Origin of the sequence: Methylobacterium sp. J-059, assembly GCF_022829485.1 — a bacterium.
Taxonomy (GTDB): domain Bacteria; phylum Pseudomonadota; class Alphaproteobacteria; order Rhizobiales; family Beijerinckiaceae; genus Methylobacterium.
In genome coordinates, this window is sequence record NZ_JAKSYA010000069.1 from 57,301 (window position 1) to 112,229 (window position 54,929).

The following is a 54,929-nucleotide window of genomic DNA, read 5'->3' on the forward strand; positions in this document are numbered from 1 at the left end:
GCATCCGCTCCGATCGACCGGAGGCGACCGGATCAGCCCTCGCCATCTCCCCCGAGCGACCATTCGCCGACGCGGGCGAGGTGGTCGTAGTCGCCGTAGGACTTGGCGTATTTCGCGTAGGGCCGCGAGGTGTAGGCCGCCTGCCCCGTCATGAAGCGGGCGACGAGCCCCCTCAGGCGGGTTGCGTGCTCCTCGACGATCTCAGCGACGGTGCGCGGATCGCCCTTCGGCGGCTTCACGGCCAGCGGCACGAACGGCTTCCGCCCGCCCGAGGCGTGGACGTAGAGCAGGTCCGGCGTCGCGTTCGTCGCCAGAAACCCGTCGAACGCGCCGTGCATCAGCATCGCCGCCTCCAGGGTGAGCTGCGGTGAGAAGCCGGCAAAGATCTCGCGGGCCGAGGGCGGCGCGCCGGTCTTGAAGTCGACGATGCAGGCGCCGTCCGCCCCGCGCTCGATCCGGTCGGCGCGCGCCCGGAGCGTGAAGGTCTCAGGCCCGAGCGGGATCGCCCACCGTCCGAAGATCTCGGGCTCGACCCGCGCGAGGGTCGCCCGCCGCGCGATCTCCCAGGGGAGGTAGACCGCGGCCATGCGCTCGTAGCGCGGCCACCACTCGGCGTAGAGCTCGGGGTAGGTGTCGGCGGTGCCGGCGAAGGCCTCGACCGCGATCTGGTTGAGCCGTTCCCAGGCGATTGCGGCATCGGGCAGCGCATCGGGATAGCGCTCGGCGAATCGGCCGAAGATCGCGTGGATCATGGTGCCGCGGTCCCCCGCGCCGGGCCGCTCGGCCACCGCCTCGAGCGGATCGAGCCCGAGCACGTGGCGGGCGAAGACGGCGTAGGGGTCGCGCACCAGCGTCTCGATCTCGGTGACGCTGAGGCTGCGCGGGAACAGGGCCGGGTCGGGCTTGGGCTTCGGCTGGGTCAGGCGCGGCTGCGCGGGCGCCGTGTCGAGCACGTACGCATAGCCGGCAAAGCGCCGGCCGGCGTCGAGGGTGGCCGCCCAGGCCGCCTCACCGGCGAAGGCGCGGATGCGCTGGAGAAAGCGCGACGGCACGGTCGGCGAGCCCTCGCGCTTGGCCGCGCGGGTGATCACCGCGTCGCGGCAGCCGAGGGCCTGGACGAAGTCGTGCGCCGCCTGGCCGAGCTGGCGCTCGGGCGGGTTGAGGCCGATGCGTTCGCGCATCGGCCGGTTGAGGAAGGAATCCGTGGTGGTCTTGCCGGGCCAGACGCCCTCGTCGAGCCCGGCGAGCACGACGCGGTCGTAGTGCATCAGGCGCGATCCGAGCGGATCGAGGATGCTCAGGCGCGGATGCGGCGCCGGCCCGGCGCAGGGCACGGTGCGATCGGCGGCGAGCGTAGTAAGGAAGGCGGGGTAGTCGTCGAAGCTCCCCGGCAGCAGCGCCGCGTCGGCCTCGGCGCGGTGGCCGACGAGGTTCCGCACGTCGTCGAACAGCGTGTCGAGGCAATTCAGCGAGGCATCGGCGATCGGCTCGGCCACCTCCGCCGGCCGCGCCAGCAGCGCCTCGCACACCTCGGCATGGAGGCGCGCCGCCTCGACGAGATCGCAGGCGGCCGCCTCGGCGCCGCAGGAGCCGGCGAACGCGGCGAGCGGTGCGAACGCGGCCTCGAGCTGATCGAGGATCGTCGCCGCCAGGTCCCAATCGCGGTCGCCGAGGCGCTGCTTGGCCCGGGGCTGGTGCCTGTGCGGGGCGGCGCGCTGGACGGCGAGCGCATCCTTGAGCCCCTGGAAGCTGCCGGCCGGCGCCGGGCCGCGCAGCACGCCGATCTCCAGGGCCGCCGCGCCGCGCACGACGTCGCCGCGTGGGAGGCCGAGGCCGACCAGCGGATGGGCCAGGAGCGCGATGATCCGCGCCGGGATCGCGTCGCCCTGCTCTCGGTGGAGGTCGACGGCGAGTTCCGCCGAGAGGCGCGCCATCCGGCCCGCCGCGCTGCGGCTGAGCGCGAGACCGGCGCCGTCCTCGGCGACGATGTCCCAGCGGGCGAGCTCGGCGGCGACCCGCATGGCGAGCGCCCGGTCGGGCGTGATCAGCGCGGCGGTCCGGCCCGGCGCGGCGAGCGCCTCGCGCAGGGCGACGGCGGCCATCAGCGCCTCGTCGCGCTCGTCGGCCGCCTCGGCGACGGCGAGCCCCGCCAAACCCTGCCGGCCGAGGGTCTCGCGCGCCGTCCCGTCGAGGCGCGCCCAGGCATCCGTGGTCTCGGCCGGGCGCAGGGCCTGCGACAGCAGCGCGGCGCGGGCGGTCACCTCGGGATCGTGGCCGCCGAGGTCGACGACCGCGTCCCGCGCGACGCCGAGGCAGCCGGGGCCGAGCAGCCGATGCAGCACGGCCTGCGGGTGGCCGTGGGCGATCTCGCGCTCGAAGCCGGCGCCGGTCTCGATCGCGTCCCAGCCGGCCGCGTCGAGATCCAGGTCGAGGCCGGGGAGCACCACCGCGCCGTGCGGCAGGCCCGCCACCGCGGCGATGAGCTTGGCGGTGGCCGGCACCGAGCCGGTCGAGCCGGCGATCACCACCGGGTCACGCGGACGCTCGCGGGTGAGGCGGGCGGCCTCCGCCAGCACGAGGTCGCGCGCCCGCGAGACCGGATCGGTGAGGCCGCGCTCGGCCAGGATCCGCGGCCAGTTCTCGGCGGCGATCCGGACGAAATCGAGGGTCAGTCCGAAATAGCGCGAGTACTCGGCCTCGACGGCACCCGCGATCTCGGACCAGGGCAGGCCCTCGACGGTCAGCGCGTCCATCAGCCCTTCGAGGTCGGCGGCGAGCGCCACCGCGTCGGCGGGCGAGGCCGGCACCAGGAACGGCACCTCCTCGTCGATCGGCAGCAGCGAGCGGTCGACCGCCTGCGCCCAGGACTGCACTAGCCGGGCGAGGATCAGCCGGCGCTCGAGCTTCTGCATCTCCGGGTCGAGGCCGACGGCGGCGTTCGCGACCAGCGGCATCGCGGCGAGATCCAGCTCGGCCTCGTCCGCCTCGCCGAGCGGGATCATCCGCGGCAGCAGGGCCGCCTCGCCCAGCCGCGCCGCCAGGCGCTTGGCCAGCTCCTTCGCCACGCCCGGCGTCGGCAGGTAGATCGTGACGGCGGCGAGCGCGAGCGGGTCGCGCCCGAGATCGCCGACGAGGCGCCCGTCGAGCAGCGCATCGACCAGCGTCGGCAGGAACGGCGCGCCGCGGGTGATGGTGAAGACGTGGGCGTGTGGGTCGGTCGGGTCGATCTGGGTCAACCGAGGATCCGTTCGCGCTCGTGCGTGAAGTTGAGCACCTTCCTGCCCGACATCGCGCTGGTGCGGTAGAGGTGGAGGTCGTCGGTGATCAGGGTGACGTCCGGCTCCCGCGCGTTCGGGATCGAGACGTCATTGAGGCCCAGCCTGTCGAAGTCGACGGAACCGACGGCATCCGCGCTCGGCACATACGTCTCCGTCGCCGCCTTCGCGAAGAAACGGAACGCCTCGAGAACCGGAGCCAGGCGGTCCTGGTCGAATTGTCGGATCAGGTACGCGGTCTCGGCAAGGACGTTCGGCGTGGTGAGGAAGATCGCCGCATCCCCGATCCGGAGTTTCAGCAGCACGAAGTCGTCGATCGTGTGGATGCGCGCGCGCCGATGCGCGGCGATGTATGATCGGGAGACGGTCCCGACGAAGAGCAGCAGAAGCAGGTTCGTGTCGACGAGCAGGCGTCCGGCACTGAAGGTTCGACCCGGCGGTCGGTGACGGAGACGACGCGGCCGTCATCGTCCTTGAGGTGCACCACCTTGTAGGATCGTTTCGGATCGAGATCGCGCCCGAGAGCGGTCACGAGCGGCTTGGACGCGTCCCAGGGCCGCGAAAACCCGACGGTGATGAGCCGCTGGTTCAGCGCGTCGTCGAACCGGATCTCCTCGAGACCGATGTTCGTCGGCTGCTCGGCATCGAAGACCGCGGCGACGTAGTCCTTCGCCCTGGAAACCGCTTCCTTCACGTCCACCGGGACCTCCGCAGCGACCAGGGCCATCCTCGATGCGAGCAATCTAGAGGTTCCGCATCCGTTCCTCAAACGGAATCGCGGCTCACCCCTCCTGCGCGCTCACCCGCACGCGCTCCTCGGCGGCGCGGATCGCGTCGGGCGTGCCGACGTGGAGCCATTGGCCGTCGAGCCGCAGCCCGGACAGGCGGCCCGCCGCGATCGCCCGGTCGAACAGCAGGTTGAGCGAGAACGCGCCGTCCGGCGTGTCGGCGAACAGCTCCGGCTTCACGATGGCGACGCCCGCATAGATGAAGGGGGCCACCCGGCGCTCGCCGCGCCGCTCCAGCCGGCCGTCGGCGTCCATGACGAAGTCGCCCGAGCCCTCGTAGCCGAGGCTCGTGGTGGTCGGCGCCACCAGGAGCAGGATGTCCATCCGCGCCGCGTCCCAGGCCTCGATGAGCCGGGCGAGGTTCGGGGTCGGGCCCTCCAGCCAGAACGAATCCGAGTTGAACACCACGAAGGGGTCCGCGCCGACCAGGGCGAGCGCCTTCTTCACGCCGCCGCCGGTCTCGAGCAGAGTCTCGCGCTCGTCGGACACGACGATCTTCGGAAGGCCGACGCGCTTGGCCAGGTGCCCCTCGATCAGGTCCGGCAGGTAGTGGACGTTGACCACCGCGGTCTCGATCCCGCCCTCCGCCGCCCGGTCGAGGGCGTGGTCGATCAGCGCCTTGCCCGCGACCTCCACCAGGGGCTTCGGCACCGTGGCGGTGACCGGGCGCATGCGCTTGCCCAGGCCCGCGGCGAGGACGAAGGCGCGGGTGATCGCGGCTTGCGCGGTCGGCGGCGAGGCGGGGGTGTCGCTCATGCGCGGGGCTCGCGAAGGAGAGGTCGGACGGCGGTTCAGGCGGGCTCGGCCGGCGGCTCGGCGCGTCCGAGCAACCCCGGAAGGTGCCGCAGGTGCCAGTCCCGCAGGGACGCCAGCGCCGGGTGGGCGAGGTTGCGGGCGAGGTAGCCCTCGATCCGCGGGATGTGGGCGAGGTAGGCCGGCTTTCCGTCGCGCAGGTTCAGCCGGGCGAAGATGCCGAGGATCTTGGTGGCGCGCTGCGCCGCCAGGATGGCGTAGGCGGTGGCGAAGCCCTGCACGTCGAAGGCCGGATCGCGGGCGCGGCGCTCGCGGGCGTAGAGCCCGAGCAATCTGAGCTCGAACTCGGCGTTGGCGTCGACGCGGGCGTCCTGCAGCAGCGAGGCGACGTCGTAGGCCGGGTGGCCGAGCACCGCGTCCTGGAAGTCGATCACGCCGATGCGCTCCAGCCCGTCGCGCTCGGGGAGCCAGATCAGGTTGGGGGAATGGTAGTCGCGCAGCGTCCAGGTCGGGCGGGCGGGCACGGCGCCCTTCAGCACCTCGGCCCAGAGCGCGCCGAACGCGTCCCGCGCCTCGGGCGGGAGCGTGACGCCGCGCAGCGCCGGGGCATACCAGTCCGGCAGCAGCTCGGTCTCGAACAACAGCGCCTCGGCATCGTAGGCCGGGATCACGTGGTCGATGCCGTCCGCCACCGGCAGCACGCCCGGCAGCTCGACCGCGTGGAGCTTGGCGAGCAGGCGCGTCGCCTCGGCGTAGCGCTCGGGCCGCGGGCCGGCGGCGTCGACCACCGGCTCGGTGCCGAGGTCCTCGAGGATCAGCAGCCCGGTGTCGAGGTCCTCGCCGTAGATGCGCGGCGCCGAGAAGCCGAGCGCCCGCAGGCCCCGGTCGATCGCGACGAAGGCGTGGACGCTCTCGGCGAGCTTGACGATCGCGCTGTAGGGCTTTCCGTCGCGCACCGGCGGCCCGTCGGCGCGCGGCGGCGAGATCATCAGCACCGCCGAGCGGCCGTCGGGATGCGTCAGGCGCTCGTAGGCGCGCGACGACGCGTCGCCCTGCATCAGGGTGCGGGTCGCCTCGTCCCAGCCGCTGCGGGCGAGAAGGGCGCGGACCGCGCGCGCCCGGTCGAGGCGGGCGCGCATGCCCTCGGTGCCGGAGATGCGGGCGAAGCGCGAGCCCTCGCCGAACTCGGGCCGCAGCGACAGGTCGATCGACAGGACCGGCCCCTCGCGCGGCGGAAGCCGCTCGGGCCACTCGACCAGCGTGATCGCGGCCTCGGTCATCTCGTCGAAACCGAGCTCGACCAGCTCGTCGGCGCTGCGCAGCCGGTAGAGGTCGGCATGGACGATCGCGCCGAGGCGACCCTCGTAGGGCTGGATCAGCGTGAAGGTCGGGCTCGGGACCTCGAGGCTCGGATCGCCGGCAAGCTCGCGGATCAGCGCGCGCGCCAGCGTGGTCTTGCCGCCGCCGAGGCCGCCCGAAAGCGCGACGAGGTCGCCCGGCATCAGGAACTCGGCCAGGAACAACCCGAGATCCTCGGTCGCGCCCTCCTCCGGCAGGACGATCTCCCAGGCCGGCGGCTGCGCGTCCGCGAGGGGCGTGCCCGGCGAGGGGGCTGCGCCCGAGACGGCACCCTGCCGGTCGTGATCGGGATCGTCCTCGCCCAAAACCGTCAACCTCCGAGCGCCGATGCGCGGCGCGGCCTTGCAACCGTACCGGTCTATCGGAGGATCCTTAACCGAACTTCGCGAAAACGCGCATCCCCGCACGGGGCGGCACCGGTCGCGGCCGGCGCGGCGCGGTCGAAGCCGGTCGTCGCGATGAGATCGGCCGGGCGTGCGGGACAGCTCGGCCCATCCGCGGCCGGTCACGCCGCGGCGATCTGCGGCGCGTCGCCGCCGGCGGCCTTCCAGCTCCGGATCAGGGCGAGGGTGTCGGCCAGCGGCACCGGGCAGCCATAAAGGTATCCCTGGCCGTAGGCGCAGCCCATCTCGGCGAGCGCGGCCGCCTCGGCCGGCGCCTCGATGCCCTCGGCCACCACGGGGATGCCGAGCTCGTCGGCGAGCACGAGGATCGTCTGGATGATCTTGCGGTTGCACGGGGTGGTCAGCATCGCCCGGACGAAGGCGCGGTCCACCTTCAGGGTCGTGATCGGCAGCTTCGACAGGTAGCTCAGCGACGAGTAGCCGGTGCCGAAATCGTCGATGGCGATGCCCATGCCCGCCTCGCGGCACACGCTGAGGGCCTCGGTGGCGCCCGCGGGATCGCGCATCACCGTGCTCTCGGTAATCTCCAGCTTCAGCGTCGCGGGGGCGATGCCGGTGGAGCGCAGCATCTCGGCGACCATCGCCGGGAAGCTCGCGCGGGCGAGGTCGTAACCGGTGACGTTGATCGAGAGGAACAGCGGCCCGTCGGCGGCGCCCGGGTTCTGCAGGGCCGCCATCATGATCTCCGGCATGATCCGGCCGACCTCGGAGACGACCCATTCGGTGATCTCGACGATCAGCCCGCTCGATTCGGCCACGGGGATGAACGTCATCGGCGGCACCAGGCCCTGCTCGGGGTGGCGCCAGCGGATCAGCGCCTCGAAGCCGGCCAGCGTTTCGGTGCCGAGCCGCACGATCGGCTGGAGGAACAGCTCGAACTCGTTGCGGTCGAGCGCCCGGCGCAGGGCGCGCTCCATCATCACCACGGAGATCGCGGCCTGGAAATCCGCCTTGAGCGCCGGCGAGGGCTCGACGGCGACGGGGCGCGCCGTCACGGCCGGGGCATGCGGCTTCAGCAGCGCGATCGCGTCGCGATAGCGGGCCATGACCACGCCGAGGCACAGGCGCAGGATCGGGTCCGCCTGCAGGAGGCGATTCTCGATCTGCGCCTCGGAGATCGGGACGAGGACGCAGTCCTCGATCGCCCGCGCCGAGGTGGGGCGCGGGCCCGAATCGAGGATCGCCATCTCGCCGAAGATCTCGCCGGGGCCGCGCTCGGCGAGCGGTTGCTCGATGCCGTCGCGGCGCAGGAAGATCGCGGCCCGTCCGGCGACGATCAGGTAGGCCACGGTTCCGGGCTCGCCTTCCTCGAAGATCGCGCTGCCGGCGGGCAGCGTGATCGTAGCGTTGGGATCGTTCATCGTCCGGTCCATGTCCCACCGAAACCTCAGGTGGCCTGGAGCGAACTTTGCCCGACGGACATTAATCAACCTACAATTCGTTCGATCCCAAGCCGCGCAATACATACCGCCGCGAACGAATGCTGCGGCAGCGAAAAACGATCGATGACGTTGCGGCGTATACAACCACTGGATGGTCAGGCGAATACTATCTTCGATAGAGATCCGCATCGCCGGCCATCACCGGCGGCCTTCGGCGGCGCGATCACGCGACGAAGCGCCAGACGTGGCTCTGCTTGATCTCGGCATCCTCCAGCGCCCGCGTCACCGGCACGGCGTAGCTGGCGATCGCCTCGAGGCGGGCGCGCGGCAGGTAGCTGCGGCCGGGATCGCCGATGAGCACCGTGGTGCCGGCCGCGTGCAGGCGGCCGAGCCAGTCGCCGACCGCGCCGGCGAGGTCGCGCTCGTAGAAGATGTCGGCGGCGAGCACGAGATCGACGTCGGGCACCGTGCCGATCAGGTCGGCGGAGGAGGTGGCGATGCGCCCGGAGACGCCGTTGGCGGCGGCGTTCAGCGGGATCGCCGCGATCGCGAAGGCATCGAGGTCGCTGGCGAGCACCGAGGCGGCGCCCGACCGCGCCGCCGCGATCGCCACGAGGCCGGAGCCGGAGGCGAAGTCGAGCACGCGCCGGCCGGCGGCGATTTCCGGGTTGTCGAGGAGGTAGCGGGCGAGGGCTTGCCCGCCGGCCCAGGCGAAGGCCCAGAACGGCGGCGGCAGGCCGATCTCGGCGAGCTCGTCCTCGGTCTTCTGCCACAGCTCCGTCGCCTCGTCGGCGACGTGGAGCACGATCTCCGGCGCATGCGCCACCGGCAGCAGGCGGGTGTTCGCGCGGATGAAGGCGGCGGCGTTCTCCGGCGTGATCATGGCCCGAGCAGCTCGCGATAGAGGCCGCACACGGCCTGCGCCACCGCGTGCTCCGAGAACCCGTCCTCGACGATGCGCCTGCGGGCCGCCGCGCCGAGGGCGGCCACGCGATCCGGATCGCCCGCGAGCCGGACCAGGGCGGCGGCCAGCGCCGGCGCGTCGCCGGGGGGGACGACGAGGCCCTCGATGCCGTCGCGCACCAGGGCGCGGCAGCCCGGCACGTCGGTGGTGAGCAGCGCCCGGCCGCAGGCGGCGGCCTCCAGCAGGGTGCGCGGCAGGCCCTCGCCGCCGCGGGAGGGCAGGCAGCCGACATGGGCGCCGGCGAAGGCCGCGGCCGCGTCCCGCGTCGGCCCGAGCCAGGCGACCCCGTCGCGGGACCAGTCGCGCAGCGTCGCCTCGGGGATCGCCCGGCGGTTCGAGGGATCGGGCGCGCCGTGCAGCGCAAGCTCGACCGCAGCGCCCTGCGCGCGGGCGAGCCGCACCGCCTCGACGGCGACGTCGATCCCCTTCGACCACAGCATCCGCGCCACGATCGCGACCCGGAGCGGCGGATGCGGCGGCAGCGGCCGCGGCACGAACGCGTCCGGGTCGACGCCGGCGCCGCCGACGATCGTCACCGCGGTGTCGGCCGGGTCGAGGCCGAGGGCGGCGGCGTCGTCCGGGTTCTCGAACAGGAAGCGGGTGCGCTTCGAGGCCAGCGGCCCGCGGATCAGGTGGCGCAGGGCGGTCCGCGAGAGGCGTCCGGCCGCGTCGGCGCGCGCGCCGATCAGCCCGAGGCCGGTGAGTGCGTAGACGCGCGCCGGGATGCCGGCCATCGCCGCCGCCGTGCCGCCGACCAGGATCCCGCGCAGCGCGATGCAGTGGACGATGTCGGGCTTCCAGGCCTTCAGGATCGCGGCGAGCTGCCCCGCGGCGTAGCCGGCGGCCATCGGGTTGAGGCTGGAGCGCTCCGCCTCCAAAGCGATCACCCGGGCGCCCGTCGCCTCGACCACCGCGCGGTGGTCGCGCACCCGCGTCACCACGGCGACCGACAGGCCCATCGCCACCGCCGCCCGCGCCATCGGCAGGAAATGCGAGGCGAAGAACCAGTCCTCGGTGACGACGAAGGCGAGGCGCCGCATCGGCGCGGCGGGGGCGGAAGGGGCGGCGTCCATCGCACGAGCCTCTAACACGGGCGCGCATCCATGTACGGCGGATACGCAGGCGCCGGAACACGGCCGCGCGGCGACCGGTTGAGGGCAGGCTTTCGCAAGCGAGGAGCAGCGCTCATGGCATCGGATCTCGTGTCCTCGGACGAGACCGCCGGCACCGTCGTCGACCCGCGCGACGCGGCCGCCGAGGCCGGGCTCGCCTACGTCGACGACACGATGCCGGGCCTGACCCGGAAGAAGACCGCCAAGGGCTTCCGCTTCGTCGACGCCAAGGGCGCGCCCGTCCGCGATAAGGCGCAGGTCCAGCGGATCAAGTCCCTAGCGATCCCGCCGGCCTACACCGACGTGTGGATCTGCCCGCGCAAGAACGGCCACATCCAGGCCACCGGGCGCGATGCCAAGGGGCGCAAGCAGTACCGCTACCATCCCGATTTCCGCGCGGCGCGGGACTCGACGAAGTTCAGCCACATCATGGCCTTCGCCGACGCGCTGCCGGGCATCCGCACGCGGATCGACGCGGACATGCGGCGCAGGGGCCTGTCGCGCGAGAAGGTGCTCGCCACCGTGGTGCATCTCCTCGAGACGACGCTGATCCGCGTCGGCAACGACGACTACGCCAAGGCCAACAAGAGCTACGGCCTGACGACGCTGCGCGACCCGCACGTGACGGTCGAGGGCGCGGCGATGACCTTCCGCTTCAAGGGCAAGAGCGGCAAGACCTGGAACCTGTCGGTGAAGGACCGGCGCGTGGCCAGGATCGTCAAGGCCTGCCAGGACCTGCCGGGCCAGGAGCTGTTCCAGTACATCGACGAGGCCGGCGAGCAGCGCGACGTGACCTCGTCGGACGTCAACGCGTACCTGCGCGAGATCTCGGGGCAGGACATCACGGCGAAGGACTTCCGCACCTGGGCTGGCACGGTGCTGGCGGCGCTGGCGCTTCGCGAGTTCGAGACCTTCGACGGCGAGGCCGGCGCCAAGAAGAACGTCCGCGCGGCGATCGAGAACGTATCGGCCCGGCTCGGCAACACGCCGACCATCTGCCGCAAGTGCTACATCCACCCGCAGATCATCGACTGCTACCTCGAAGGCGCCCTGCTGCTCCAGGTGAAGGACGCGGTCGAGAGCGAGCTGGTCGAGGATCTCGGCCGCCTGCGCCCGGAGGAGGCGGCGGTGCTGAGCCTGCTGCAGACCCGGCTCGCCGGAGACGCGCCCTCGACCGGCACGGCGAAGGCCGCGCGCCGGACGGCTCGGGCCGGCAAGGCGGCGAAGGCGAACACGCCGCGCAAGCCCGCGGCGAAGGCCGCCAAGGGCGCTGAGGCCGCGCGCGCCTGAACGCGCGCCCGCCCGGGTCGCGGCGCGCTCAATGGCGCGCCGGACCCTCGCCCGTGCTGGCCCGCGCCGATTCGGCCCCGCGACGGCCCTGCTCGGTGTCGAGCACCGGCGCGAGGCCGAGCTGACGGGCGAGCGAGACCAGATCCTTTAACCGTCCGGTCTGGGTCTTGCGGCGCAGGTTCAGGCGGTGGGTCTCCACCGTGCGGACCGACAGCATCAGGCGGCGCGCGACCTCCTTGTTGCTGAAGCCGGCGCTGAGGAAGCGCAGGACCTCGGCCTCGCGCGGCGTCAGCCCGAGGCTGTCGGCCGGCTCCGCGGACGGGGCCGTGCCCGCCTCGACCTCGCTCCGGGCGATTAGCCGCGGGGCGCCCTCGGCCAGGGCCAGCACGGCGTTGCAGAGGTCCCGCGGCGTGGCGGAGCGGGCCACGAAGGCGTCCGCCCCGGCCTCCCGCAGCGCGTCGACGTCGGCCGCGTTCAGCGCCTGGAACGCCACCAGCGTCCGCAGCGCCGGCAAGCGCGCCTTGAGGTCCACGAGGTGGCTGAGCCCGACCTGCAGCCGGGTCTCGTCCAGGAAGATCAGCGCGACGGTGTTGGCCGGGTCGACCTGGTCGAGGTCGGCCTCGCCGATCGTATGGAGCGCCGGCATGTGCTCCAGCGTCGCGCGGAAGGCGGGATTCAGCTCCTGGGGCTCGTCGAACACCAGGACGTCTACGGCCGTACTCATACCGCGCACCCTTCTTTCCCGGCATGGCACAATTCGGCCGGGGTCGGAAGAAGTGTTTCAAGACTCGTTCCAGACGAATCCTGCGGTCTTTCGCAGTCGACTTGTGTCGAAATCAGATACGGCGCCAGGCTTATACTTAACGCGTGTCTCGCGCAGGCACAGCGCGATCAACCTTAACGTCTCTCCGTCTCCGCGACGACCGAGCGACGCAGGGCGGCGGGTCCCCGTGCCGGCGAAGCGGACCGGGCTTCAGCCGGTGCGGGCGAGGACGAGGTCGTTCTCGGCCGAGACGACGCGGTCGCGCCCGGAGGTCTTGGCCTCGTAGAGGGCGATGTCGGCGCGCTTGGTCAGCGCGGTGACGCTGTCGCCCTCGTACCAGGTGCTGACGCCGAAGCTGCACGTCATGCGCACGGGGCCGCGCGATCCGCGGATGCGGAGGTCCCTCACCTGCAGGCGGAGGCGCCCGGCAACGGCCTCGGCCTCCGCGAGGGAAAGTCCGGGCAGCACCACCGCGAACTCCTCGCCGCCGAGGCGCCCGACGATCCCCTGGGCGCCCAGAAGCTCGGCCACGGCCTTGATCGCGGCATCGCCGACATCGTGGCCGTGCTCGTCGTTGATGCGCTTGAAATGGTCGATGTCGGCGAGCACGGCCGAGAGCGCCCCGTGGTTGCCGGCGCGCTCGGTCGCCGCGCCGACCCGGGCGAAGAAGGCGCGGCGGTTGAGCAGGCCGGTGAGCGGGTCGGTCTCGGCGAGCCGGATTAGCTCGTTCTGCATCGTGGTCAGGCGCTCGGCCGCGCGAAGGCGCGCATGCAGCTCCTCGGCGCTCGGCGGCTTCTCGATGAAGTCGTCGGCGCCGCTATCCAAGGCCTCGGCGAGGTTCCGCGCGTTGCGCGCCGACGACATCGTGACGACGTAGAGGGGGCGGCGCGCCTCGGCGAGGAGCCGGGCCGACCAGCACAGCTCCAGTCCCGTCACCGGCCGGACCTCGAGGCTGGTGATCAGCACCCGGACGCTCGGGGTCTCCTCCAGGAAATCGCGGGCGGCGGCCGAGTCCGTGAAGGCGCTCACGACGTGCCCGCGCGGTTCCAGCAGCCCGGTGATGATCTTGAGGACGACGCGGCTCGAATCGACGATGACGATGTGCATGGCGCGCGATACCGATGGAAACGGGTTCTGATGCAACCAGGCCTTAAAAACCTTAAGATGCAGTCTCGGCTCGCGCACACGTGGATGATCGGCGACGGAATCGTACGAACGCCGGTCGGCGCCGACGCGGCGCCAAGGACGAGCGGGAACCCCGATTGCGGGTGCGGGAGGCGAGCGTGACCGCGACAGGAAGGTCGGAGGGGGCGGAGGCGACGCCGTACCCGCGCACGCCGGACGGGCGCTACTTCGTCGTCGGGGAGCGGCTCTGGCGCTGCACCGACCCGCGCCTGTCGGAAGAGGCCCGGCAACGCCACGTCGCCGCGCTGATGGATGCGCGCCGCGCCGTCGGGGCGGCCAAGCGCGCCGAACGGAAGGGCGATCCCCAGGCTCCGGCGCTGCTGCGGTCGGCGCGCGGCGCCGTGCAGGCCGCCAAGGAAGCCCTCGGCGAGCGCGGGCCGGTCTGGTGGACGGATGGAGCCGAGGACCAGGGCGGGCGCCATCCGCGCAACACGCCCTATGCCGCGTGGTACGCGGCGCTCACCGAGCCCGAACGCCGCTGACGCTCAGCGCCGCGGCACGGAGACCGTGACGACCGAGACGCCGTTCCCGGCCCGGACCTGCCCGCCCGAGGTCCAGGCGCCATCGCGTCCGCGCGACAGGATGCGCGGCCCCTGCCCGCGGCGGGAGGCCGGGCGAAGGCCGGGGTTGATCACGGTTAGGCTCGGCGCCGCCACCGGTGCCTCGCGCAGGCCCGAGATCGTCGGGATGCCGTAGGTGCCGTAGCTCCAGGGGGCCGGGACGATGCGGTTCGGCGAGGGCACGCTGCTGAAGGGCGCACCGATATACGCACCGCGCACCGCCTCGTCGGCGAAGCCGTACCCGACCGGACCGCCATAGGCCGAGCCGTAGCCGTAGGGTGCGACGCGCACGGTCTCGGCGTGTGCGGCCCCGACGCCGAGCGACAGGGCGGCGGCGAGCGCGAACCGGGCGGCGATCCGCGAGCGGGACGGATGGTGACGGGTCATGGATCGCAACTCCGGTCGGGACGCTGACATGCGGGGAAAATCCCGGTCTCGCCGATCTCGTTCCGGTCGGCCCGCCCAAGCCACGGGCGAAGACTGCTTAAACCGCGCGGCGAGCGCTGTTGCCCACAGAATTGCGCGCGGCGCCGAAGTCGATCCCGCTCAACGGCAAGTGGTGATACGGCGAACGATCCAGCCTTCGCCCTCGACCCAGAGACGACGGCGGATCCGGCTGCAGGTGCCGCCGTCGTCCTCGCCCTCGGTGGCCGAGACCGGACGGACGGGGGGCGTCACCTCGGCGACCTTGGTCACGGTCGCGGTGGCGGGGGCCGCCGACGCCGTCGTGGGGGCGGCGAAGCCGAGGAGCGCGACGAGCGCGAGGACGGGAGCAACGGACGTCGTCGACATGGATCTGGGTCTCGCCTGGGCAGCTTGGCCGGCGCGCCGGCACCGGAGCGGAGACGCTTCGTGCGTGTCCGAACGGGTAATCCGCGACCCTTCGTTTCGGTTGCAACGCCTGCGCGGATCTCGCGACGAATGCTCCGATTCGGCACGGATGGAGCGCGGATCCCGAACCGCGCCGTGCGCCCTCAGTCCAGCTGCTGGATCAGCCCGTCGCGGATGGTGACCCGGCGGTCCATGCGGGCGGCGAGCTCCATGTTGTGGGTGGCGATGAGGGCGGCGAGGCCGGAAGCGCGCACCAGCGAGAGCAGGATCGAGAAGACGTGCCCCGCGGTCGAGGGGTCGAGGTTGCCGGTGGGCTCGTCGGCGAGCAGCAGGCGCGGGCCGTTGGCGACGGCGCGCGCGATCGCGACGCGCTGCTGCTCGCCGCCGGACAGCTCCGCCGGCCGGTGGACGAGGCGGTCCTTGAGGCCGAGGAAGCTCAGGAGCTCGGTGGCGCGCGCCTTCGCCTCGCTGCGCCCGAGCCCGCGGATGAGCTGGGGCATCACCACGTTCTCCAGCGCCGAGAACTCCGGCAGCAGGTGATGGAACTGGTAGACGAAGCCCATCTCCTCACGGCGGAAGCGCGTGCGCTCGGCATCCTTCATCGCCGCGGTCGGCTGGCCGCCGACGTAGACCTCGCCGCCGTCCGGCCGCTCCAGCAAACCGGCGAGGTGCAGCAGGGTCGACTTGCCGGCGCCCGACGGCGCGACCAGCGCGACCAGCTCGCCCGGCCAGATCGCGAGGTCGGCCCCGCGCAGGATGTCGAGCGACCGGTCGCCCTGCGCATAGCGCCGCTCGACGCGGGAAAAGAACAGGGCCGGCACCGGCGGGATGCCGGCGCTCTCGGAGGTGCCGCTCATGGAACTGCCGCTCAGCCGTAGCGCAGCGCCTGCACCGGATCGAGCCGGGCCGCGCGCCAGGAGGGATAGACCGTCGCGGCGAGCGCGAGCAGGAACGAGGTCAGCACCACGACGGTGATCTCGGTGGGGTTCATCTCGGCCGGGATCTCGGCGAGGAACCGCACCGTCGGGTCCCAGGCGCCGGGAAACAGCACGCGCTGGATCGGCTTGATGTTCAGCGTGATCAGGATGCCGAGCCCGAGGCCCGACAGGGTGCCGACGAGGCCGATCAGCGCGCCGTTGATCAGGAAAACGCGCATCACCGTGCCGGGGGTCGCGCCCATGGTGCGCAGGATGGCGATGTCGCTCGACTTGTCGCGCACCAGCAGGATCAGGCCGGAGACGATGTTCAAGGTCGCCACGACGACGATGAGGCTCAGGATCAGGAACATCACGTTGCGCTCGACCTCTAGCGCCCCGAAGAAGGTTCGGTTGCGCTGGCGCCAATCGGTGAGCAGCACCGGCCGCTCGGCCGCCAGCTCCAGCGGCTCGCGCATGGCGGCGACCGCGTCGGGGTTGTCGATGTAGATCTCGATCAGGCTGACGTCGCCCTCGCGGTTGAAGAACGCCTGCGATTCCGCGAGCGGCATGAACACGAAGGTCGAGTCGAACTCGGTCATGCCGATCTCGAAGATCGCCTTGACCGTGTAGCTCTTGGTCCGCGGCGCGGTGCCGAAGGCCGTGGTCGCGCCCTTCGGCGTCGAGAGCGTGATGGTGTCGCCGGCCTGGATCGCCAGGCTGTCGGCGAGCCGGCGGCCGATCAGCACCCCCGAGCCGTCGTCGAAGCCCTCCAGCGTGCCGCCGCGAAGCGACTTGGCGATGCCGCCGATCGCCCCGAGGTCGTCGCCGCGCACGCCGCGGACCAGCACGCCGCTGCCGCCGTAGGGCGACGAGGCGAAGGCCTGGCCCTCGACCAGCGGGATCGCGGCCCGCACGCCCGCCACCTTCGACAGGCGCTCGGACAGGTCGGCGAAATCGGTGAAGGTCCGGTCGATCGGGGTGACGAAAATGTGGCCGTTGATGCCGACGATCTTCGACAGCAGCTCGGTCCGGAAGCCGTTCATCACCGAGAGCACGATGATCAGCGTCGCGACGCCGAGTGCGATGCCGAGCACCGAGAAGAACGCCACCACCGAGACGCCGCCGCCGCGGCGGCGCGCGCGCAGGTAGCGTCCGGCAATGATCCACTCGAAGGCCGCGAACGGCGCGGTCGCCCCGCGCAGCCATGCCGGCTTCCGCGTGCTCGCCTCGGTGCCGGCTTCGACCGCCATCGGAGCCTCAGGCACGCCGGATTCGGGTGATCAGGTCCACCGGCGCCAGGGTCTCGCGCTCGCCGCCGGCGCGGCGCTTCAGCTCGACCTTGCCCTCGGCCAGGCTCTTGGGACCGACCACCACCTGCCAGGGCAGGCCGATCAGGTCCGCGGTGGCGAACTTCGCGCCCGGCCGCTCGTCGCGATCGTCGTAGAGCACGCTGAGGCCGGCGGCCTCGAGCGTCCCCTGGATCTCGGCGCAGGCGGCGTCGGTCGCGGCGTCGCCGGTCTTCAGGTTGATCAGCGCGACGTCGAACGGCGCGACCGCATCCGGCCAGATGATGCCGGCCTCGTCGTGCGACGCCTCGATGATCGCGGCGACCAGGCGGCTCGGGCCGATGCCGTAGGAGCCCATGTGGACCAGGCGCTCGATCCCGTCCGGGCCGGCAACCTTGGCGCCCATCGGCTCGGAATACTTCGTGCCGAAGTAGAAGATGTGCCCGACCTCGATGCCGCGGGCCGACATGCGGTTCTCCTCCGGCACCTCGGCGAAGGCGTCGGCCTCGTGCATCTCGTCGGTGGCGGCGTAGTGCGAGGTCCAGGCGTCGACGAGGCCCTGCAGGCCGGCGACGTCCTCGAAATCCACGGTCGCGGGCGGGATCTCGAAGTCGAGATAGGCGCGGTCGCAGAACACCTCGCTCTCGCCGGTCTGGGCGAGGATGATGAACTCGTGGCTGAGGTCGCCGCCGATCGGCCCGGTATCGGCCCGCATCGGGATCGCCTTGAGGCCGAGGCCCGCGAAGGTGCGCAGGTAGGCCACGAACATCCGGTTGTAGGCGTGGCGGGCGCCGGCCTGGTCGAAGTCGAAGGAGTAGGCGTCCTTCATCAGGAACTCACGCGAGCGCATCGTGCCGAAGCGCGGGCGCACCTCGTCGCGGAACTTCCAGGAGATCTGGTAGAGGTTCTTCGGCAGGTCCTTGTAGGAGCGCACGCTCGCCCGGAAGATCCCGGTCACGACCTCCTCGGCGGTGGGGCCGTACAGCATCTCGCGGTCGTGCCGGTCCTTGATGCGCAGCATCTCCTTGCCGTAGGCGTCGTAGCGGCCCGATTCCCGCCACGGCTCTGCGGACTGGATCGTCGGCAGCAGCAGCTCGACCGCCCCGGCCCGGTCCTGCTCGGTGCGGATCACGTCGCAGACCTTGTTCAGCACCCGCAGGCCGAGCGGCAGCCACGCGTAGATGCCGGCCGATTCCTGGCGCACGAGGCCGGCGCGCAGCATCAACCGGTGCGAGACGATCTCGGCTTCCTTGGGCGTCTCGCGCAAGGTCGGCAGGAAGTAGCGGGACAGACGCATGAGGCTTCTTTGACGGATCCGGCGGTCGGTTCGGGTCTGGCGGCGCGCGCGGACGCCGATCCCGTTGCCGGGGGCACACAACACATTGCAACCGGAAAACACAAGCGGCTTGGGTCTTCGGGGCCGGCCGGAGCCCGGTTTCGTCGCTTCGCCACCCGCCGACGGCCCCGGAGACGGTTCCCTGCAATTTCTCGGCGAAAAAACGCAGATTTGTCCCTTCGACCCGGTGACAGGACGAAATGTTGTTCCTATAAGCAGCCCGCGATGGTTGCGTAGCCCCTCAGAGGGAACGCAAAGGTCCGGGTCTCGGGAGGAAAATCGACCGCCACGCAGTCAATGCGTAGGACAACTAAAGGTCGAACCAGATTGACTGCTTGAAAAGCAAGGCCTCGGGCCTTGCTTTTTTGTTTCGTACGCACGTGAACGCTCAGGCCGGCAGCGGCCCGGTGGCCGGCACGTCTCGAGCGGTGCGCAGGTTGGCCAGCCCGTAGCCCGCCACGCAGAGGTAGCACAGCACCGGCACCCCGAGGGCGGTCCCGAGCCCGGCATGGTCGGCGAGGGTTCCGGTGATCACCGGCACGATCGCTCCGCCGACGATCGCCACGCAGACGATCCCCGACCCCTGCGCCGTGCGATCGCCCAGGCCCTCGATCGCCATCGCGAAGATCGTCGGGAACAGGATCGCGTTGGCGAGGCCGACCGTGAGCAGCGTCCAGGCGGCGACCGACCCGTGGGACAGGGCCGACACCGTGACGAGGAGGCCGGCCGCGACGGCGCAGGCCGCGAGCGCCGCGCCGGCCCGGACATGGCGCAGCGCGAGGCTGCCGACGATGCGCCCGGCCAGCGCGCCGCCCCAGTAGACGCTGAGCAGATGGCCGGCGGTGGCCGGATCCGCCCCGAGGACGCGCGGCTCCTCGAGGTAGCTGACCATCAGCGTGCCGATCGAGACTTCCGCCCCGACGTAGAGGAACAAGGCCAGGGCGCCGAGGGCGAGGCGCGGCCGGGCGAGCAGATCGAGGCCGAAGCCCGCGACCGCCGCCGTCGGCGTCTCCCGGACGCTGCCGCGAAGCGACCAGAGCAGGATCGCCAGCGCGAAGAGGCCGGCCGCGATGGCGAGGAACGGCCCCTGCAGCACCGCCGCCTCGGCCTGCCGCGCGGCGGCGAGCATGGCGGGCGAGGCGGTCGCCGCATCGGCCGGCGCCGGAGCGTCGCGGCCGAGGATCGCCCAGGCGCCGACCGCCGGGCCGACGGTGGTGCCGAGCGCGTTGAAGGTCTGCGCCAGCGTCAGCCGGCTCGACGCCCGCTCGGTCGCACCGAGCCGCGCGACCAGCGGGTTCGCCGCGACCTGCAGCACCGCGATGCCGGACGCCATCACGAACAGGGCGAGGAGGAACAGCGGGAACACGCCGGCCCGCGCGGCGGGCGCGAACAGCACGCAGCCGGCCGTCATCACCAGGAGCCCGAGCACCAGCCCGCGCATGTAGCCGATGCGGGAGACGAGGAGACCGGCCGGCAGGGAGACCACCGCGTAGGCGATGAAGAACGCGAACTGCGTCAGCGTCGCCTCGGCGTAGCTCAGCGCGAACAGGCTCTTGAGCTTCGGGGTGACGATGTCGACGAGGACGGTGGCGAGCCCCCAGGTGAAGAACAGCGCCAGGACGATCGGCAGGAGCCGCCGTGCCGCTGCACCGGCGACGGCCTCGCCCTCCGGCGTTGCGCCCGGCGCCAGCATGCGATCCTCCGTCGTCCTGCGATGACGGGCGGTCGAGCGCCACGCCACGGCGAAGCTTTCGCCAGGCGTCGACGGGCTGTCAACGCGACATCCGGGAGCGGAAGGCGCCTAGAGGCCCGTCAGGGGGAACGCGGCGAGCGCGACCAGGAAGGCCGCGCCGGCGGCGAGCGTCGTCCAGATCGCCTTCTCGCGGAGCCGCGGCGCGGCCGGCGCGCCGGGATCCTGGCCCGGCACCACGCGGGCCGGGTCGGTCTCGGCCTGGTTGCGGATCGGCAGGATCGCGAAGAGCAGCGTCCACCACACCACGAAGTACAACGCGCTCGCGCCGAACACCGTGAGACGGAACTGCAGAACCGCCACCGCGACGAAGGCGGCCACCAGAACCAGCACGACACCGAGCGTCCGCGGCGTCGTGCGCGCCACGGCCTTCAGGAGCGCGTTCACCCGGATCAGACCTGCTCCAGCTCGGTCAGCGTCCCGAGGAAGTCCTTCGGGTGCAGGAACAGCACCGGCTTGCCGTGCGCGCCGATGCGGGGCTCGCCGGTGCCGAGCACGCGGGCGCCCTCGGCCTTGAGCCGGTCGCGGGCGGCGATGATGTCGTCGACCTCGTAGCAGACGTGGTGGACGCCGCCGCCCGGGTTGCGCTCGACGAAGCTGGCGATCGGCGAATCCGCGCCGAGCGGCGCCATCAGCTCGATCTTGCTGTTGGGCAATTCGACGAACACGACGGTGACGCCGTGCTCGGGCTGCGGCAGCGGCGCGGTCAGCGTCGCGCCCAGCGTCTCGCGGTAGACCTTGCAGGCGGCGTCGAGATCGCGCACCGCGATGGCGACGTGGTTGAGCCGGCCGATCATTGGTTTCTCCCTAACTGTCTTCCGCGCGAGGACGCTGCGCCCCATTCGAGGTCTCCACCGACCTAACGATCCGGAGCCCCCTGGCAACCCGAACCCGTCGTTCACGGGCTCCGTCGGCGAGCCCGGAACCCAGAGCCGCCGCGGCGTGCCGGTGACGACGCCGCCGGCGGTTCTGGATCCCGGGCTCCGCTTCGCGGCCCCGGGATGACGGGGTTGGAGCGGATACGCGCCGGTCCGAGCCGAGACTCGAGAGCCGGATCGCCGCTGCGAATGCGGGTCGAATGCGCGGAGCGACGTTTTCGCAGGCGCCCTCCCCCCGCAACGGGGGGAGGGTAAAGATCAGACTTCGACCACCTGCACGTGGCAGGCGGGCTTCTTGCCCCAGACCTCGTTGACGGCCGAGCGCACGGCGCGGTCGACCGCCTTCTCGACGGCCTCCGAGTCGCGGCGCTTGCCCTTCGACATGCCCGACAGGGTGCGCGAGACCGAATCGACCACGGTGTCGATCAGCGGCGCGCCGCCGCGGCCGCGGTTGGGCAGGCCGATGATGTCGACCGCCGGCTCGCCCAACACCTCGCCGCTCTCGTCGATGGCGATCGCCACCGAGACGAGGCCGGCCTGGGCGAGCTTGCGCCGCTCGGGGATCGCGCGGTCCTTCCCGTCGATCAGGACGTTGCCGTCCTTGAACAGGCGGCCCGACTTCACGTGGTCGATGATCTCCGGCTTGCCCGGGCTCAGGCGGATCAGGGTGCCGTTGCGGGCCTTGACCACGTTGTCGACGCCGTGGGCGCGGGCGAAGCGCGCATGCTCGTCGAGGTGAAGCGCCTCGCCGTGGACGGGGATCGCCGTCTGCGGCCGGGTCCAGGCGTACATCTCGGCCATCTCGTCGCGGCGCGGGTGGCCGGAGACGTGGACCAGCTCGGTCCGGTCGGTGATGACCTCGACGCCCTGCTCGATCAGGTCGTTGATGATCGCGCCGACGTCGCGCTCGTTGCCGGGGATGGCGCGCGAGGAGAAGATCACCTGGTCGCCGGCGGCGAGCGCGATGTCCGGATGGTCCTTGCGGGAGACGCGGGCGAGCGCCGCCCGGGGCTCGCCCTGCGAGCCGGTGAGCAGCGCCACGACCTTGTCGCGCGGCAGGTCGCGCCACGAATCGGCGCGGCGGAACTCCTGCAGCCCGTCGAGGAAGCCGCATTCGCGGGCGACGTCGATGACCCGGTCCATGGCGCGACCGACCGCGACCACCTCGCGCCCGCAGGCCTTGGCGGCTTCGGCCACCGCGCGGATGCGGGCGACGTTCGAGGCGAAGGTCGTCACCGCCACGCGCTGGGGCGCGGCCGCGATCAGCTTGGCCAGGGTCGAGGCGACCTCGGCCTCGCTCGGCGAGAAGCCCTCGCGGACGACGTTGGTCGAATCGCAGACCAGCGCCAGGATGCCCTCGTCGCCCATGGCGCGGAAGGCCTCGGCCGAGGTCACGTCGCCGAGGATCGGCGTCGGGTCGATCTTCCAGTCGCCGGTGTGCAGCACGAGGCCGGCCGAGGTGCGGATCGCCACCGCATTCGATTCCGGGATCGAGTGCGAGACCGGCACGTAGTCGATCTCGAACGACCCGAGCGTCACGCGCCGGCCCGGCTTGATCTCGCGCAGGTCGACCTTCGGCGCGCCCGGCTCCGACAGGCGCCGGGTCTCGAGCAGGCTCTTGGCGAAGCGGGTCGCGTAGACCGGCACCTTGAGGCGCGGCCACAGCTCGCTGATCGCGCCGATATGGTCCTCGTGCGCGTGGGTGATGAAGATCCCGAGAAGGTCCTTCTTGCGCTCCTCGATGTAGGAGAGGTCCGGGAACATGAGATCGACGCCGGGCATCGCCTCCTCGCTCGCGAACCCCATCCCGCAATCGACCATGATCCACTTGCGGCCCTTCTCCGGCCCGAAGCCGTAGAGCGCCGCGTTCATCCCGATCTCGCCCACGCCGCCGAGCGGCAGGAAGACGAGCTCGTCCTGTCCCGTTGTCATAAATCCAGAATCCATCTCATGCCGCCGTCGCGGCCGTCCCAAAATGCACCTCGCCCGCCGTCACGGTCCGCCGCGTTCCATCGGGGGCGAGGATCACGAGCCGCCCCCCCTCGTCGATGTCTTCGAAATCGCCGACCAGGGTCTCCGTCCCGCTGCGGACCGCGATGCGCGATCCGAGGCCGGAGGCCCGTGCGAGCCAACGCTCGCGAATCTCAGGAAATCCCCGTCCGCGATCCCAGATACGGGCCGCCACGGCAAGCTTATTCGTCAGATCCGCCAACACCATGCCGGCATCAAGTGGGTATCCGAGCCCCGCCAGAGAGGTGGCTGAGGCCGAAAACGCCTCCGGGACGTCTGCGACATTGACGCCGAACCCGATCGCCACCGCCCGCCGGCCGCCCCGCAGCGTCTCCGCCTCGAGCAGGATGCCGGCGAGCTTGGCCCCGCCCGCGAGCACGTCGTTCGGCCATTTGAGGCCGAACGTCCCGGCCGAGTCGGGGCCGCAGGCCGCGTCCAGGGCCTCTACCAGCGCGATGCCGGCGACGAAGCCGAGGCCGGCAACCCGCTCCGGCTCGACACCGGCCACCGGCCAGAGCACGCTCGCGGTCAGGTTCCCCGGGATCGAGGCCCAGACGTTGCCGCGCCGGCCGCGGCCGGCCTCCTGGGCACGCGCCGCGATCCAGAGCGGCCCGGTCGCGCCGGCGCGGGCCTGGGCGAGCGCCTCGGTGTTGGTCGAGCCGAGGCGGTCGTGGACGTGAAGGCGGTGCCCGGCCGCCCGCGCACCCTCGCTGAGACGGAAGTCCAAGGCCTAGAACAGCGACTTGGCTGCCGCGCCCGCCGCCCCGACGAGCGGTGCCGGCAGCAGCCAGAACAGGATCACGACGACGCTCGACAGGGCGAGAACGATGCGCAGGCCCGGCGCCATCGCCTCGTAGGGCGCCTTGGCCTCGTCGAAGTACATGATCTTGACCACGCGGATGTAGTAGTACGCTCCGACCACGCTGGTGACCACGCCGATGACGGCCAGCGCCACGAGGTTGGCCTGGATCGCGGCGGCGAAGACGTAGAACTTGCCGAAGAACCCCGCGAGCGGCGGGATGCCGGCCAGCGAGAACATCATCATCGCGAGGCAGAACGCGATCCACGGATGAGTGCGCGACAGGCCCGACAGGTCCTCGATCGTCTCGAACATCTCGTTCCGGCGGCGGAGCGAGAGGATAATCGCGAAGGCGCCGAGCGTCATCGCGAGGTAGATGATCATGTAGACCACCACGCCGCGGATGCCCTCCTCGGTGCCGGCGGCCAGCCCGATCAGCGCGTAGCCGACGTTGCCGATCGACGAGTAGGCCATCAGGCGCTTGAGGCTGCGCTGGCCGATCGCCGCGAACGAGCCCAGCGTCATCGAGGCGATGGCGATGAACACGATGATCTGCTGCCAGATCGCGGTCACGTCGGGGAAGGCGCCGATGAAGACGCGGACCGTCATCGCCATCGCCGCCATCTTCGGGGCGGAGGCGAAGAACGCCGTCACCGGGGTCGGCGAGCCCTCGTAGACGTCGGGCGTCCACATGTGGAACGGCACCGCCGCCAGCTTGAACGAGACGCCGGCCGCGACGAACACGATGCCGAGCACGATGCCGAAGCCGGCATCCTCGTGCAGCGCCGAGACGATGCCCGGGAACGACACCGTGCCGGTGAAGCCGTAGACCAGCGAGGCGCCGTAGAGCAGCATGCCCGAGGAGAGTGCGCCGAGGACGAAGTACTTGAGACCGGCCTCGGTGGATTTCAGGTCGTCGCGGTGGAACGCGGCGATGACGTAGGCGGCAAGCGACTGCAGCTCGAGCCCGAGATAGAGCGCGATCAGGTCGTTGGCCGAGACCATGATCAGCATGCCGATCGTGCACAGCACGATCAGGATCGGGAACTCGAACCGGTCGATGCGCTCGCGCTGGAAGTAGTCGCGCGAGAGCAGGATCGTCGCGGCCGAGCCCAGCAGCACCAGGGCCTTCATCACCTTCGAGAAGCCGTCCTGGATGAAGCTGCCGGACAGCGTGGTCACCTTGGTGCCGGCCGGCTGCGACATCACCACGAAGAGGGCCACCAAGAGCAGCGCGAGGGCGCCGACGTTGATGGTCTCGACGGAGCGCTCGCCGCGGAAGGCGCCGTAGAGGATCAGCACCATCACGCCGATGCCGAGGATCAGCTCGGGCAGCAGCGGGGTGAGCGAGGGCAGGACGGTCTGCACGGTCTGGACGGTCGGCATCTCTGGCCCTGCCTTCAGCGCGCGAGGGGCAGCGCGGCGGCCGCGGTCTGCGTGTTCGAGAGGGCGGCCTTCATGCTCGTCATCAGCGCCTCGGTGGAGGGGGCGAAGACGTCGAGGATCGGGGCCGGGTGGACGCCGTAGTAGATCGTCAGCGCGACGAGCGGCGCGAGGATCAGCTTCTCGCGGTTGTCGAGGTCCAGGATGCCCTGGAGGTTGGGCTTCTCGAGCTTGCCGTAGATCACGCGGGCGTAGAGCCACAGGGCGTAGCCGGCCGACAGGATGATGCCGAAGACCGAGAAGAACGCCACCGTCGGGTTGGCCTTGAACGCCCCCATCATCGCCAGGAACTCGCCGACGAAGCCGGAGGTGCCGGGCAGGCCGACATTGGCCATGGTGAACACCATCATCGCCACCGCGTAGAGCGGCATCCGCTTCACGAGGCCGCCATAGGCGGCGATCTCGCGGGTGTGCATCCGGTCGTAGACCACGCCGACGCCGAGGAAGAGCGCGCCGGAGACGATGCCGTGGGAGATCATCAGGAACAGCGCGCCCTGGATGCCCTGCTCGTTGAGGGTGAACAGGCCGAGGGTGACGAAGCCCATATGCGCCACGGAGGAATAGGCGATCAGCTTCTTGATGTCGGTCTGCATCAGCGCGGTGAGCGAGGTGAAGATGATCGCGATCACCGACAGCGCGAAGACGAGCGGCGCGAAGGTGTGGCTCGCATCCGGCAGCATCGGCAGCGAGATCCGGATGAAGCCGTAGCCGCCCATCTTGAGCAGGATGCCGGCCAGGATCACCGAGCCGGCGGTGGGCGCCTCGACGTGCGCGTCGGGGAGCCAAGTGTGGACCGGCCACATCGGCATCTTCACCGCGAAGCTCGCGAAGAAGGCCAGCCACAGCCACCATTGCATGCCCACGGGGAAGCGGGTCTGGAGCAGGGTCGGGATGTCGGTCGTGCCGGCCTGCCAGTACATCGCCATGATGGCGAGCAGCATCAGCACCGAGCCGAGCAGCGTGTAGAGGAAGAACTTGAAGCTGGCGTAGATGCGCCGCTTGCCGCCCCAGATGCCGATGATCAGGAACATCGGGATCAGGCCGGCCTCGAAGAACAGGTAGAACAGCACCAGGTCGAGCGCCTGGAACACGCCGATCATCGTCGTCTCGAGCACGAGGAAGGCGACGAAGTACTCCTTCACCCGCGTCTCGATGGAATGCCACGAGGCGCCGATGCAGAACGGCATCAGGAACGTCGTCAGCAGCACCAGCGGCATCGAGAAGCCGTCGACGCCGAGCTTGAACCGGATCGTCTCGGCGAGCCAGGCATGGCTCTCGACCAGCTGGAAGCTCGCCGAGGTCGCGTCGTAGCGGTTCCAGGCCACCAGAGTGAGCAGGAAGGTGACGACCGTGGTGGCGAGCGCCGCCCAGCGGGCGTTCTTCGCCACCGCCTTCTCGTCGCCCGACAAGGTCAGGATGAAGGCCGCGCCGCAGAGCGGCACGATCAACAGCCCGGAGAGGAGCCCTAAGCCGAACATCTAGCGATCCATCCCGTTCGTGAGGGCGGCTTGCGACGCGAGGCCCATCAGTGCCCCCCCGGCTTCGGCAGGCCGGCCATCAGGTACCAGCTCAGGATGCCCGCGACGCCGATCAGCATCACGAAGGCGTAGTGGTAGACGTAGCCGGTCTGGAAGCGGACGACGCCGCGGGTCACGTCGACGACGCGGGCCGCGATGCCGTCCGGGCCGGCGCCGTCGATGGCGCGGCCGTCGACCTGCTTCCACAGGAACAGGCCGAAATCCTTGGCCGGACGCACGAAGATCCGGTCGTAGAGCTCGTCGACGTACCACTTGTTGAGCAGGAACCGGTACAGCACCGGCTGCTGGGCGGCGAGCTCGGCCGGCAGCTTCGGCCGGCGGATGTACATCACGAAGGCCAGCACGAAGCCGAGCACCAGCATAATGAACGGCGCGTAGGAGACGAGCGCCGGCACGTGGTGGATGTCGTGCATGATGTGGTTGTCGGGGCCGTGCGCCAGCGCGTGGCCCCAGAACGCCTCCATGCCCTCGCCGATGAAGCGGTCCTTGAAGATCAGGCCGGCGAAGAGCGCGCCGAAGGCGAGCACGCCGAGCGGGATCGTCATCACCAGGGGCGATTCGTGCGGCGTGTGATCGCCGTGATGGCCGTGCCCGTGATGGTCGTCGGCGACGAGGTCGCTCCTGTGCGCCGGCTCGACGTCGTGGCCGCGATCGTCGTGGGCGACGCCCTCGGTGTGGCCGGGCGCGCCGTCGGCCTCGTGGGCCGCGGACGCGTGGGCGACGGCCGGCGCCGCGTGGTCGTCGTGGTGGGCATGCGCCCCCCAGCGGGCCGGCCCCTCGAAGGTGAGGAAGAACAGGCGCCAGGAGTAGAACGAGGTGAAGAACGCCGCGATCACGGTGGCGAGGAAGGCCAGGGTGTGCCCGGGACGCGTCGAGGCGTAGGCCGCCTCGATGATCGCGTCCTTGGAATAGTAGCCGGCGGTGAAGGGGAAGCCGATGAGCGCGAGGGTGCCGATCGCCATCATCGCCGTGGTGAACGGGATGTAGCGGCGCAAGGACCCCATGTTCCGCATGTCCTGCTCGTGGTGCATCGCGTGGATGACCGAGCCGGCGCCGAGGAACAGCAGCGCCTTGAAGAAGGCGTGGGTGAACAGGTGGAAGATGCCGGCGGAATAGGCGCCGACGCCGAGCGCGACGAACATGTAGCCGAGCTGCGAGCAGGTCGAGTACGCGATCACCCGCTTGATGTCGTTCTGCACCAGGCCCACGGTGGCGGCGAAGAAGGCGGTGATGCCGCCGATGACCGTGACGAAGACCAGCGCGTCGGGCGCGAGCTCGAACAGCGGCGACAGGCGCGCCACCATGAACACGCCGGCGGTGACCATGGTCGCGGCATGGATCAGGGCCGAGACCGGGGTCGGGCCTTCCATCGCGTCCGGCAGCCAGGTGTGGAGCAGGAACTGCGCCGACTTGCCCATCGCGCCCATGAACAGCAGCAGGCAGGTCAGGGTGAGCGCGTGCCAGTCCTGGCCGAGGAAGTGGAAATGCGCGTCCTTGAGCTCGTTCACCCGCGGGAAGATGCCGTCGAAGGCGACCGAGCCGAACAGCACGAAGACCAGGAAGATGCCGAGCGAGAAGCCGAAATCGCCGACGCGGTTGACGATGAAGGCCTTCATCGCGGCCGCGTTCGCAGAGGGCTTCTCGTACCAGAACCCGATCAGCAGGTAGGAGGCGAGGCCGACGCCCTCCCAGCCGAAGAACATCTGCACGAGGTTGTCGGCCGTCACCAGCATCAGCATGGCGAAGGTGAAGAGCGACAGGTAGGCGAAGAAGCGCGGCCGGTGCGGATCCTCCTCCATGTAGCCGACGGAGTAGAGGTGCACGAGCGTCGAGACGGTGGTGACGACGACGAGCATCACCCGGGTCAGCGTGTCGATGCGGAAGGCCCAGTCGACGGTGAGGTCGCCGGCCGTGAACCAGGTCGCGACCTGCACCCGCGTGGCGTGGTCGCCCTCGATGAACACGCCCCAGGACAGGAGCGCCGAGAAGGCGAGGCAGGCGGTGGTGACGTACTCGCAGACCCGCGCGCCGAGGAAGCGCCCGAACAGCCCGGCGATCAGCGCGCCGATGAGCGGGAAGAAGACGATCGCGTGATACATCGTGCGGTCCGGCCTCGCGGGGCAGCGGGTTTCTGGCGGAAGGACGTCGCGGGGGTCCCCGCTCAGCCCTTCATCATGCTGATGTCCTCGACCGCGATGGAGCCGCGGTTGCGGAAGAACACCACGAGGATGGCGAGCCCGATCGCGGCCTCGGCCGCGGCGACGGTCAGCACGAACAGGGCGAAGACCTGGCCGGTGATGTCGTTCAGGTAGGTCGAGAACGCGACGAAGTTGATGTTGACCGCGAGCAGGATCAGCTCGATCGACATCAGGATGACGATGACGTTCTTGCGGTTGATGAAGATCCCCAGCACGCCGAGCGTGAACAGGATCGCGGCGACCGTGAGGTAGTGGCTGAGGCCGATCATCGTACTGTCTCCGCCCAAGTCTTCAGGGTCGCCCAAGCCGTCCGAGCCGCGGCCATCAGACCTCGACGCCCTGGCGCGAGGGCACCTTCCGGGTCTCGACCGCGTCCCCTTGGGTCCGCGCGTTCTGCAGGGCGATGTTCTGCCGCTTGACGCCGGGTCGGTCGCGCAGGGTCAGCACGATGGCGCCGATCATCGCGACGAGCAGGATCAGGCCGGCGATCTGGAAGAAGTAGACGTATTCCGTGTACAGCACCCGGCCGAGGATCACCGTGTTGCTGGTGTGCTCGCCCGCCGCCACGTTGCCGAGCGGCGCCTGCACCAGGCCGGGATCGATCGTCCACGAGCCGACGACGAGCAGAAGCTCGATCAGGAACACCGCGCCGATCATCGCGCCGACCGGGAGATACTGCTGGAACCCCTGCCGGAGCTGGGCGAAATCCACGTCGAGCATCATCACGACGAACAGGAACAGCACCGCGACCGCGCCGACGTAGACCACGACCAGGATCATCGCCAGGAACTCGGCGCCCATCAGCACGAACAGGCCGGCCGCGTTGACGAAGGCCAGGATCAGGAACAGCACCGAGGCGATGGGATTGCGGGACGCGATCACCATGAAGCCCGAGGCGATGGTGAGGCCCGCGAACAGGTAGAAGAAGGCGGCGGCTGCGGTCATGCGCTTGTCGGGATCGGCCGCCGGAGCGGCCCCTTCTGCCTCATGAGAAAACGGTCCGCAAAAACGGTCCGGACCCGGCCGGCCGTCTATAGAACCCGCTCCCGCGCCGCACAACCCGCGGCGCCGGCGACGGGGCGGGGATGTCAGCGGTAGGGGGCGTCCATCGCGAGGTTTCGCGCGATCTCGCGCTCCCAGCGGTCGCCGTTCAGAAGAAGCTTCTCCTTGTCGTAGAGCAGCTCCTCGCGGGTCTCGACCGAGAACTCGAAGTTCGGCCCCTCGACGATGGCGTCGACCGGGCAGGCCTCCTGGCACATGCCGCAGTAGATGCACTTCACCATGTCGATGTCGTAGCGCGTGGTGCGGCGCGTGCCGTCGTTGCGGCGCGGGCCGGCCTCGATGGTGATCGCCTGCGCCGGGCAGATCGCCTCGCACAGCTTGCACGCGATGCAGCGCTCCTCCCCGTTCGGGTAGCGGCGAAGCGCGTGCTCGCCGCGGAAGCGCGGCCCGCGATGGCCCATCTCGAAGGGGTAGTTGATCGTCGCCTTCGGCTTGAAGAAATACTTCATCGCGAGGACGAACCCCGAGACGAACTCCTTCAGCAGAAGGCCCTTGGCGACCTGATCGAGCTTCATGCCGCGATCTCCGATTCCTGGGTGAGGCTCACGCGCGACGTCACTCATGCACCTGGAGCGAGGCCGGTCAGCTTGAGCACGAAGGCGACGACGACGACCGAGGCGAGCGAAAGGGGCAGGAAAACCTTCCAGCCCAGCCGCATGAGCTGGTCGTAGCGGTAGCGCGGCACCATGGCCTTCACCATGGCGATCATGAAGAACAGGAAGCTGGCCTTGAGCGCGAACCAGATCAGCCCCGGCACCCAGGTGAAGGGCGCGAACGGGATCGGCGAGAGCCAGCCGCCGAGGAACAGCACCGTGCCGAGCGCGCACATGGTCATGATCGCCACGTACTCGCCGAGCATGAACAGCAGGTACGGCGTCGAGGAGTACTCGACCATGTAGCCGGCGACGAGCTCCGATTCGGCCTCGGGCAGGTCGAAGGGCGGACGGTTGGTCTCGGCGAGCGCCGAGATGAAGAACACGACGAACATCGGGAACAGCCACAGCCAGTACCAGCCGAGGATGCCGAGCGAGGTGTCCTGCGCGATGACGATCTTCGACAGGTTGAGCGAGCCGGCGCAGAGCAGCACGCAGATGATCACGAAGCCGAGCGAGACCTCGTAGGAGATCATCTGCGCCGCCGAGCGCAGCGCACCGAGGAAGGCGTATTTCGAGTTCGAGGCCCAGCCGCCCATCAGGACGCCGTAGACGCCCAGCGACGAGATCGCGAAGATGTAGGTCATGCCGACGTTGAGGTCGGCCAGCGCCCAGCCCTCCGCGAGCGGGATCACGGCCCAGGCCGCGAGCGCCAGCGTCGCGAAGACCAGGGGCGCCAGCAGGAACAGCGCCTTGTTGGCGCCGGCGGGAATCACCGGCTCCTTCAGCACGAACTTCAAGAGGTCGGCGAAGGACTGGAACAGGCCGAACGGGCCGACCACGTTCGGCCCGCGTCGCAGCTGCACCGCCGCCCAGATCTTGCGGTCGGCAAGCAGCGCGTAGGCGATGAAGACGAGCAGGCAGGCAAGCAGCAGGAAGCTCTTCAGCGCCAGCAGCAGCACGAGGCCCACGGTTTCCCAAGGTGTCATGGCGGCCCCTTACTCGGCGGCTTCGAGGGCGCGCCCGCGGGCGAGGCTCGAACATTCGGCGAGCACGCGCGAGGCGCGCGCGATCGGATTGGTGAGGTAGAAGTCGAGCACCGGCGAGGCGAAGGTCGCCTTCGCGACCTCGCCGCCGAGGCCGGCCAGGCGATCGACCGCCGCGACCGTGTCGCCCGGCTCGACGCTGCCGATGGCGGCCATGTGGGGGTGCTCGGCGTAGAGCGCCCGGCGCAGGGCCACCAGCGAATCGAACGGCAGGCGGTGGCCGAGCACGTCCGAGAGCGCGCGCAGGATGGCCCAGTCCTCGCGGGCGTCGCCCGGCGGGAAGCCGGCGCGGTTGGCCTGCTGAACCCGGCCCTCGAGGTTGACGTAGGTCGCGCTCTTCTCGGTGTAGGCGGCGCCCGGCAGCACCACGTCGGCGCGGGAGGCGCCGCGGTCGCCGTGGGTCCCCTGGTAGATCACGAAGGCGCCGGCCCCGACCGTGCACTCGTCGGCACCGAGGTTGAACACCACGTCGAGGGCGCCGGGCGCGATCATGCCGGCGAAGTCGAGCCCGCCCTCCCCCGGCACGAAGCCGAGATCCAGCGCCCCGACGCGGGCGGCCGCGGTGTGCAGAACGCCGAAGCCGTTCCACGCCGGCGTGACGGCGCCGACGTCCTTGGCGAGCGCGGCGGCGGCGGCGAGCACCGCCGGGTCGGCGAGCGCGGCGGCGCCGACGATCACCAGCGGACGCTCGGCGCCCTTCAGGATCTCGAGGAAGCTGTGCTCGCCCTTGGCCAAAGCCGTCAGCGTGTCGGTGCCGGCGCCGAGATAGGTGTGGGGATAGGTGAGGTCGGTGGCCTCGCCGATCAGGCCGACCGCGAGCGGCCCCATCCGCCAGCGCTTGCGGATGCGGACGTTGAGGAGCGACGCCTCGGTCCGCGGGTTGGCACCGACGAGCAGGATCGCGTCCGCCGCCTCGATGCCGGGGATCGTCGGGTTGAACACGTAGGCGGCGCGGCCCCAGGCCGGATCGAGCCGCTCGCCGCCCTGGCGGCAATCGCGGTTGGCGACGCCGAGCGCGGTCATCAGGCTCTTGAGCGCGTAGGTCTCCTCGACCCCGGCGAGATCGCCGACCAGCGCGCCGATGCGCTTGGGATCGGTGCCCTTCACCCTGGCCGCGATCGCGGCGAAGGCCTCGCCCCAGGAGGCGGGGCGCAGGCGGCCGTTCTCGCGCAGGTACGGCCGGTCGAGGCGCTGGACGCGCAGGCCGTCGACGGGGTGGCGGGTCTTGTCCGAGATCCACTCCTCGTTGATGTCCTCGTTGACCCGAGGCTCGATCTGCATGACCTCGCGGCCGCGGGCGTCGACGCGGATCGCCGAGCCGACCGCGTCCATCACGTCGACCGATTCGGTCTTCGACAGCTCCCACGGGCGGATGTTGTAGCTCTGCGGCTTGGGCACGAGGGCGCCGACCGGGCAGAGGTCGGCGACGTTGCCCTGCAGCTCCGAGCCCATCGCCTCCTCGAGGTAGCTCGTGATCTCCATGTCCTCGCCGCGGCCGATCGCGCCGAGATCCGGCACGCCGGCGACCTCGGCGAGGAAGCGGACGCAGCGGGTGCAGTGGATGCAGCGGTTCATCGCGGTCCGCACCAGCGGGCCGATGTACTTCTCCTCGACCGCGCGCTTGTTCTCGCCGTAGCGGGTCGAGTCGACGCCGTAGGCCATCGCCTGGTCCTGCAGATCGCAATGGCCGCCCTGGTCGCAGATCGGGCAATCGAGCGGGTGGTTGATGAGGAGGAACTCCATCACCCCCTCGCGCGCCTTCTTCGTCGTTCCGGAGCGCGTGAGGACCTCCGGCGGCTCGCCGTTCGGGCCGGGCCGGCAATCCTTGACCGCGTAGGCGCAGGAGGCCACCGGCTTGGGCGCGCCCTTCAGCTCGACCAGGCACATCCGGCAATTGCCGGCGATCGACAGCCGCTCGTGGAAGCAGAAGCGCGGGATCTCCGCGCCCGCCATCTCGCAGGCCTGCAGCAGGGTGAATTCGGCCGGAACATCGACCTCGATGCCGTCGACGAGGATTTTGGTCATGCGCGCTTCTCAGTGCGTCGTGTCGGCGAGATCGAGCCTGCGCTCGATCCGCTCGACCGGAAGTTCGAGACGGTCGATCCGGCGATGGACGCCGGCCAGATTCTCGTCGATGCCGGACATGCGCACCTTCACATCGTGCATGTCGGCACTCAGCCGATCGACCTTCTCATCGATGCGACGGAGGTACACGAGCATCAGGTTGTCGGGCTGGTCGGTCATCGGCTTCACTCCGCGGCCATCGGCACCGCATCGGAATGCGGGTTGGCGCTGTAGCGGTCGATCCGCTTCTCGATCTCGGGGCGGAAATGGCGGATCAGGCCCTGGATCGGCCAGGCCGCCGCGTCGCCGAGCGCGCAGATCGTGTGACCCTCGATCTGCTTGGTGACGTCGAGCAGCATGTCGATCTCGCGCTTCTGAGCGCGGCCTTCCGCCATGCGCAGCATCACCCGCCACATCCAGCCGGTGCCCTCGCGGCAGGGCGTGCACTGCCCGCAGGACTCGTGCTTGTAGAAGTACGCGATGCGGGCGATCGCCTGGACGATGTCGGTCGAGCGGTCGAGCACGATCACCGCCGCCGTGCCGAGGCCGGAGCCGAGGTTGCGCAGGGTGTCGAAGTCCATTTTCGCGTCGATGATCTGCTCGGCCGGCACCAGCGGCACCGAGGAGCCGCCGGGGATTGAGCACAGCAGGTTGTCCCAGCCGCCGCGCATGCCGCCGCAATGCTTGTCGATGAGCTCGCGGAAGGTGATCCCGAGCTCCTCCTCGACGTTGCACGGCTTGTTGACGTGGCCGGAGACGCAGAACAGCTTGGTGCCGGTGTTGTTCTTGCCGCCCAAGCCCGCGAACCACGCGCCGCCGCGGCGCAGGATCGTGCCGGCGACCGCGATCGACTCGACGTTGTTCACCGTCGTCGGGCAGCCGTAGAGGCCCATGTTGGCCGGGAACGGCGGCTTGAGGCGCGGCATCCCCTTCTTGCCCTCGAGGCTTTCCAGCAGCGCCGTCTCCTCGCCGCAGATGTAGGCCCCGGCGCCGTGGTGGACGTAGATGTCGAACGGGTAGCCGTGGACGTTGTCCTGCCCGACGAGCCGGGCGGCGTAGGCCTCGTCGACCGCCCGCTGCAGCGCGTGCTTCTCGGCGACGTACTCACCGCGGATGTAGATGTAGCAAGCATGCGCCGCCATCGCGAACGAGGCCAGCATGCAGCCCTCGATCAGGAGGTGCGGATCGTGCCGCATGATCTCCCGGTCCTTGCAGGTGCCGGGCTCGGACTCGTCGGCGTTGACCACGAGGTAGTGCGGCCGCCCGTCCGACTTCTTGGGCATGAACGACCACTTGAGGCCCGTCGGGAAGCCGGCGCCGCCGCGGCCGCGCAGGCCCGAGGCCTTCATCTCGTCGATGATCCAGTCGCGGCCCATCTCGAGAAGGAATTTGGTGCCGTCCCACGCGCCGCGCTTCTGCGCGGCCTCGAGGGCCGGCGAGTGCAACCCGTACAGGTTGGTGAAGATGCGATCCTGATCGGCCAGCATGGCTTTGGCTTTCCGTGTCTCAGGTGGCCGGGTCGGTCTTGGACGGCGCCGCGTCGGGCTTCGATGGCTCCGCGGCGGGCGCGTCCCCGCTCGCGCCCGAGGCTTCCGGCTGCGGCGGCACCGCGTCGCGCGGCAGGTCAGACTGCACGCCCGCCTCGGCGCCGGCGGGCTCTCCCTCGACGACGCCCTTGGCCGGCGAATCCAGGACGTCGGCGTCGGCCTTGTCGCCGGCCTTGGTCGGCGCATCGCCGTCCGCGGCGCGCTGGGCCGGGGCGTCGGCGGCCGGGCGCTCGACGGCGCGGCCGGCATCGGGCTTGGCGATCTTCGGCTCGCTCGCCGCGCGCGCCTCGGTCGAGGCGGCTTCGTCCTTGCCCCGGGCCTCCTCGCCCTCGGCCTTGCTCTTGTCCTCGAAGCGCTGGCGCCAGGCGCCGACGCGCGACCCGTCGAACAGCGTCGCGTCGGTCAGCGTCGCGGCGCCGCCCTGCGGCTCCGACGAGACGCGGCCGGTCTGCGAGCCGACCTTGACCGGACGGCCGGCGGCGAGGTCGTCCATCAGCCGGCCGAGGCTCTCGGGCGTCAGGTCCTCGTAGTAGTCCTGGTTGATCTGCACCATCGGCGCATTGCAGCAGGCACCGAGGCACTCGACCTCCAGCCAGGAGAAGTTGCCGTCGGCGGACACGTGCCCCGGCGCGCCGAGGCGGGCGTGCAGCATGTCCTTCAGCTCGCGCGCGCCGCAGGAATCGCACGGCACCGTGCCGCAGAGCTGGATCCAGAACCGGCCCACCGGCTCCAGCGCGAACATCGTGTAGAAGGTCGCGACCTCGAGCACGCGGATGTGCGGCATGCCGAGCTCGTCGGCCACCGCCTCGATCGCGCGGCGCGGCAGCCAGCCGCCGTTCTGCTCCTGCGCCTTCCACAGCAGCGGGATCACGGCGGAGGCCTGGCGGCCCTCCGGGTACTTCTCGATCTGGTCCCTGGCCCAGTCCGCGTTCTCCGGCGTGAACGCGAAGCTCTCGGGCTGCTCGGCGGCGGGGGCGAGCCTGCGGTTCGACATATCAGTTCTGGCCCTTCCAGCTCACCGGTCTACCTCGCCGAAGACGATGTCGAGCGTGCCGAGCACGCAGGACACGTCGGCGAGCAGGTGCCCGCGGCACATCCAGTCCATCGCCTGGAGGTGGGCGAAGCCCGGAGCGCGAATCTTGCAGCGATACGGCTTGTTGGTGCCGTCGGAGACGAGGTAGACGCCGAACTCGCCCTTGGGCGCCTCGACCGCGGCGTAGACCTCGCCGGCGGGCACGTGGAACCCTTCCGTGTAGAGCTTGAAGTGGTGGATGAGCGCTTCCATCGAGCGCTTCATCTCCCGGCGCGGCGGCGGCGCGAACTTGCCGTCGATCGAGGCGATCGGCCCCTGCCCCGCCGGCTCGCGCAGCTTGACGCAGCATTGCCGCATGATCTTCACGGATTCCCGCATCTCCTCCATGCGGATCACCTGGCGATCGTAGGTGTCGCCGTTCTTCCCGACGGGGATGTCGAACTCCATCTCCTCGTAGCACTCGTAGGGCTGCGACTTGCGCAGGTCCCATGGGATGCCGGAGCCGCGCACCATCGGGCCGGAGAAGCCCCAGGCCATCGCCTCGTCCACCGAGACGATGCCGATGTCGACGTTGCGCTGCTTGAAGATGCGGTTGGACATGACGAGGTCGTCGAGGTCCTGCACCACTTGCAGGAACGGGTCGCAGAACGCCTCGATGTCGTCGATCAGCGCGGGCGGCAGGTCCTGGTGCACGCCGCCGGGACGGAAGTAGTTGGCGTGGAGCCGGGCGCCCGAGGCCCGCTCGTAGAAGATCATCAGCTTCTCGCGCTCCTCGAAGCCCCAGAGCGGGGGCGTCAGCGCGCCGACATCCATCGCCTGCGTCGTGACGTTGAGGAGGTGGGAGAGCAGCCGGCCGATCTCGCAGAACAGGGTGCGGATGAGCTGGGCCCGCCGCGGAACCTCGATGCCCGCGAGCTTCTCGATCGCCAGGCAGAAGGCGTGCTCCTGGTTCATCGGGGAGACGTAGTCGAGCCGGTCGAAATACGGCGTGACCTGGAGGTAGGTCTTGTACTCGATCAGCTTCTCGGTGCCGCGATGGAGCAGGCCGATATGCGGATCGACGCGCTCGACCACCTCGCCGTCGAGCTCCAGCACGAGGCGCAGCACGCCGTGCGCCGCCGGATGCTGCGGCCCGAAATTGATCGCGAAGTTGCGGATGTTATGCTCGGTCATGGTGAGCCCTCCGCCTCAAGCCGTCTTCTTCTCGTCGCCGGGAAGCACGTATTCGGTGCCCTCCCACGGCGACAGGAAGTCGAAGTTCCGGAATTCCTGGGTCAGCTTCACCGGCTCGTAGACCACCCGCGCCTCGTCCTGGTCGTAGCGGACCTCGACGAAGCCGGTGAGCGGGAAGTCCTTGCGCAGGGGGTGGCCCTCGAAGCCGTAATCGGTGAGCAGCCGGCGCAGGTCCGGGTGGCCCGAGAACAGGATGCCGTAGAGGTCGTAGGTCTCGCGCTCGTACCAGTTGGCCGCCGGGAACACCTCGATCACGGAAGGGACCGGCGTGACCTCGTCGGTGCGCACCTTGACCCGGATGCGGCAATTGTGGCGCAGGCTGAGCAGGTGGTAAACCACGTCGAAGCGCTCGGCGCGGCTCGGATAGTCGGCGCCGCAGATGTCGATGAAGTTCCGGAAGGCGCAGGCCGGATCGTCGCGCAGGAACGTCAGCGCGAAGACGATGTCCGAGGCCTGGACGATCAGCGTCAGCTCGCCAAGCGCGATGGTGCGCTCGACCACCGCCGGGCCGAGCGCCCCGGCGACGTGGTCCGACAGCGCCTGCAGCGCCGCGTCGCCGGAGACCGGCTGGGTGTGGGCGAGGATCGAGATGCCGTTGGTCATCGCGTCACCTCAGCGCTCGATCGTGCCGGTGCGGCGGATCTTCTTCTGCAGGAGCAGCACGCCGTAGAGCAGCGCTTCCGCCGTCGGCGGGCAGCCCGGAACGTAGATGTCGACCGGCACGACCCGGTCGCAGCCGCGCACCACCGAATACGAATAGTGGTAGTAGCCGCCGCCGTTGGCGCAGGACCCCATCGAGATCACGTAGCGCGGCTCCGGCATCTGGTCGTAGACCTTGCGCAGCGCCGGGGCCATCTTGTTGGTCAGCGTGCCGGCGACGATCATCACGTCGGACTGGCGGGGCGAACCGCGCGGGGCGAAGCCGAAGCGCTCGCAATCGTAGCGCGGCATCGACATCTGCATCATCTCGACGGCGCAGCAGGCCAGCCCGAACGTCATCCACATCAGCGAGCCGGTGCGGGCCCAGTTGATCAGGTCGTCGGTGGAGGTGATCAGGAACCCGCGGTCGGCGAGCTCGGCGCTGATCGTCAGAAAGGTCGGGTCGTCCGCGCCGATCGGACGTCCGGTGTTCGGGTCGACGAGCCCCTTGGCCTGCGGCGCGATCGCCGGGGCGCGGGACAGTTCGGGAGTGAAGGCCATGGATGCCTCAGGAGCGGACGGGCGGGGCGACGACGCGGGCTAATCCCATTCGAGGGCGCCCTTGCGCCACTCGTAGACGAAGCCCACGGTGAGGACCCCGAGGAAGGCCATCATCGACCACATGCCGAACCAGCCGAGATCCCCGAACGTGATGGCCCAGGGGAACAGGAAAGCGACTTCGAGGTCGAAGATGATGAACAGGATGGCGACGAGGTAGAACCGCACGTCGAACTTCATGCGGGCGTCGTCGAAGGCGTTGAAGCCGCACTCGTAGGCCGAGAGCTTTTCCGGATCCGGGCTCGAATAGGCCACCAGGAACGGGGCCACAAGGAGAGCCGCCGCGATGAACAGCGATACGCCGAGGAACACGATGAGCGGCAGGTAATCCGCCAGGAGACCGGTCATGCGACACCTCTCACGCGCTGGACTGCGCCGCCCTGAATTTCACCGAACGGCGATATGGAATTGCTCCAATGCCAGAGTGCGCGCGGGCCGAGGCTTAGTCGAGCCGACCCGGTGAAACAAGCCGTTTGCGCGTCGCACAATCGCGGCTTGAGACAGACAGGTGGCGCTGTGTCAGGCCTTCGCCAACACGGCAGATCGGCGCAGGCCCGGCAAGGTCCGAGCCGGCCCGGCGGCACCGGGATCGGGCCATGCGGACAATCGCGCTCCGCGTGGCAAGCTCGCGCTTGACACTCCCTGCCCCCCCACATAAACCCCCGCTCGTCGCCGAGGCCCACCGGGCCTTCGAGCGGATGCGCCGTGCGGGCGTAGCTCAGTTGGTTAGAGTGCCGGCCTGTCACGCCGGAGGTCGCGGGTTCGAGTCCCGTCGCCCGCGCCACGTTTCCTCCCTCCCCATCCAGACCGAATCAGCCCTCCGGCTTCGTGCCGTCGAGGGCTTTCCGCGTTCGGCTCTAGCCCGGCAGAACGAGGGTCGCGCGCAGGCCGCCGAGGCCGGACCGGTCGAGCGTCAGGCCGCCGCCGTAGAGCTCGGCCAGCTCCAGGGTGATCGACAGGCCGAAGCCGTTGCCCGGCACGCTCTCGTCGAGCCGCTGCCCGCGGCGCAGGACGGACGCCGCTTCGGCCGGATCGAGGCCCGGCCCGTCGTCCTCGACGCGAATCGCCACCGCCCCCTCGGCCGGGGCCGCCGAGACGCGGACCTCGCCGCGGCACCACTGGCAGGCGTTGTCCATCAGGTTCCCGAGCATCTCGTCGAGGTCCTGCGCCTCGCATCCCACGGCCAACCCCTCGGCGAGGTTTGCCTGGATCCGCACGCCCTTGGCCGCATGCAGCCGCCCCAGCGTCGCGGCGAGGTCCCCGACAGGGCTCGCGAGGTCGATCCGGCCGCGGGCCGTGCCTTCCAGCGCCGCGGCGCGCGCCCGGCGCAGGTGGTGGCGGACCTGCTGGTCCATCGAGCCGACGAGGTCGCTCAAGGTGCCGTCGGCGTCGCGGGCCGGGTCGGCGAGCGCCAGGGTCAGGGTGGCGAGCGGCGTCTTGAGGCCGTGGGCGAGGTTCGCGACATGGGTGCGGGCCCGCTCGAGGTTGGCCGCGTTCTGGTCCAGCAGCGCGTTGAGCTCGGCGACCAGCGGCCGGATCTCCGTCGGCTGCGCCACCGGCACCCGCTCGCGCCGCCCGGCACGCACCTCGGCGAGGTCCGCGCGCAGGCGCTGCAGCGGCGCGAGGCCGAGGCGCACCTGCGCCAGCACCCCGCCGATCAGGCAGAGGCCGAGCACCGCGAGCGCCAGCGCCAGCGTGGTCAGGGCCTCGCGCAGCGGCCCGCGCAACGCCGCGGCGGGCGCGGAGGCCGCGATGATGGTCGGCGCGCCGCCATCCTCCGCCGGCAGCGTCAGGACGCGCAGGATCAGGCCGCGCCCGTTCGCATCGGTCGCGTCGGCGGGCTGCGGCCGCTCCGACCCGTCGTCGGGACGGGGGCCGGCCGGCACGGGCAGCACGTCGCTGCCGAGCGAGGCGGAGCGCAGGCGCGTCCCGCCGCGCCGCACCTGCCAGGCCCAGCCCGAGCCCGCGCGGTCGAAGGGCGGCGCGTCGAAGTCGCGGGCGAGGCGCGGACCGTCGGGGCCCTGCTCCAGCCCGGAGCGGATCGCCACGATCTGCGCGTCGAGCCGGCCGTCGATCTGCCCCCGCACGAAACGGTGGAGGATGAAGCCGATCGCGATGCCCGCCACGACCAGCGCGACGGTGACGAGGACGAAGGCGGCCGCGAGCAGGCGGCGCGCCAGCGATCCCGTGCGCGGTGCGCGGTCCAGCCGGGATGCGTGCGCCATCAGGCGGCGTCCGCGTGCAGGCGCCAGCCGTGGCCGCGCACCGCCTCGATCTGGGCCGGCGCGATCTTGCGGCGCAGGCGGGTGATGATGACCTCGACCGAGTTCGAGTCGACGTCGGCGTCGCCGTCATAGACCCGCTCGATCAGTTGCAGGCGGGGCACCACCGCGTCCTTGCGCAGCATCAGGCAGGACAGCACCCGCCATTCGAGCCCGGTGAGCTTCAGGGGCAGGCCGTCGCGCTCGAAGGCGCCCAGCCCGGGGTCGAAGCTCAGCGGTCCGCAGACGAGCCGGCTCGCGCCGCTGGCCTGGGCGCGGCGCACCAGCGCCCGCAGGCGGATCACGAGCTCCTCGGTGCGGAACGGCTTGACGAGGTAGTCGTCGGCGCCGGCCTTGAAGCCCGCGACCTTGTCGCTCCAGCCGTCGCGGGCGGTGAGGATCAGCACCGGGAGCGTGCGCCCCGCGGCGCGCCACGCCTGCAGCACGGAGACGCCGTCGCGCTTGGGCAGGCCGAGGTCGAGCACGACCGCGTCGTAATCCTCGGTCTCGCCGAGATGCTGCGCGTCCTCGCCGTCGCGCGCGTGGTCGAGGGCGAAGCTTTCCGCGCGCAGGGCCTTCGCGATCTCGGCGCCGAGCGCGGCATCGTCCTCGACCAACAGGACTTTCATGGTTCTCGGCACCTTCGGGGAACGGGCGTCGGGGGTTAGGCCGGCTGGTTTAACCGGGGCTGAACCGCGCGGTTCAGGGTGGATTGGCGGGCCTCTCCTAGAACGCCGTCAACCCGAAAGGGCCCAACCGAACAGGACACGTTTCATCATGAGCAACGAACAGGTCATCGACGGCACCGCCACCGAGGTTCGCCAGGCCGCCGCCGAGGGAGCCGCATCGAGACCCGCACGCCGCCTGCCCCGCCGCACCCTGGTCGTCGGGGCGATCGCCGCGCCGCTGGCGCTCGGCGCCGTCGGCCTCTCCCTGGCGCAGAACGGCGCGCCCTCGACCACGCCGATCGCCCCGGTGGCGATCTCGACGCTGGTGCCGTCGGGCGGCATCGCCGCCAAGGGCGAGGTCGCCGAGATCTTCGGCAACAAGTTCGTGCTGCAGGACGGCACCGGGCGGGCACTGGTCGAGACCGGGCGCCAGGGCGAAGACGGCAAGCTCGTCGCCAAGGGCGAGACCGTCACCGTGCAGGGGCGCTTCGAGAACGGGTTCCTGCACGCGGCGGTGCTGACCCACGGCGACGGCAACCGCGTGCTGCTCGGCCCGGCCGGCGGCCCGCCCCCCGGCACCCTCGACTGGGCGAAGGACAAGGTCGGGCTCGGGCCCAACCCCGACGTGCCGGCGCTGACCGCCTCGGTGCAGGCGGCCGGCTACTCGGACGTCCGCGTCACCGGCCGCGGCCCGCGCCACCTCGAGGTCGCCGCCAAGGGCCAGGACGGGCGCGAGCGCCAGCTCCATGTCGGCTTCGACGGTCAGATCCGCGAGAAGCGCGTGTTCTGAGGTCGTCGGCCGCGCCGCCGATCCGGCGGCGCGGCACGATCCTCGCCTCGACGGGCCCGGCGCGATGCAACCGATCCCGCCCTGCCGCGTCTTGGCGAGAGACGGACCGCACGCGAGACCCCCGCAAGGAGCCCGCCCCAGATGGAACCGATGAAGCCGATGGAACCGATGAAGCCCATGGAACCCATGAAGCCGATGAAGGGCATGGAGCCCTGGTGGCCGGAGGACCTCGGCCAGCCCTCGACCAGCGGGGCGCAGAACGGGATGAAGTACGCCTTCTTCCCCGAGAAGCACCGCCTGCTGATCGAGCAGGACGGCAAGACCACGACCTACGACAGCGGCGACCACAAGATCGGCGGCGTCTCGCAGCAGGACGGCGGATCCAAGTCGCTGACCTTCACCAGCCAGAACGGCGACGTCGACCTCGGCTCGCTGAAGAAGGTCGATTGATCGCGGGCGGGCGGGCTTCGGCCCGCCCGCGTGGACAGCCCGGCGCCGGGCCTCTATGCGCTCGGCCCACATGAACGTGCGCTTCACAGAGAGAACCGCGCCGGGCGCCTTTCCCTGCCCCCCTGCTCCGCAGGGTACCCTTCCCCGCAAAGGGGAGAAGGAGAGGTGCGTTCCGCCGATCCCGAGGACACCCCGTTGCGCACGCTGATCGATCTCGTGCGCGCGATGCGGGCCCGCGACCGGCGCCGGCTCGCGCTGATCGCCCTGGGGCTGGCCGGCGCAGGGCTGCTCGAGGTGGTCGGCGTCGCCTCGGTGATCCCGTTCCTGACGCTGGTCGGCGATCCCGCGGCCGCCACCCGCCTGCCCTACCTCGCGCAAATCCGCGACACGCTCGGGCTGTCGGACGACCGCAGCTTCCTGATCGCGGCCGGGATGGCGGCGCTGCTCGCGATCCTCGTGACCGCGGTGGTCAACGCCGCGCTGACCTACGCGCAGCTGCTGTTCACCCATCTCACCGGCTACGGCTTCGCCCGGCGGCTGCTGTTCCGCTACCTCGCCCGCGAAAAGCTGTTCTTCACCCAGGGCAACAGCGCGGAGCTTGCCAAGAACGTGCTCTCGGAGACCGACCGCCTGGTCGTCGGCGTGCTGACGCCGGCCACCGTCGTCGCCTCCCGCGCGATCTCGGCCCTCGCGGTGATCGGCTTCCTGCTGGTCTACGCGCCGCGCCTGGCGCTGATCCTCGGCGGCGGCTTCGGCGGGCTCTACGTCGGCATCTACCTGGTGATGCGCGCGCGCCTCGCCTCGCTCGGCGCCCGCTCGGTCGCCGACAACGCGCAGCGCTACCGCGTGGTGCAGGAGACCCTGGGCGCGCTCACCGAACTCAAGCTCTACGGCCGGGCGGACGCCTTCGCCGGCAAATTCGACGCCCCCGCCCGCGCCTATGCCAAGGCCACCGCCGAGAGCCTGCTGACGGGGCAGATGCCGCGCTTCGTCATCGAGGCCCTGGCCTTCGGCGGCGTCATCGTGGTGGTGCTGTTCGCCCTCGCCCAGGGGCTCGACACCGCCGGCATCCTGCCGCTGCTCGGGCTGTTCGCCTTCGCCGGATACCGGATGCTGCCGGCCTTCCAGAACATCTTCAACTCGCTGGCTCTGCTGCGCTTCTACCTGCCGGCGGTGCGGGTGATCGTCGACGACCTCGACGGCGAGAGCGAGAGTTCGCCGCGGACCGACGCACGGCTGCCGTTCCGCGACGCGATCCGCCTGGAGCGGGTCGGCTTCGCCTACGCGCCCGGGCGGGCGGCGCTCGCGGACGTGAGCCTGACGATCCGGGCCAACACCACCGTCGGCCTCGTCGGGCGCACCGGCTCGGGCAAGTCGACCCTGGTCGGCCTGATCCTCGGCATCCTGACGCCGGATGCCGGCCGCATCACCGTCGACGGCACGCCCTTGGATTCACAGGCCCTGCCGGCCTGGCAGAACCGGATCGGCTACGTCCCGCAGGACGTGTTCCTCGTGGACGGGACGGTGGCCGAGAACATCGCGCTGGGCCTCGAGCCGGTCGACCGCGCGGCGGTGGAGCGGGCGGCGCGGCTCGCCGGCGCGCACGACTTCGTCGCCGCCCTGCCCGAGGGCTACGACGCCCGCGTCGGCGAGCGCGGCGCGCGCCTCTCCGGCGGCCAGCGCCAGCGCATCGGCATCGCCCGCGCGCTCTACCACGACCCCGACGTGATCGTGTTCGACGAGGCGACCTCGGCGCTGGACGGCGAGACCGAGGGCGCGGTGATGGCCGCGCTCGACGCGCTCGCCGGCCAGCGCACGCTGATCATGATCGCCCACCGCCTCACCAGCCTGGAAGCCGCCGACACGGTCCACGTGCTCGACGGCGGCCGCCTCGTGGCGTCGGGCCCGCTTCACGCGGTGACGCAGCATGTCGGGGCGGCCGCGTGAGCCGGGCGCCGACGAACCCACCCCGATCCGGAGCCGATGCCCCATGCCCGATCCGATCCACCTGAAGGCCGCCGACGGCACCACCGCGACCCTGACGCTCGCCGGCGCCGAGCCGGTGTCGTGGCGGGTGGGCGGCACCGAATACCTCTGGAGCGGCGATCCCGAGCACTGGAACCGGCACGCGCCCTGGCTCTTCCCGGTGGTCGGCGCCTCCGCCGGCGGGATGGTCCGGGTCGACGGCCGGACCTATCCGATGGCGCAGCACGGCTTCGCCCGAGACCTGCCCTTCGCGGTGGTGGAGCGGACGGACGAGGCCGTCACCCTGCGCCTGACCGAAACGGCCGAGACGCTGGCGCACTATCCCTTCCGCTTCCGCCTCGACATCACCGCGCGGGTGCGCCCCGCCGGGCTCGACTTCGCCATCGCGGTCCACAATCCGGGCGAGACCGCCCTGCCCTACGGGCTCGGCTTCCACCCGGCCTTCCCCTGGCCGTTCGCGGGCGGGACGCGCGGGGCCGGCGGCGGCTACGCGGTCGCGTTCGAGCGGGCCGAGCGCGCCAGCGTCCCCGAGGTCGGCCCCGGCGGCCTGCTGCTGCGCGAGGAGCGCCCGATCCGCCTCGAGGGCAACGTCCTGCCCCTCGATCCGGCGCTCTTTACCGAGGCTCTGGTGTTCCGCGACGCGCTGAGCCGCACGATGCGCTTCACCGGGCCGGGCGGGCGGGCGATCCGGATGGCGGTCGAGGATTTTCCGCACCTCGCCGTGTGGACGAAGCCGACCGCGCCGTTCCTGTCGCTCGAAGCCTGGACCGGGCATGCCGACTGGGCCGGATTCTCGGGCGAGCTCGCCGAGCGCGACGCGCAGCGCCTGCTGGCGCCCGGCGCCACCGCCGATCACGGCATCCGCCTCACCCTGGAGGGGTGAGGCCGTGCGGGTCTGGGTGGCGCGGCCGGAGCCCGGCGCCGCACGCACCGGCGAACGCCTGGCGGCGCTCGGCCACCTGCCCCTGGTGGCGCCGGTGCTGGTGGTGCGCCCCACCGGCGCAGCCCTGCCGCCGGGCCCGTTCGACGGGCTGATCCTCACCAGCGCGAACGCCCTCGACGCGCTGCTCGCGACGACCGAGGCGGCCACCCTGCGCGGAATCCCGGTCTTCGCCGTCGGCCCGCGGACGGCGGCGCTCGCCGAAGCGCGGCTCGGCGCGGTGACGGCGGGGACGGGCGACGCCGCCGCGCTCGCAGCGATCGTGCAGGGATCCGTCGCGCCGGGGGCATCCCTGCTCCACGTGGCCGGCGCGGAGCGCAAGGCGGAACCCGCCGCCCGGCTGACGGCCGCCGGCTACCGGATCGCGACGCACGTCGCCTACGCGGCCGAGGCGGTGGCGCACCTGCCGGACCCGGTCTTCGCGGCCTTCGCCGCCGTCCCCGGAGGGCTCGACGCCGCCCTGCACTATTCCCGCCGCAGCGCGCGTGTGGCGCATCGATTGTCGGAAGCGGCCGGACACGGCGGAGCTTTCCGCGCGTTGAGGCATTACTGCCTGTCGGACGACGTGGCCGCAGCCCTGGACCAAGCCGGGGTCGCGGCCCATTTCGTCGCTGGGCGACCGCGCGAGGACGACCTCCTCGCGGGCCTGTCCTGACATCGCCGCGCCGCCGTCAGATCGGGTCTCGCCCGGGCGGAAGCGGCGGTGATAGGTAGGCGCCGCCCGCACCGGCGCGGGTCGTGAGGAACGTTAGGATCGGGGCGCGCGGCACAGCCGCCGCGCCCGGGACGTCGAGACGGGAGAGACAACGGCCGTGAAGCCACCATCCAACGACGCCGACCGTCCGAATTCCGGCTCCCAGGCTCCGGGTGCCGCGAAGAACGGTGCCCCGAGCTCGACCGCCCCCCAGACCCAGGGCGGCAAGCCCGGAACGGTGTCGACGCCGCAGGGCCGTCCGCCCGAGACCCTGCCGCCGGGCGTCCACGTCAAGTCGGAGCCGGCCAAATCCGAGACCGGCAAGCCCGATACGGCCAAGTCTGATACGGCCAAGCCCGATACCATCAAGCCCGATACGGCCAAGCCCGCCGTTCCGTCGTCCTCGGCCCAGGCGCCGAAGCCGGAGGCCGGCCGCGCCGATCCTCCGATCACCGCCGGGCCGACGAAGGCCGAGCCCGGCCGCCCGGCCCAGCCCCCTGCCGATCCGGCGAAGCTTGACGCCAGGCCTGCCGGCGGGGCGGGCGCCGCCTCTGCAGCGTTCCCGAGCAAGCCCGCGACAGAGGCGGCCAAGCCCGGGATCGCCAGCGCGCCGGGTGGCCCGTCCGCGGCGAAGGAGGTGGGGAAAGCCGAGCCGGGCAAGCCGGACCCGGCGAAGCCCGAGTTCGGCCGGTCCGGGGCCGGTACCGCCGCCGCGCCGCCGAAATCCGCCGGCGGCGCCACGGCGGGCGGGCCGCGGCCCTCCGGCGCCCTCACCGATGGACCGATCATCGACCTCAAGGCCAAGCGCGTCGAGGACGCCGGGGCGAACAAGGGCGACGTCCGCGGCGACGCCAAGGCCGCCGCGGCGGGAGCCGCGGGGGTCGCGGCCGGCATGGCGGCGTCCGGTCCCAAGCCTGCTTCTGACGGCAAGGCAGCGTCCGACGCCAAGGCCGGCGCCAAGCCGGCGGGCTCCGGCAGCACCCCGCCGCGGGTCGGCCCGGCCGAGGCGCCCGCCGCCCGCGGGCCGGGCTTCGGCTCGGTGGCGACCGCCGGACTTCTCGGCGGCGTGATCGGCGCCGGCCTACTCTTCGCGGTGGAGCGCGCCGGCATCCTCGGCAATGCCGGCGACGACGCCCGCCTGAACGCCCTCGACCAGCGCATCTCCGGCCAGCTCACCGGCCTCGACCAGCGCATGGCATCGTTGAGCCCACGCGACGCGGTCGCCGCCCTCGACAAGCGCGTCGCCGCCAACGAGGCGACGCTGAAGCCGCTGCCCGACGCGGTGAAGGCGGCGGAGGCCGCGGCCAGGCAGGCGCTGGACCGTGCCTCCGGCGCGACGGCCGCGCCCGCCGAGGGCCAGGGCACGACCCCGGCGGCGGCCGCCCAGGCCGCTCTTCCGGCCGACATCGCCGCCCGGCTCGACAGCCTGGACCAGCGCGTCTCCGCCCTGCAGGAGGAGCCGGGCCGCGACCAGGCTGGCGATTCCCGCCTCGGGGTGGCCCAGGCCGGCGGCGACCCCAAGCAGATCGCCGCCCTCGACGGGCGTGTGAAGGCGCTCGAGGACAAGGCACCCGACAAGGCGGCGCGCGCGCCGGCCGTCGACCTCGCGCCGAAGCTCGCCACGCTCCAGGGCGAGGTCGAGGCGCGCACCAAGGCGAACGCCGAGGCCGATCAGGCCCTCGGCCAGCGCCTCGATGCCCTGCAGAAGACCCTCGACGAGCGGGTGAAGGCCGCGACCGAGGCGGTGCAGACGGCGACGCAGGCGAGCCGCGAGGCGGCCGAGGCCGGCAGGAGCACGGCCGAGTCGGCGACCAAGGCCCTGGACCGGCGCCTGCAGGATCAGGCCGACAAGATCGCCACCCTCGACAAGGCGGTGGCGCTTCGGGCCGAGGCCAGCACCGTCCAGGCCGCGTTGAAGGTCGTCACCGCCGACCGGATCGCCGCCGCGCTGGAGGCCGGCGTCCCCTATGCCGAGCCGCTGGCGACCCTGCGCAAGCTCGAGACCGGCGACGCGAGCCGCGTCGACGCCCTGGCGCCGTTCGCCGACAAGGGCGCGCCGACCGCGGACCAGCTCGCCGCCGCGTTCCGCCCGATCGCCGACAAGGTCGCCGCCGCGCGCAAGGCCGCCGCCGCCAAGGAGGTCGCCGCCAACGGCGACCTCAAGAGCCGCTTCCTCAGCATCGCGGACTCGATCGTGCAGGTCCGCAAGGTCGATGCGCCGCCGGCCGCCGAGGAGGCTGCCGCCAGCGATTCGACGGCGAAGGTGCAGGCGGCCCTCGACCGCGGCGCGCTGATCGAGGCGTCGCAGGCCTACGAGGCGATGCCGCAGGATCTGAAGGCGCAGGCCGGCGATTTCGGCGCGACGCTGAAGGCGCGGGCCCAGGCGGCCCAGGCGGCCCAGGCGCTGCTCTCCGACGCGTTCAAGGGCCTGCCGACGACCGCGCCGACCCCCAAGCCGTGATTGCCCCCCAGAGGTGATCGCAGAGACACGCCATCCTGCGGGGGCGGCCATCGCCCCCGCCCACATCCTCGTCGCGACGCGACGCCGTCCTCGCGGCTGACAGGAGTACCCGACCTCATGTGGCGCGCTCTCGCCTTCCTGGCCCTGCTTGCCGTCGCCGCCTTCGGGGCGGTGTGGATCGCCGACCGACCCGGGTCGGTCACCATCGTGTGGAACGGCTACGAGGTGGCCACGAGCCTCGCCATCGCCCTCATCGGCGTCGGCATCGCGGCGATCGCGCTCGGCCTCGTCTGGGCCGTGGTCCGCGGCATCATCACCCTGCCGGACACCCTGGTGAACGGCTCGCGCGAGCGCCGCCGGGCCAAGGGCTTCACAGCCCTGTCGCGCGGCATGGTCGCGGTCGGGTCGGGCGATCCCCTCGCCGCCCGCCGCCATGCGGGCGACGCCGAGCGCCTGCTCGGCGCGGAACCGCTGACCCTGCTGCTCAAGGCTCAGGCGGCGCAGATCTCCGGCGATCGGCAGGCGGCCGAGAGCGCGTTCCAGCGCATGGTCAACGACCCCGAGACGCGGGTGCTCGGCCTGCGCGGCCTGTTCGTCGAAGCGCGCCGACGCGAGGACGACGTCTCCGCCCGCGCCTACGCGGCGGAGGCCGCACGCCTCGCCCCCAGCGTCACCTGGGCGAACGACGCCGTGCTGGAGGCGCAATGCGCCGACGGCGACTGGGGCGGCGCGCTCGAGATCGTCGAGCGCCGCGGCTCCCTCGGGCTGATCGACAAGGCGGAGGCGCGGCGCCAGCGTGCCGTCCTGCTCACCGCGATGGCGCAGGTGCGCGAGGCCGGCGAGCCGGAGGCGGCGACCGAGCGCGCGCTCCAGGCGGTCAAGCTCGCGCCCGATCTCGTTCCCGCCGCCAGCATCGCCGGGCGCCTGCTCGCCCGCCGCGGCGATCTGAAGAAGGCGGCCAAGATCGTCGAGGCCGCGTGGAAGGCCAACCCGCACCCCGACCTCGCCAAGGTCTACCTCAACCTGCGCACCGGCGATTCCGTGCGGGACCGCCTGGCGCGGGCCGAGACGCTGACCAAGCTCTCGTCCTGGGCCCCCGAGGCGCGCCTCGCCCTGGCGCAGGCCGCGTTCGACGCCCGCGACTTCGAAAAGGCCCGCGAGGCGATCCGGCCCCTGCTCGACGACGGCCCGAGCGTGCGCACCTGCCTGATGATGGCGCGGATCGAGGAGACCGAGCACGGCGCCGGCTCGGGCCGCGCCCGCGAATGGCTCGCCCGCGCCGCGCATGCCCCGCGCGATCCCGTCTGGATCGCCGACGGCGTCGCCTCGCCGACCTGGGAGCCGATCTCGCCGGTCTCCGGCCGCATCGACGCCTTCGTCTGGCAGGCGCCGCCGAACCTGCTCGCCGGCCAGGAGCCGTTCGAGACGCCGGCGCCGGACACCGACACGGTCGCCCTCGCGGCGCCCCACGCCGCCGCGCCTGCGGCCGCGAGCACGATGGCGCCCGCTCCCGCCGCCGGGCCCAAGCCGACGACCACCATCCCGGCCGGCATCACGCCGGCGAGCGTTGCGCGGGCGCCGGCCGAGGCCGACAAGCCTGCCGTCGCCGAACCCGGGCCGATGCCGGCCGGCGCTGCGAGCCCCGTGGTGCTGCCGCAGCCGCGTCCCGCCGGTCCGCCTGCAACCGGTTCGCCCGCAACGGCACGCGAGGACGCCGAGGCCAAGGCCCGTCGCTTCGGCTGATCGTTCCCGCGCCGCCCGGCCCCGCCGGGCGGCCGGCGGGTGCGACACGGGCATGGCGTCGGGCTTCATCGAACGGCCATATCGCCACGGCAAGATACATCCTGTGGTAGGCTCCGACGCGCGGCACCGTTCTGCGCTCCGGTGCGTTTGACCCACGAAACGACCAACCTTTGGTGGTGAAGACGGCTGCAATCGGCGGTACGCCCGCTTCCCAGGGCAGGTCCGATCGATTATTTGCCGGATAACTTTTCCTCCGAGAGGCCCCACCACTGTTCCAGTTCCGTTCCGGCCCAGCACACCGCATCGTTCCCTCCGCGATCGGGCCGCACGCCTCGGAGCGCTGGAACCGCATCGGAGCGCCCGCATGGCGCCGACGCGCATGACGACGATGCCGCTCGACGACGAGCGCGAGGCGCGGCCGCAGGTCGGCGCGCTGCCGTTCCGGCGCGAGCCCGACGGCAGCTACAGCGTGCTCCTCGTCACCTCCCGCGAGAGCCGGCGCTGGGTGATCCCGAAGGGGTGGCCGATGAAGGGGCGCAAGCCCTTCGAGGCGGCGGCCCGCGAGGCCTACGAGGAGGCCGGCGTGATCGGCCAGATCGGCAAGCGGCCGCTCGGCTTCTACCTCTACCAGAAGCGCCTGAAGAACCGCGACGCGGTGCTGTGCCAGGTGAAGGTGTTTCCGCTCGAGGTGCGCAAGCACCGCAAGACCTGGCCGGAGCAGCACCAGCGCGAGCAGCGCTGGTTCACCCCCGCGGACGCCGCCGAGGCGGTGACCGAGCCGGGCTTGGCCGCGATCATCCGCGCGGCGCTGAAGCGCGACGGCCGCCCCAAAACGTGATCCACCCGGTCGATTGCGCCCTCGGGACCGCCAAGCGCGATTGCCAAGCCGCCGTCGATCCCTTAAAGCCCCTCTCGGTCGGACGGAGACGCCCCCTCGCGGGCCCCGGATCGCCGTTGCTGCGGTAGCTCAGTGGTAGAGCACCTCATTGGTAATGAGGAGGTCGTGGGTTCGATCCCCCCTCGCAGCACCATCAATCCACGCTTCCGATGAGCACTGAGATCGACCGGTAGGGCGTTGTCCCCCGGGCGCGCTTTTTCGCATGGGCAGAACGCGGGCGAGCCAAGCTCCCCCTGCCCGATCGACATCCCCGAACACCACCTTGTCGGGACCGTCTCGTTCCCGGTCGGCTTGGGTGCCGGCTTGGGCCGCGGCGGAGGCTACGGATCGCTCTCGGCAGCGTGGTCATGGACCGGTGCGCCCCCGCTCGCGGATCGGGCGCGGATCGGCCCATGCCGATCGTGCCATCGCCCATGCTGCCGGCCGGAAAATCGGCGCGGATGCGCGGGCGGTCAGGGGCGGGGCGCACGGGTTGCGCCCCGCGAACGCAAGACCCTTACTTGTTGGTCCGGCCCTGGTGGTTCGGATCGATCCCGCCGTCGAGCTTCGTCTCGTTGGCCGTGTCGCCCTCCACCGTCGAGTCCGCCTCGATGTCCTCGATGTCGTGACCCGTCAGGCCTCGGGACTGGCCGATCCCCGGATTGCCCTTCAGGTCGGCATCGGTCGGCGTATCGGTCTTCGGGTGCTTGTTCGACATGGGTGCTCCAATCGGTCGGCCGGCGCGAAGCCTGCGCCGCAGCCTCGGGACGTGGGGAGCAAACCCCGGGTCGAAACGGCCGTTCCGATCGCCCGGCGCGGAGCGACCCTCGGCCGCGCCGCACGGTGCGCGGGTGTCGGCTCGCGTACGCCGACCGTGCTCCCGAGAAAGCCGCCGATCGATCGCCAGCGGGCGGGAGAAGGGATCGCCGTCGGCCTCATCGCGGGGCGAAGGAAAGCCCGCACGGCCGAGACGTGCCGTCCGGCCCGCCCACGGCCGCCTGATGATCCGGCGCCCGCGATGGCCGTGGCCGCGCTCCGTCAGAGCTGCCCGCGGACGTAGCCGCGCGAGACCAGCCGGTCCCGCCGCAGCGACCGGCGCTCGGCCTCGGCCAGGTCTGCGAGCGCGTCCTCGACCACCTGCACCAGCGCGATCCAGGCATCGCCGCGGGCGGCCCTCCGGTAGGCCAGCGCGATCGTCTCGGCCTCGGTGAGCCGGATCTCCACAGGCGGTTGGTGGGGCTGGGGGTGCATCGCGGTTCCGAGTTGTCCAAGAACATACAAGGAACAAGTAGCAAGCGGGCCGACGGTTCAACCATGGCGAGCACGGTGGGCCACGGAACGGTGAAATGCTGTGGAGGGCGGGGTAGAAGGCCAATGCCGACACCGCTTTACCGTTTCCACTGCACGAACGGCTTCGACCTCGTGGCCGATCTCCAGGGCAGGCGGCTGCCGACCTGGGCGCTCATGCGCCTCCACGCCGAGCGGGTCGCGATCGACCTGATGCTCGGCAGCGCGCGGCGCGATTGGTCGGCCTGGACGGTCGAGATCTACGATGCGGCGGGCCGGCACGTGATCTCGAAGCCGTTCGTGGACATTCTGGAGAGCCGATCGGAACGGAAGAAATAGTTTCTGTTTTTCGCTGCCGAATGGCCTCGAACCAGCGACAGCGCAGAAGATTGACTTGTCATGGAGGCAGCCATGACAGCAACGCGCATGATCCTATCCACCCTTGTGCTGTGTATCCTTCCCGCGGCGACGGCGACCGCTCAGACCGGCGACATCCGGACCGGTGCGATCCCGCCCGTCAACGAGAAGGCGGTGACCACGACCGCCGTCGGGCAGACCAAAAAGCCGAGCCGTGATGCGGGCTCGGTATCGGACCGATCGAGATCACCCGGCGACGTCGGGGACGGCATGATCCGGAACATCTGTATCGGGTGCGAGCCGGATCGCAGCACGCTCGACACGGTGACGACGAACGTTCCCCCCAGGACCGGGGGCGAAACCTGGAATACGAAGCTCGAGCGGCTTCGCAAGTTGCCCGAACCCAGCAAGCAGGGCGACCTCGATACCTTCTCTCTCGCTTCGGCCCATCGCGAGCGAGCGGAATCGGTGCAGGAGAAGACCAACGGCCTGTGGCAATCGTGGCTGGTCTCCGTGTGCGAGGGCTGCGGAGACCAGAAGCCGGCCAAGGCCTGGAACCTGCAGGATCGGCCCTCCTTCCGGCTCGGATCGGTCACGCCGGATCGTCCGGAGGGCGACGCGTCGTCCGAGAAGATGCCCCCGGCCGAGCCGAGGCAGGTCGCCGTCCACCATCACGGCGCCTTCGAGGCGGACCTCTCCCCCGAGAACGTCGGCTCGATCAGGCGCATGCCGCAACGCTGATCCGATCGGCTCCTTCTCTCGTCCGCAGCCACTTGGTCCCAGTGCGGACCATCCGCTCGCCCGTCCTCGCGACGGTCGCAGCCTGCACGCGCTCGCCCCCCCTGGGCCGGCGGCCGATGTCCAGAGCGGACGACGCGGCTCGGCGTTTCGTCGCACGCGGCGGCGGCGCCCGAACCGTGATCGATGCGGGCGGTTGCCGCGTGACCACGAGAGAGGATGTGATGATGTCGAACCCAGCCAAGGGTCGGTCCGGCGACGGTCAGCAGCACGAGACGACGAGCGCGCAGGCCGAGCGGGCGGCCGAGGTGCAGCGGGCCGGAAGCGCCGAGGCGGGGGCCGGCCACCCCGAAGTTCTCGAAGGCGGCAAGGCGGAGGCGCCGACGGAGGGCAAGGGGCAGCCGAAATCCGCGGCCTCGAACGCGCCGGCCGGTGCGACGAGCGACGCCGCCACCAGCTCGGCGACGGTCGGGAAGGCCGAGAAGGAGGCTGCAGCCGCGGCCGGCGCCGGCAAGGCGCAGCACGGGCGCGGGCACCGCAAGGCGGAGTAGCACGCTCTCGCCGGGCGATCCGGCCCCGTCCCGATCCACCCACGGGACGGGGCGTCGAACGGCGTCAGGCCGGCTCGGCGACCGTCTTGGCGTTGCCTTTGCGGCCACGCGTCTTCGGAGCCGGCGTCGGCGCTCCTTCGGCCTGGGACGCTTCTACGGCCTTGGGCGACTCGGCGGCTTTGGGCTTGCGTCCGCGCGCCTTCGGAGCCTCGGCGGTCGCCTCGACCGCTGCGGCGGCCGCGGGCTGCTTCCGCCGCTGCTGACCGAGGCCGAGCGAGCGCGCCAACGCCGAGCGCGTGGCGGAGTAGTTCGCCGAGGTCGACGGGTAGTCCGCCGGCAGGCCGTAGCGGGTCCTGTACTCCTCGAACGACAGGCCGTTCCCGTTCAGATGGCGCTTCAGCGTCTTGTAGGGCTTGCCGTCGAGGAAGGAGACCAGCGCGTCGGGCGTGACCGACTTGCGGATCTGAGCC

54 protein-coding genes and 2 tRNA genes (1 of these 56 running past the window's edge) are annotated in these 54,929 nt (G+C 71.3%); 15 read left to right on the top strand and 41 right to left on the bottom strand.

Going from position 1 to position 54,929, the window contains the following annotated elements:
* Window positions 1-32: 32 nt before the first annotated feature.
* The 8 genes from addB to MKK55_RS07990 form a co-directional block, all read right to left on the bottom strand.
* Window positions 33-3,236 (bottom strand): double-strand break repair protein AddB, encoded by a 3,204-nt coding sequence (gene addB, locus MKK55_RS07955; protein WP_243934103.1) that lies wholly within the window; start codon window positions 3,234-3,236, stop codon window positions 33-35.
* On the bottom strand, window positions 3,233-3,580 hold the full coding sequence (locus MKK55_RS07960) for a hypothetical protein (protein WP_243934105.1): 348 nt from the start codon (window positions 3,578-3,580) through the stop codon (window positions 3,233-3,235). The genes addB and MKK55_RS07960 overlap by 4 nt, the downstream gene beginning before the upstream one ends.
* Window positions 3,571-4,017, bottom strand: coding sequence for a hypothetical protein (locus MKK55_RS07965; protein ID WP_243934107.1), 447 nt, complete (start codon window positions 4,015-4,017; stop codon window positions 3,571-3,573). The genes MKK55_RS07960 and MKK55_RS07965 overlap by 10 nt, the downstream gene beginning before the upstream one ends.
* 40 nt (window positions 4,018-4,057) lie before the next feature.
* Entirely contained in the window at window positions 4,058-4,819 is a 762-nt protein-coding gene (locus MKK55_RS07970) for a nucleotidyltransferase family protein (RefSeq protein ID WP_147729627.1), read from the bottom strand.
* A 35-nt stretch (window positions 4,820-4,854) separates the two neighbouring features.
* Window positions 4,855-6,480 (bottom strand): tRNA (adenosine(37)-N6)-threonylcarbamoyltransferase complex ATPase subunit type 1 TsaE, encoded by a 1,626-nt coding sequence (tsaE, locus tag MKK55_RS07975; protein ID WP_409566033.1) that lies wholly within the window; start codon window positions 6,478-6,480, stop codon window positions 4,855-4,857.
* 200 nt (window positions 6,481-6,680) lie between these two features.
* Window positions 6,681-7,940: an EAL domain-containing protein gene (locus MKK55_RS07980; protein WP_243934109.1), complete on the bottom strand. Its 1,260-nt coding sequence runs from the start codon at window positions 7,938-7,940 to the stop codon at window positions 6,681-6,683.
* A 244-nt stretch (window positions 7,941-8,184) separates the two neighbouring features.
* Window positions 8,185-8,844, bottom strand: coding sequence for a class I SAM-dependent methyltransferase (locus tag MKK55_RS07985; RefSeq protein WP_147858855.1), 660 nt, complete (start codon window positions 8,842-8,844; stop codon window positions 8,185-8,187).
* A complete protein-coding gene (locus tag MKK55_RS07990) occupies window positions 8,841-9,998 on the bottom strand; it encodes a glycosyltransferase (protein ID WP_243934110.1) in 1,158 nt (385 codons plus the stop codon). Before MKK55_RS07990 ends, MKK55_RS07985 begins: the two co-directional genes overlap by 4 nt.
* A 114-nt stretch (window positions 9,999-10,112) precedes the next feature.
* On the opposite strand from MKK55_RS07990, the gene MKK55_RS07995 reads away from it, so the two are divergent.
* Window positions 10,113-11,327, top strand: coding sequence for a DNA topoisomerase IB (locus tag MKK55_RS07995; protein WP_243934111.1), 1,215 nt, complete (start codon window positions 10,113-10,115; stop codon window positions 11,325-11,327).
* A gap of 28 nt (window positions 11,328-11,355) precedes the next feature.
* Here the strand turns inward: MKK55_RS07995 and MKK55_RS08000 are convergent, their stop codons facing one another.
* Window positions 11,356-12,051 (bottom strand): response regulator transcription factor, encoded by a 696-nt coding sequence (locus tag MKK55_RS08000; protein ID WP_147727879.1) that lies wholly within the window; start codon window positions 12,049-12,051, stop codon window positions 11,356-11,358.
* Between the two features lie 249 nt (window positions 12,052-12,300).
* Window positions 12,301-13,197: a GGDEF domain-containing protein gene (locus MKK55_RS08005; RefSeq protein ID WP_243934112.1), complete on the bottom strand. Its 897-nt coding sequence runs from the start codon at window positions 13,195-13,197 to the stop codon at window positions 12,301-12,303.
* A gap of 176 nt (window positions 13,198-13,373) precedes the next feature.
* On the opposite strand from MKK55_RS08005, the gene MKK55_RS08010 reads away from it, so the two are divergent.
* Window positions 13,374-13,757, top strand: coding sequence for a hypothetical protein (locus MKK55_RS08010; RefSeq protein WP_243934113.1), 384 nt, complete (start codon window positions 13,374-13,376; stop codon window positions 13,755-13,757).
* A gap of 3 nt (window positions 13,758-13,760) precedes the next feature.
* Here the strand turns inward: MKK55_RS08010 and MKK55_RS08015 are convergent, their stop codons facing one another.
* The 25 genes from MKK55_RS08015 to MKK55_RS08135 form a co-directional block, all read right to left on the bottom strand.
* Window positions 13,761-14,222 carry a hypothetical protein gene (locus MKK55_RS08015; RefSeq protein WP_243934114.1) on the bottom strand — a complete coding sequence of 154 codons (462 nt, stop codon included), beginning with the start codon at window positions 14,220-14,222 and terminating at the stop codon, window positions 13,761-13,763.
* Between the two features lie 159 nt (window positions 14,223-14,381).
* The gene (locus tag MKK55_RS08020) at window positions 14,382-14,627 is read right to left on the bottom strand and encodes a hypothetical protein (protein ID WP_147727875.1); all 246 of its coding nucleotides are present in this window, start codon (window positions 14,625-14,627) and stop codon (window positions 14,382-14,384) included.
* Between the two features lie 182 nt (window positions 14,628-14,809).
* Entirely contained in the window at window positions 14,810-15,523 is a 714-nt protein-coding gene (locus tag MKK55_RS08025) for an ABC transporter ATP-binding protein (protein WP_243934115.1), read from the bottom strand.
* A gap of 11 nt (window positions 15,524-15,534) precedes the next feature.
* Window positions 15,535-16,833 carry a lipoprotein-releasing ABC transporter permease subunit gene (locus MKK55_RS08030; protein ID WP_147727873.1) on the bottom strand — a complete coding sequence of 433 codons (1,299 nt, stop codon included), beginning with the start codon at window positions 16,831-16,833 and terminating at the stop codon, window positions 15,535-15,537.
* Between the two features lie 7 nt (window positions 16,834-16,840).
* Entirely contained in the window at window positions 16,841-18,166 is a 1,326-nt protein-coding gene (gene proS / locus MKK55_RS08035; protein ID WP_243934117.1) for a proline--tRNA ligase, read from the bottom strand.
* A 427-nt stretch (window positions 18,167-18,593) separates the two neighbouring features.
* Window positions 18,594-19,898, bottom strand: a complete 1,305-nt coding sequence (locus MKK55_RS08040; protein WP_243934119.1) for a sugar MFS transporter — start codon at window positions 19,896-19,898, stop codon at window positions 18,594-18,596.
* A 108-nt stretch (window positions 19,899-20,006) separates the two neighbouring features.
* Window positions 20,007-20,351 carry a DUF1467 family protein gene (locus tag MKK55_RS08045; protein ID WP_147842749.1) on the bottom strand — a complete coding sequence of 115 codons (345 nt, stop codon included), beginning with the start codon at window positions 20,349-20,351 and terminating at the stop codon, window positions 20,007-20,009.
* A complete protein-coding gene (gene mce, locus MKK55_RS08050; RefSeq protein WP_147726100.1) occupies window positions 20,348-20,752 on the bottom strand; it encodes a methylmalonyl-CoA epimerase in 405 nt (134 codons plus the stop codon). Before mce ends, MKK55_RS08045 begins: the two co-directional genes overlap by 4 nt.
* Before the next feature lie 339 nt (window positions 20,753-21,091).
* Entirely contained in the window at window positions 21,092-22,765 is a 1,674-nt protein-coding gene (locus MKK55_RS08055) for a ribonuclease J (protein WP_243934120.1), read from the bottom strand.
* A gap of 16 nt (window positions 22,766-22,781) precedes the next feature.
* Entirely contained in the window at window positions 22,782-23,570 is a 789-nt protein-coding gene (locus MKK55_RS08060) for a biotin--[acetyl-CoA-carboxylase] ligase (RefSeq protein WP_243934121.1), read from the bottom strand.
* Window positions 23,571-23,573: 3 nt separating this feature from the next.
* Window positions 23,574-25,028, bottom strand: a complete 1,455-nt coding sequence (gene nuoN / locus MKK55_RS08065) for an NADH-quinone oxidoreductase subunit NuoN (protein WP_243932609.1) — start codon at window positions 25,026-25,028, stop codon at window positions 23,574-23,576.
* Window positions 25,029-25,042: 14 nt separating this feature from the next.
* Window positions 25,043-26,563, bottom strand: coding sequence for an NADH-quinone oxidoreductase subunit M (locus MKK55_RS08070; RefSeq protein WP_243934122.1), 1,521 nt, complete (start codon window positions 26,561-26,563; stop codon window positions 25,043-25,045).
* A gap of 47 nt (window positions 26,564-26,610) precedes the next feature.
* A complete protein-coding gene (gene nuoL, locus MKK55_RS08075) occupies window positions 26,611-28,722 on the bottom strand; it encodes an NADH-quinone oxidoreductase subunit L (protein ID WP_147726105.1) in 2,112 nt (703 codons plus the stop codon).
* Between the two features lie 62 nt (window positions 28,723-28,784).
* Window positions 28,785-29,090 (bottom strand): NADH-quinone oxidoreductase subunit NuoK, encoded by a 306-nt coding sequence (gene nuoK, locus MKK55_RS08080; RefSeq protein WP_147726106.1) that lies wholly within the window; start codon window positions 29,088-29,090, stop codon window positions 28,785-28,787.
* Window positions 29,091-29,145: 55 nt separating this feature from the next.
* Window positions 29,146-29,766, bottom strand: coding sequence for an NADH-quinone oxidoreductase subunit J (locus MKK55_RS08085; RefSeq protein WP_147726107.1), 621 nt, complete (start codon window positions 29,764-29,766; stop codon window positions 29,146-29,148).
* Between the two features lie 143 nt (window positions 29,767-29,909).
* Window positions 29,910-30,398, bottom strand: a complete 489-nt coding sequence (gene nuoI / locus MKK55_RS08090; RefSeq protein WP_147726108.1) for an NADH-quinone oxidoreductase subunit NuoI — start codon at window positions 30,396-30,398, stop codon at window positions 29,910-29,912.
* 44 nt (window positions 30,399-30,442) lie between these two features.
* Window positions 30,443-31,465: an NADH-quinone oxidoreductase subunit NuoH gene (gene nuoH, locus MKK55_RS08095; protein WP_147726109.1), complete on the bottom strand. Its 1,023-nt coding sequence runs from the start codon at window positions 31,463-31,465 to the stop codon at window positions 30,443-30,445.
* 9 nt (window positions 31,466-31,474) lie between these two features.
* Entirely contained in the window at window positions 31,475-33,547 is a 2,073-nt protein-coding gene (gene nuoG / locus MKK55_RS08100; protein ID WP_243934123.1) for an NADH-quinone oxidoreductase subunit NuoG, read from the bottom strand.
* Between the two features lie 9 nt (window positions 33,548-33,556).
* Window positions 33,557-33,766, bottom strand: coding sequence for a hypothetical protein (locus tag MKK55_RS08105; RefSeq protein WP_243934124.1), 210 nt, complete (start codon window positions 33,764-33,766; stop codon window positions 33,557-33,559).
* Between the two features lie 5 nt (window positions 33,767-33,771).
* Complete coding sequence (nuoF, locus tag MKK55_RS08110) at window positions 33,772-35,073, bottom strand: NADH-quinone oxidoreductase subunit NuoF (protein ID WP_243934126.1); 1,302 nt, start codon at window positions 35,071-35,073, stop codon at window positions 33,772-33,774.
* 19 nt (window positions 35,074-35,092) lie between these two features.
* Window positions 35,093-36,127, bottom strand: a complete 1,035-nt coding sequence (nuoE, locus tag MKK55_RS08115; protein WP_243934129.1) for an NADH-quinone oxidoreductase subunit NuoE — start codon at window positions 36,125-36,127, stop codon at window positions 35,093-35,095.
* Between the two features lie 21 nt (window positions 36,128-36,148).
* Window positions 36,149-37,339, bottom strand: coding sequence for an NADH-quinone oxidoreductase subunit D (locus MKK55_RS08120; protein ID WP_147728467.1), 1,191 nt, complete (start codon window positions 37,337-37,339; stop codon window positions 36,149-36,151).
* A 15-nt stretch (window positions 37,340-37,354) separates the two neighbouring features.
* Window positions 37,355-38,002, bottom strand: a complete 648-nt coding sequence (locus MKK55_RS08125) for an NADH-quinone oxidoreductase subunit C (protein WP_147728469.1) — start codon at window positions 38,000-38,002, stop codon at window positions 37,355-37,357.
* 9 nt (window positions 38,003-38,011) lie between these two features.
* Window positions 38,012-38,599 carry a NuoB/complex I 20 kDa subunit family protein gene (locus MKK55_RS08130; RefSeq protein WP_147728470.1) on the bottom strand — a complete coding sequence of 196 codons (588 nt, stop codon included), beginning with the start codon at window positions 38,597-38,599 and terminating at the stop codon, window positions 38,012-38,014.
* Between the two features lie 39 nt (window positions 38,600-38,638).
* Entirely contained in the window at window positions 38,639-39,004 is a 366-nt protein-coding gene (locus MKK55_RS08135) for an NADH-quinone oxidoreductase subunit A (RefSeq protein ID WP_147728471.1), read from the bottom strand.
* Between the two features lie 359 nt (window positions 39,005-39,363).
* On the opposite strand from MKK55_RS08135, the gene MKK55_RS08140 reads away from it, so the two are divergent.
* Window positions 39,364-39,440: transfer RNA gene (locus MKK55_RS08140), tRNA-Asp, on the top strand.
* Window positions 39,441-39,513: 73 nt separating this feature from the next.
* Here MKK55_RS08140 and MKK55_RS08145 read toward each other — a convergent pair.
* Both MKK55_RS08145 and MKK55_RS08150 read right to left on the bottom strand, forming a co-directional pair.
* On the bottom strand, window positions 39,514-40,881 hold the full coding sequence (locus tag MKK55_RS08145) for a sensor histidine kinase (protein WP_243934131.1): 1,368 nt from the start codon (window positions 40,879-40,881) through the stop codon (window positions 39,514-39,516).
* Window positions 40,881-41,546, bottom strand: a complete 666-nt coding sequence (locus MKK55_RS08150; protein ID WP_147729022.1) for a response regulator transcription factor — start codon at window positions 41,544-41,546, stop codon at window positions 40,881-40,883. The genes MKK55_RS08145 and MKK55_RS08150 overlap by 1 nt, the downstream gene beginning before the upstream one ends.
* A 148-nt stretch (window positions 41,547-41,694) precedes the next feature.
* On the opposite strand from MKK55_RS08150, the gene MKK55_RS08155 reads away from it, so the two are divergent.
* The 9 genes from MKK55_RS08155 (at window position 41,695) to MKK55_RS08195 (ending at window position 51,680) form a co-directional block, all read left to right on the top strand.
* The gene (locus MKK55_RS08155) at window positions 41,695-42,375 is read left to right on the top strand and encodes a DNA-binding protein (RefSeq protein ID WP_243934133.1); all 681 of its coding nucleotides are present in this window, start codon (window positions 41,695-41,697) and stop codon (window positions 42,373-42,375) included.
* Window positions 42,376-42,552: 177 nt separating this feature from the next.
* Entirely contained in the window at window positions 42,553-42,825 is a 273-nt protein-coding gene (locus MKK55_RS08160) for a hypothetical protein (RefSeq protein WP_313898894.1), read from the top strand.
* A gap of 195 nt (window positions 42,826-43,020) precedes the next feature.
* Window positions 43,021-44,772, top strand: a complete 1,752-nt coding sequence (locus tag MKK55_RS08165; RefSeq protein ID WP_243934154.1) for an ABC transporter ATP-binding protein — start codon at window positions 43,021-43,023, stop codon at window positions 44,770-44,772.
* A gap of 43 nt (window positions 44,773-44,815) precedes the next feature.
* On the top strand, window positions 44,816-45,694 hold the full coding sequence (locus MKK55_RS08170) for an aldose 1-epimerase family protein (RefSeq protein WP_243934134.1): 879 nt from the start codon (window positions 44,816-44,818) through the stop codon (window positions 45,692-45,694).
* 4 nt (window positions 45,695-45,698) lie between these two features.
* Window positions 45,699-46,406, top strand: coding sequence for a uroporphyrinogen-III synthase (locus MKK55_RS08175; RefSeq protein WP_147844693.1), 708 nt, complete (start codon window positions 45,699-45,701; stop codon window positions 46,404-46,406).
* 157 nt (window positions 46,407-46,563) lie between these two features.
* Window positions 46,564-48,906 (top strand): translation initiation factor 2, encoded by a 2,343-nt coding sequence (locus MKK55_RS08180; RefSeq protein ID WP_243934135.1) that lies wholly within the window; start codon window positions 46,564-46,566, stop codon window positions 48,904-48,906.
* A gap of 117 nt (window positions 48,907-49,023) precedes the next feature.
* Complete coding sequence (locus tag MKK55_RS08185) at window positions 49,024-50,649, top strand: heme biosynthesis protein HemY (protein ID WP_243934136.1); 1,626 nt, start codon at window positions 49,024-49,026, stop codon at window positions 50,647-50,649.
* Window positions 50,650-51,028: 379 nt separating this feature from the next.
* Entirely contained in the window at window positions 51,029-51,487 is a 459-nt protein-coding gene (locus MKK55_RS08190; RefSeq protein WP_147729062.1) for an NUDIX hydrolase, read from the top strand.
* A 118-nt stretch (window positions 51,488-51,605) separates the two neighbouring features.
* A tRNA-Thr gene (locus MKK55_RS08195) sits at window positions 51,606-51,680 on the top strand.
* Window positions 51,681-52,043: 363 nt separating this feature from the next.
* Here MKK55_RS08195 and MKK55_RS08200 read toward each other — a convergent pair.
* Window positions 52,044-52,244 (bottom strand): hypothetical protein, encoded by a 201-nt coding sequence (locus MKK55_RS08200; RefSeq protein WP_147729057.1) that lies wholly within the window; start codon window positions 52,242-52,244, stop codon window positions 52,044-52,046.
* 320 nt (window positions 52,245-52,564) lie between these two features.
* Entirely contained in the window at window positions 52,565-52,777 is a 213-nt protein-coding gene (locus MKK55_RS08205) for a hypothetical protein (protein ID WP_147729058.1), read from the bottom strand.
* Window positions 52,778-52,900: 123 nt separating this feature from the next.
* Between MKK55_RS08205 and MKK55_RS08210 the strand changes: the two genes are divergently transcribed.
* Window positions 52,901-53,152, top strand: coding sequence for a DUF6894 family protein (locus MKK55_RS08210; protein WP_147729059.1), 252 nt, complete (start codon window positions 52,901-52,903; stop codon window positions 53,150-53,152).
* A gap of 140 nt (window positions 53,153-53,292) precedes the next feature.
* On the opposite strand, the gene MKK55_RS08215 is transcribed toward MKK55_RS08210, so the two are convergent.
* Entirely contained in the window at window positions 53,293-53,580 is a 288-nt protein-coding gene (locus MKK55_RS08215) for a hypothetical protein (RefSeq protein WP_243934137.1), read from the bottom strand.
* Here MKK55_RS08215 and MKK55_RS08220 point away from each other — a divergent pair.
* Together MKK55_RS08220 and MKK55_RS08225 are read left to right on the top strand one after the other, a co-directional pair.
* Window positions 53,564-53,911 carry a hypothetical protein gene (locus MKK55_RS08220; protein WP_243934138.1) on the top strand — a complete coding sequence of 116 codons (348 nt, stop codon included), beginning with the start codon at window positions 53,564-53,566 and terminating at the stop codon, window positions 53,909-53,911. The genes MKK55_RS08215 and MKK55_RS08220 overlap by 17 nt on opposite strands.
* Before the next feature lie 221 nt (window positions 53,912-54,132).
* Window positions 54,133-54,459 carry a hypothetical protein gene (locus MKK55_RS08225; RefSeq protein ID WP_243932627.1) on the top strand — a complete coding sequence of 109 codons (327 nt, stop codon included), beginning with the start codon at window positions 54,133-54,135 and terminating at the stop codon, window positions 54,457-54,459.
* 64 nt (window positions 54,460-54,523) lie between these two features.
* Here MKK55_RS08225 and MKK55_RS08230 read toward each other — a convergent pair whose 3' ends face one another.
* Window positions 54,524-54,929 carry the 3' portion of a MucR family transcriptional regulator gene (locus MKK55_RS08230; RefSeq protein ID WP_243934139.1) on the bottom strand. 191 nt of this gene lie beyond the right edge of the window, so the window shows 406 of its 597 coding nt (coding positions 192-597); its start codon lies beyond the right edge, outside the window; it ends in the stop codon at window positions 54,524-54,526.

What these genes read in the sequence shown, in the direction of transcription:
- MKK55_RS08155 (WP_243934133.1), top strand. Translation starts at nt 41,695, where the DNA reads ATGAGCAACGAACAGGTCATCGACGGCACCGCCACCGAGGTTCGCCAG.
- MKK55_RS07980 (WP_243934109.1), bottom strand. Translation starts at nt 7,940, where the DNA reads ATGAACGATCCCAACGCTACGATCACGCTGCCCGCCGGCAGCGCGATC.
- mce (WP_147726100.1), bottom strand. Translation starts at nt 20,752, where the DNA reads ATGATCGGCCGGCTCAACCACGTCGCCATCGCGGTGCGCGATCTCGAC.
- MKK55_RS08130 (WP_147728470.1), bottom strand. Translation starts at nt 38,599, where the DNA reads ATGGCCTTCACTCCCGAACTGTCCCGCGCCCCGGCGATCGCGCCGCAG.
- nuoN (WP_243932609.1), bottom strand. Translation starts at nt 25,028, where the DNA reads ATGCCGACCGTCCAGACCGTGCAGACCGTCCTGCCCTCGCTCACCCCG.
- MKK55_RS08000 (WP_147727879.1), bottom strand. Translation starts at nt 12,051, where the DNA reads ATGAGTACGGCCGTAGACGTCCTGGTGTTCGACGAGCCCCAGGAGCTG.
- MKK55_RS08150 (WP_147729022.1), bottom strand. Translation starts at nt 41,546, where the DNA reads ATGAAAGTCCTGTTGGTCGAGGACGATGCCGCGCTCGGCGCCGAGATC.
- MKK55_RS08135 (WP_147728471.1), bottom strand. Translation starts at nt 39,004, where the DNA reads ATGACCGGTCTCCTGGCGGATTACCTGCCGCTCATCGTGTTCCTCGGC.
- MKK55_RS07990 (WP_243934110.1), bottom strand. Translation starts at nt 9,998, where the DNA reads ATGGACGCCGCCCCTTCCGCCCCCGCCGCGCCGATGCGGCGCCTCGCC.
- MKK55_RS08070 (WP_243934122.1), bottom strand. Translation starts at nt 26,563, where the DNA reads ATGTTCGGCTTAGGGCTCCTCTCCGGGCTGTTGATCGTGCCGCTCTGC.
- MKK55_RS08055 (WP_243934120.1), bottom strand. Translation starts at nt 22,765, where the DNA reads ATGACAACGGGACAGGACGAGCTCGTCTTCCTGCCGCTCGGCGGCGTG.
- MKK55_RS08190 (WP_147729062.1), top strand. Translation starts at nt 51,029, where the DNA reads ATGACGACGATGCCGCTCGACGACGAGCGCGAGGCGCGGCCGCAGGTC.
- MKK55_RS08145 (WP_243934131.1), bottom strand. Translation starts at nt 40,881, where the DNA reads ATGGCGCACGCATCCCGGCTGGACCGCGCACCGCGCACGGGATCGCTG.
- MKK55_RS08015 (WP_243934114.1), bottom strand. Translation starts at nt 14,222, where the DNA reads ATGACCCGTCACCATCCGTCCCGCTCGCGGATCGCCGCCCGGTTCGCG.
- MKK55_RS08210 (WP_147729059.1), top strand. Translation starts at nt 52,901, where the DNA reads ATGCCGACACCGCTTTACCGTTTCCACTGCACGAACGGCTTCGACCTC.
- MKK55_RS08160 (WP_313898894.1), top strand. Translation starts at nt 42,553, where the DNA reads ATGGAACCCATGAAGCCGATGAAGGGCATGGAGCCCTGGTGGCCGGAG.
- nuoE (WP_243934129.1), bottom strand. Translation starts at nt 36,127, where the DNA reads ATGTCGAACCGCAGGCTCGCCCCCGCCGCCGAGCAGCCCGAGAGCTTC.
- proS (WP_243934117.1), bottom strand. Translation starts at nt 18,166, where the DNA reads ATGCGTCTGTCCCGCTACTTCCTGCCGACCTTGCGCGAGACGCCCAAG.
- MKK55_RS08005 (WP_243934112.1), bottom strand. Translation starts at nt 13,197, where the DNA reads ATGCACATCGTCATCGTCGATTCGAGCCGCGTCGTCCTCAAGATCATC.
- nuoK (WP_147726106.1), bottom strand. Translation starts at nt 29,090, where the DNA reads ATGATCGGCCTCAGCCACTACCTCACGGTCGCCGCGATCCTGTTCACG.
- MKK55_RS08030 (WP_147727873.1), bottom strand. Translation starts at nt 16,833, where the DNA reads ATGGCGGTCGAAGCCGGCACCGAGGCGAGCACGCGGAAGCCGGCATGG.
- MKK55_RS07995 (WP_243934111.1), top strand. Translation starts at nt 10,113, where the DNA reads ATGGCATCGGATCTCGTGTCCTCGGACGAGACCGCCGGCACCGTCGTC.
- MKK55_RS08200 (WP_147729057.1), bottom strand. Translation starts at nt 52,244, where the DNA reads ATGTCGAACAAGCACCCGAAGACCGATACGCCGACCGATGCCGACCTG.
- nuoH (WP_147726109.1), bottom strand. Translation starts at nt 31,465, where the DNA reads ATGACACCTTGGGAAACCGTGGGCCTCGTGCTGCTGCTGGCGCTGAAG.
- nuoL (WP_147726105.1), bottom strand. Translation starts at nt 28,722, where the DNA reads ATGTATCACGCGATCGTCTTCTTCCCGCTCATCGGCGCGCTGATCGCC.
- MKK55_RS08125 (WP_147728469.1), bottom strand. Translation starts at nt 38,002, where the DNA reads ATGACCAACGGCATCTCGATCCTCGCCCACACCCAGCCGGTCTCCGGC.
- MKK55_RS07970 (WP_147729627.1), bottom strand. Translation starts at nt 4,819, where the DNA reads ATGAGCGACACCCCCGCCTCGCCGCCGACCGCGCAAGCCGCGATCACC.
- MKK55_RS08085 (WP_147726107.1), bottom strand. Translation starts at nt 29,766, where the DNA reads ATGACCGCAGCCGCCGCCTTCTTCTACCTGTTCGCGGGCCTCACCATC.
- MKK55_RS08040 (WP_243934119.1), bottom strand. Translation starts at nt 19,898, where the DNA reads ATGCTGGCGCCGGGCGCAACGCCGGAGGGCGAGGCCGTCGCCGGTGCA.
- nuoI (WP_147726108.1), bottom strand. Translation starts at nt 30,398, where the DNA reads ATGAAGCTCGATCAGGTCGCCAAGGGCCTTCTGCTGAAGGAGTTCGTC.
- MKK55_RS07985 (WP_147858855.1), bottom strand. Translation starts at nt 8,844, where the DNA reads ATGATCACGCCGGAGAACGCCGCCGCCTTCATCCGCGCGAACACCCGC.
- MKK55_RS08170 (WP_243934134.1), top strand. Translation starts at nt 44,816, where the DNA reads ATGCCCGATCCGATCCACCTGAAGGCCGCCGACGGCACCACCGCGACC.
- MKK55_RS08020 (WP_147727875.1), bottom strand. Translation starts at nt 14,627, where the DNA reads ATGTCGACGACGTCCGTTGCTCCCGTCCTCGCGCTCGTCGCGCTCCTC.
- nuoG (WP_243934123.1), bottom strand. Translation starts at nt 33,547, where the DNA reads ATGACCAAAATCCTCGTCGACGGCATCGAGGTCGATGTTCCGGCCGAA.
- MKK55_RS08120 (WP_147728467.1), bottom strand. Translation starts at nt 37,339, where the DNA reads ATGACCGAGCATAACATCCGCAACTTCGCGATCAATTTCGGGCCGCAG.
- MKK55_RS08225 (WP_243932627.1), top strand. Translation starts at nt 54,133, where the DNA reads ATGATGTCGAACCCAGCCAAGGGTCGGTCCGGCGACGGTCAGCAGCAC.
- MKK55_RS08025 (WP_243934115.1), bottom strand. Translation starts at nt 15,523, where the DNA reads ATGAGCGGCACCTCCGAGAGCGCCGGCATCCCGCCGGTGCCGGCCCTG.
- MKK55_RS08205 (WP_147729058.1), bottom strand. Translation starts at nt 52,777, where the DNA reads ATGCACCCCCAGCCCCACCAACCGCCTGTGGAGATCCGGCTCACCGAG.
- nuoF (WP_243934126.1), bottom strand. Translation starts at nt 35,073, where the DNA reads ATGCTGGCCGATCAGGATCGCATCTTCACCAACCTGTACGGGTTGCAC.
- MKK55_RS08185 (WP_243934136.1), top strand. Translation starts at nt 49,024, where the DNA reads ATGTGGCGCGCTCTCGCCTTCCTGGCCCTGCTTGCCGTCGCCGCCTTC.
- MKK55_RS08105 (WP_243934124.1), bottom strand. Translation starts at nt 33,766, where the DNA reads ATGACCGACCAGCCCGACAACCTGATGCTCGTGTACCTCCGTCGCATC.